The sequence below is a fragment of the Streptomyces bambusae genome, assembly GCF_020532645.1.
Lineage (GTDB): Bacteria > Actinomycetota > Actinomycetes > Streptomycetales > Streptomycetaceae > Streptomyces > Streptomyces bambusae.
This window is the reverse complement of record NZ_JAJAUZ010000017.1, coordinates 55,759-112,769: the sequence shown is the minus strand read 5'-3', so window position 1 is coordinate 112,769 and position 57,011 is coordinate 55,759. Positions and strand designations below refer to the sequence as shown.

The 57,011-nt window shown below is 73.0% G+C and carries 52 protein-coding genes and 1 tRNA gene (2 of these 53 only partly in view); 36 read left to right on the top strand and 17 right to left on the bottom strand.

The features are described from left to right. The 9 genes from LG634_RS14825 to LG634_RS14785 form a co-directional block, all read left to right on the top strand. Positions 1–161: the 3' end of a thiamine pyrophosphate-binding protein gene (locus LG634_RS14825; RefSeq protein ID WP_226734248.1), read on the top strand. Its footprint begins 1,651 nt before the window's first position; 161 of the gene's 1,812 nt are visible here — the last part of the coding sequence; the start codon falls outside the window, past its left edge; the stop codon is at positions 159–161. Further along, the gene (fabF, locus tag LG634_RS14820; RefSeq protein ID WP_226734247.1) at positions 154–1,428 is read left to right on the top strand and encodes a beta-ketoacyl-ACP synthase II; all 1,275 of its coding nucleotides are present in this window, start codon (positions 154–156) and stop codon (positions 1,426–1,428) included. The genes LG634_RS14825 and fabF overlap by 8 nt, the downstream gene beginning before the upstream one ends. After that, entirely contained in the window at positions 1,418–2,299 is an 882-nt protein-coding gene (locus LG634_RS14815; protein WP_226734246.1) for a hypothetical protein, read from the top strand. The genes fabF and LG634_RS14815 overlap by 11 nt, the downstream gene beginning before the upstream one ends. After that, the gene (locus LG634_RS37850) at positions 2,289–2,423 is read left to right on the top strand and encodes a hypothetical protein (RefSeq protein ID WP_264203118.1); all 135 of its coding nucleotides are present in this window, start codon (positions 2,289–2,291) and stop codon (positions 2,421–2,423) included. Before LG634_RS14815 ends, LG634_RS37850 begins: the two co-directional genes overlap by 11 nt. Then, positions 2,413–3,813 (top strand): condensation domain-containing protein, encoded by a 1,401-nt coding sequence (locus tag LG634_RS14810; protein ID WP_226734245.1) that lies wholly within the window; start codon positions 2,413–2,415, stop codon positions 3,811–3,813. The genes LG634_RS37850 and LG634_RS14810 overlap by 11 nt, the downstream gene beginning before the upstream one ends. Continuing rightward, complete coding sequence (gene fabI, locus LG634_RS14805) at positions 3,810–4,628, top strand: enoyl-ACP reductase FabI (RefSeq protein WP_226734244.1); 819 nt, start codon at positions 3,810–3,812, stop codon at positions 4,626–4,628. The genes LG634_RS14810 and fabI overlap by 4 nt, the downstream gene beginning before the upstream one ends. Then, complete coding sequence (gene gntA, locus LG634_RS14800) at positions 4,618–6,096, top strand: guanitoxin biosynthesis heme-dependent pre-guanitoxin N-hydroxylase GntA (RefSeq protein WP_264203117.1); 1,479 nt, start codon at positions 4,618–4,620, stop codon at positions 6,094–6,096. The genes fabI and gntA overlap by 11 nt, the downstream gene beginning before the upstream one ends. 143 nt (positions 6,097–6,239) lie before the next feature. Beyond that, positions 6,240–6,707 (top strand): hypothetical protein, encoded by a 468-nt coding sequence (locus LG634_RS14790; RefSeq protein WP_226734243.1) that lies wholly within the window; start codon positions 6,240–6,242, stop codon positions 6,705–6,707. Between the two features lie 7 nt (positions 6,708–6,714). Beyond that, positions 6,715–6,945: a hypothetical protein gene (locus LG634_RS14785; RefSeq protein ID WP_226734242.1), complete on the top strand. Its 231-nt coding sequence runs from the start codon at positions 6,715–6,717 to the stop codon at positions 6,943–6,945. 36 nt (positions 6,946–6,981) lie between these two features. Here LG634_RS14785 and LG634_RS14780 read toward each other — a convergent pair whose 3' ends face one another. From LG634_RS14780 to LG634_RS14770, 3 genes are all read right to left on the bottom strand, one after another. Continuing rightward, a complete protein-coding gene (locus tag LG634_RS14780) occupies positions 6,982–7,113 on the bottom strand; it encodes a DUF3761 domain-containing protein (RefSeq protein ID WP_226734241.1) in 132 nt (43 codons plus the stop codon). A gap of 638 nt (positions 7,114–7,751) precedes the next feature. Continuing rightward, positions 7,752–7,825 (bottom strand) — tRNA-Pro (locus LG634_RS14775). A gap of 93 nt (positions 7,826–7,918) precedes the next feature. Further along, positions 7,919–8,857: a metallophosphoesterase gene (locus LG634_RS14770; protein WP_226734240.1), complete on the bottom strand. Its 939-nt coding sequence runs from the start codon at positions 8,855–8,857 to the stop codon at positions 7,919–7,921. 68 nt (positions 8,858–8,925) lie between these two features. On the opposite strand from LG634_RS14770, the gene LG634_RS14765 reads away from it, so the two are divergent. After that, positions 8,926–9,387, top strand: coding sequence for a GatB/YqeY domain-containing protein (locus LG634_RS14765; RefSeq protein ID WP_226734239.1), 462 nt, complete (start codon positions 8,926–8,928; stop codon positions 9,385–9,387). 102 nt (positions 9,388–9,489) lie between these two features. Here LG634_RS14765 and LG634_RS14760 read toward each other — a convergent pair whose 3' ends face one another. Further along, complete coding sequence (locus tag LG634_RS14760) at positions 9,490–11,766, bottom strand: transglycosylase domain-containing protein (protein WP_226734238.1); 2,277 nt, start codon at positions 11,764–11,766, stop codon at positions 9,490–9,492. A gap of 629 nt (positions 11,767–12,395) precedes the next feature. On the opposite strand from LG634_RS14760, the gene LG634_RS14755 reads away from it, so the two are divergent. Beyond that, positions 12,396–12,746 (top strand): WhiB family transcriptional regulator, encoded by a 351-nt coding sequence (locus LG634_RS14755; RefSeq protein WP_226734271.1) that lies wholly within the window; start codon positions 12,396–12,398, stop codon positions 12,744–12,746. Positions 12,747–12,756: 10 nt separating this feature from the next. On the opposite strand, the gene bagB is transcribed toward LG634_RS14755, so the two are convergent. Both bagB and bagA read right to left on the bottom strand, forming a co-directional pair. After that, positions 12,757–14,022 (bottom strand): ATPase BagB, encoded by a 1,266-nt coding sequence (gene bagB / locus LG634_RS14750; RefSeq protein ID WP_226734237.1) that lies wholly within the window; start codon positions 14,020–14,022, stop codon positions 12,757–12,759. Then, positions 14,019–14,999 carry an ATPase BagA gene (gene bagA, locus LG634_RS14745; protein ID WP_226734236.1) on the bottom strand — a complete coding sequence of 327 codons (981 nt, stop codon included), beginning with the start codon at positions 14,997–14,999 and terminating at the stop codon, positions 14,019–14,021. The genes bagB and bagA overlap by 4 nt, the downstream gene beginning before the upstream one ends. A 78-nt stretch (positions 15,000–15,077) precedes the next feature. Here bagA and sp36 point away from each other — a divergent pair, with 78 nt between their 5' ends. The 5 genes from sp36 to LG634_RS14720 all read left to right on the top strand — a co-directional run bounded on the left by sp36 (position 15,078) and on the right by LG634_RS14720 (position 18,000). Further along, positions 15,078–15,236, top strand: a complete 159-nt coding sequence (gene sp36 / locus LG634_RS14740) for a Sp36 family protein (RefSeq protein WP_226734235.1) — start codon at positions 15,078–15,080, stop codon at positions 15,234–15,236. After that, positions 15,233–15,697, top strand: coding sequence for a RidA family protein (locus LG634_RS14735; protein WP_226734234.1), 465 nt, complete (start codon positions 15,233–15,235; stop codon positions 15,695–15,697). The genes sp36 and LG634_RS14735 overlap by 4 nt, the downstream gene beginning before the upstream one ends. A gap of 177 nt (positions 15,698–15,874) precedes the next feature. Then, the gene (locus LG634_RS14730) at positions 15,875–16,798 is read left to right on the top strand and encodes an NUDIX hydrolase (protein ID WP_226734233.1); all 924 of its coding nucleotides are present in this window, start codon (positions 15,875–15,877) and stop codon (positions 16,796–16,798) included. Further along, positions 16,795–17,643, top strand: a complete 849-nt coding sequence (locus LG634_RS14725; protein ID WP_226734232.1) for an MBL fold metallo-hydrolase — start codon at positions 16,795–16,797, stop codon at positions 17,641–17,643. The genes LG634_RS14730 and LG634_RS14725 overlap by 4 nt, the downstream gene beginning before the upstream one ends. A 60-nt stretch (positions 17,644–17,703) precedes the next feature. Beyond that, the gene (locus LG634_RS14720) at positions 17,704–18,000 is read left to right on the top strand and encodes a hypothetical protein (protein ID WP_226734231.1); all 297 of its coding nucleotides are present in this window, start codon (positions 17,704–17,706) and stop codon (positions 17,998–18,000) included. Here LG634_RS14720 and LG634_RS14715 read toward each other — a convergent pair. Next, complete coding sequence (locus LG634_RS14715) at positions 17,997–18,740, bottom strand: nucleotidyltransferase (protein WP_226734230.1); 744 nt, start codon at positions 18,738–18,740, stop codon at positions 17,997–17,999. The two genes, LG634_RS14720 and LG634_RS14715, sit on opposite strands and share 4 nt — an antisense overlap. A 121-nt stretch (positions 18,741–18,861) precedes the next feature. Next, positions 18,862–19,536, bottom strand: coding sequence for a Crp/Fnr family transcriptional regulator (locus LG634_RS14710; protein WP_030027155.1), 675 nt, complete (start codon positions 19,534–19,536; stop codon positions 18,862–18,864). A 364-nt stretch (positions 19,537–19,900) separates the two neighbouring features. Between LG634_RS14710 and nth the strand changes: the two genes are divergently transcribed. The 3 genes from nth to LG634_RS14695 all read left to right on the top strand — a co-directional run bounded on the left by nth (position 19,901) and on the right by LG634_RS14695 (position 22,909). Continuing rightward, positions 19,901–20,821, top strand: coding sequence for an endonuclease III (gene nth, locus LG634_RS14705; RefSeq protein WP_226734229.1), 921 nt, complete (start codon positions 19,901–19,903; stop codon positions 20,819–20,821). A gap of 122 nt (positions 20,822–20,943) precedes the next feature. Beyond that, the gene (locus LG634_RS14700) at positions 20,944–21,696 is read left to right on the top strand and encodes an NUDIX hydrolase (protein ID WP_226734228.1); all 753 of its coding nucleotides are present in this window, start codon (positions 20,944–20,946) and stop codon (positions 21,694–21,696) included. Between the two features lie 13 nt (positions 21,697–21,709). After that, complete coding sequence (locus LG634_RS14695; RefSeq protein WP_226734227.1) at positions 21,710–22,909, top strand: MarP family serine protease; 1,200 nt, start codon at positions 21,710–21,712, stop codon at positions 22,907–22,909. A 71-nt stretch (positions 22,910–22,980) separates the two neighbouring features. Here LG634_RS14695 and LG634_RS14690 read toward each other — a convergent pair whose 3' ends face one another. From LG634_RS14690 to LG634_RS14665, 6 genes are all read right to left on the bottom strand, one after another. Then, complete coding sequence (locus LG634_RS14690; RefSeq protein WP_226734226.1) at positions 22,981–23,160, bottom strand: hypothetical protein; 180 nt, start codon at positions 23,158–23,160, stop codon at positions 22,981–22,983. A 170-nt stretch (positions 23,161–23,330) separates the two neighbouring features. Beyond that, entirely contained in the window at positions 23,331–24,290 is a 960-nt protein-coding gene (locus LG634_RS14685; protein WP_226734225.1) for an alpha/beta fold hydrolase, read from the bottom strand. Beyond that, on the bottom strand, positions 24,287–24,745 hold the full coding sequence (locus tag LG634_RS14680; RefSeq protein WP_226734224.1) for a phage holin family protein: 459 nt from the start codon (positions 24,743–24,745) through the stop codon (positions 24,287–24,289). Before LG634_RS14680 ends, LG634_RS14685 begins: the two co-directional genes overlap by 4 nt. A gap of 52 nt (positions 24,746–24,797) precedes the next feature. Further along, entirely contained in the window at positions 24,798–26,225 is a 1,428-nt protein-coding gene (gene nhaA, locus LG634_RS14675; RefSeq protein WP_226734223.1) for a Na+/H+ antiporter NhaA, read from the bottom strand. 216 nt (positions 26,226–26,441) lie between these two features. Further along, the gene (gene acs / locus LG634_RS14670; protein WP_226734222.1) at positions 26,442–28,397 is read right to left on the bottom strand and encodes an acetate--CoA ligase; all 1,956 of its coding nucleotides are present in this window, start codon (positions 28,395–28,397) and stop codon (positions 26,442–26,444) included. Between the two features lie 195 nt (positions 28,398–28,592). Continuing rightward, the gene (locus LG634_RS14665; protein WP_226734221.1) at positions 28,593–30,950 is read right to left on the bottom strand and encodes a SulP family inorganic anion transporter; all 2,358 of its coding nucleotides are present in this window, start codon (positions 30,948–30,950) and stop codon (positions 28,593–28,595) included. A gap of 260 nt (positions 30,951–31,210) precedes the next feature. Between LG634_RS14665 and LG634_RS14660 the strand changes: the two genes are divergently transcribed. Continuing rightward, positions 31,211–32,518 carry a polysaccharide deacetylase family protein gene (locus LG634_RS14660; RefSeq protein WP_226734270.1) on the top strand — a complete coding sequence of 436 codons (1,308 nt, stop codon included), beginning with the start codon at positions 31,211–31,213 and terminating at the stop codon, positions 32,516–32,518. Here the strand turns inward: LG634_RS14660 and LG634_RS14655 are convergent. Then, positions 32,475–33,491: an ATP-binding protein gene (locus tag LG634_RS14655; RefSeq protein ID WP_226734220.1), complete on the bottom strand. Its 1,017-nt coding sequence runs from the start codon at positions 33,489–33,491 to the stop codon at positions 32,475–32,477. The two genes, LG634_RS14660 and LG634_RS14655, sit on opposite strands and share 44 nt — an antisense overlap. 102 nt (positions 33,492–33,593) lie before the next feature. On the opposite strand from LG634_RS14655, the gene LG634_RS14650 reads away from it, so the two are divergent. Continuing rightward, entirely contained in the window at positions 33,594–34,415 is an 822-nt protein-coding gene (locus LG634_RS14650) for a Fic family protein (protein ID WP_226734219.1), read from the top strand. 475 nt (positions 34,416–34,890) lie between these two features. Here the strand turns inward: LG634_RS14650 and LG634_RS14645 are convergent, their stop codons facing one another. Continuing rightward, on the bottom strand, positions 34,891–35,748 hold the full coding sequence (locus LG634_RS14645) for an HAD family hydrolase (RefSeq protein ID WP_226734218.1): 858 nt from the start codon (positions 35,746–35,748) through the stop codon (positions 34,891–34,893). A gap of 490 nt (positions 35,749–36,238) precedes the next feature. Between LG634_RS14645 and ssd the strand changes: the two genes are divergently transcribed. From ssd to LG634_RS14610, 7 genes are all read left to right on the top strand, one after another. Further along, on the top strand, positions 36,239–37,450 hold the full coding sequence (ssd, locus tag LG634_RS14640) for a septum site-determining protein Ssd (protein ID WP_226734269.1): 1,212 nt from the start codon (positions 36,239–36,241) through the stop codon (positions 37,448–37,450). Next, positions 37,447–38,595 carry a TadA family conjugal transfer-associated ATPase gene (locus LG634_RS14635; RefSeq protein ID WP_226734217.1) on the top strand — a complete coding sequence of 383 codons (1,149 nt, stop codon included), beginning with the start codon at positions 37,447–37,449 and terminating at the stop codon, positions 38,593–38,595. Before ssd ends, LG634_RS14635 begins: the two co-directional genes overlap by 4 nt. Next, the gene (locus LG634_RS14630) at positions 38,592–39,473 is read left to right on the top strand and encodes a type II secretion system F family protein (protein ID WP_226734216.1); all 882 of its coding nucleotides are present in this window, start codon (positions 38,592–38,594) and stop codon (positions 39,471–39,473) included. The genes LG634_RS14635 and LG634_RS14630 overlap by 4 nt, the downstream gene beginning before the upstream one ends. Then, positions 39,470–40,240 carry a type II secretion system F family protein gene (locus LG634_RS14625; RefSeq protein WP_226734215.1) on the top strand — a complete coding sequence of 257 codons (771 nt, stop codon included), beginning with the start codon at positions 39,470–39,472 and terminating at the stop codon, positions 40,238–40,240. Before LG634_RS14630 ends, LG634_RS14625 begins: the two co-directional genes overlap by 4 nt. Before the next feature lie 162 nt (positions 40,241–40,402). Further along, complete coding sequence (locus tag LG634_RS38450; protein ID WP_372482424.1) at positions 40,403–40,648, top strand: DUF4244 domain-containing protein; 246 nt, start codon at positions 40,403–40,405, stop codon at positions 40,646–40,648. Further along, a complete protein-coding gene (locus LG634_RS14615; RefSeq protein WP_226734214.1) occupies positions 40,635–40,988 on the top strand; it encodes a TadE family type IV pilus minor pilin in 354 nt (117 codons plus the stop codon). Before LG634_RS38450 ends, LG634_RS14615 begins: the two co-directional genes overlap by 14 nt. Beyond that, a complete protein-coding gene (locus LG634_RS14610) occupies positions 40,985–41,386 on the top strand; it encodes an Rv3654c family TadE-like protein (RefSeq protein ID WP_226734213.1) in 402 nt (133 codons plus the stop codon). Before LG634_RS14615 ends, LG634_RS14610 begins: the two co-directional genes overlap by 4 nt. On the opposite strand, the gene sftH is transcribed toward LG634_RS14610, so the two are convergent. Beyond that, positions 41,286–43,805 carry a DEAD/DEAH box helicase gene (gene sftH, locus LG634_RS14605; protein ID WP_226734212.1) on the bottom strand — a complete coding sequence of 840 codons (2,520 nt, stop codon included), beginning with the start codon at positions 43,803–43,805 and terminating at the stop codon, positions 41,286–41,288. The two genes, LG634_RS14610 and sftH, sit on opposite strands and share 101 nt — an antisense overlap. Before the next feature lie 81 nt (positions 43,806–43,886). Here sftH and bldG point away from each other — a divergent pair, with 81 nt between their 5' ends. From bldG to tmk, 8 genes are all read left to right on the top strand, one after another. Beyond that, on the top strand, positions 43,887–44,228 hold the full coding sequence (gene bldG, locus LG634_RS14600) for an anti-sigma factor antagonist BldG (protein ID WP_226734211.1): 342 nt from the start codon (positions 43,887–43,889) through the stop codon (positions 44,226–44,228). Positions 44,229–44,324: 96 nt separating this feature from the next. After that, the gene (locus LG634_RS14595; RefSeq protein ID WP_226734210.1) at positions 44,325–44,750 is read left to right on the top strand and encodes an ATP-binding protein; all 426 of its coding nucleotides are present in this window, start codon (positions 44,325–44,327) and stop codon (positions 44,748–44,750) included. Positions 44,751–45,273: 523 nt separating this feature from the next. Continuing rightward, positions 45,274–47,673: a sodium-translocating pyrophosphatase gene (locus LG634_RS14590; protein WP_226734209.1), complete on the top strand. Its 2,400-nt coding sequence runs from the start codon at positions 45,274–45,276 to the stop codon at positions 47,671–47,673. Positions 47,674–47,802: 129 nt separating this feature from the next. Further along, positions 47,803–48,375, top strand: coding sequence for a small secreted protein (locus tag LG634_RS14585; protein WP_226734208.1), 573 nt, complete (start codon positions 47,803–47,805; stop codon positions 48,373–48,375). A 100-nt stretch (positions 48,376–48,475) separates the two neighbouring features. Further along, positions 48,476–49,996, top strand: a complete 1,521-nt coding sequence (locus LG634_RS14580; RefSeq protein WP_443729012.1) for a DUF7059 domain-containing protein — start codon at positions 48,476–48,478, stop codon at positions 49,994–49,996. Between the two features lie 326 nt (positions 49,997–50,322). Next, the gene (locus LG634_RS14575; protein ID WP_226734206.1) at positions 50,323–50,520 is read left to right on the top strand and encodes a hypothetical protein; all 198 of its coding nucleotides are present in this window, start codon (positions 50,323–50,325) and stop codon (positions 50,518–50,520) included. 276 nt (positions 50,521–50,796) lie between these two features. Beyond that, a complete protein-coding gene (gene topA, locus LG634_RS14570; RefSeq protein WP_226734205.1) occupies positions 50,797–53,667 on the top strand; it encodes a type I DNA topoisomerase in 2,871 nt (956 codons plus the stop codon). A 126-nt stretch (positions 53,668–53,793) separates the two neighbouring features. Continuing rightward, positions 53,794–57,011, top strand: partial view of a dTMP kinase gene (tmk, locus tag LG634_RS14565; protein ID WP_226734204.1) — the 5' portion only. 226 nt of this gene lie beyond the right edge of the window; only the first 3,218 of its 3,444 coding nucleotides appear in the window; it begins with the start codon at positions 53,794–53,796; its stop codon lies off the right edge, out of view.

Genomic DNA, 57,011 nt, shown 5'->3' with positions numbered 1-57,011 from the left:
ACAAGGAGTCCCTCGCGGACGACGTGGCGCGGGCCTGGCGGAAGGCCGCGGCCGGCGAGGTCGTCGTCCTCAACGTGCCGGTGCGGCTGACCGACGCGATGTTCGGCGCGGACGTGGCCGGCGGCGACTTCCCGCAGCTCGGGGGGACCGGCGATGAGTGACCCCACCGCAGCGCCCGGCCGGCGCAAGGTCGTCGTCACCGGCTGGGGAGCCGTCACCCCGGTCGGCCTGACCGCCGACGAGACCTGGGCCGCGCTGACCGCCGGCGTCAGCGGCATCGCCCCGCTGACCGGCGTCGACACCACCGGCCTGACCACCGGCTTCGGCGGCGAGGTCAAGGGCTTCGACCCGTCCCGCCACCTCGGCCCGCGCCAGGTCCGGCGCACCGACCCGTACGCGCAGTACGCCTTCGCGGCGGCGAGCGAGGCGATGGAGCAGGCCGGACTCGGACCGGAGGGCACCACCGGACGGCGTACCGGCGTGCTGATCGGCACCGGGTACGGCCCCGTCACCTCCGTCGGCCGGCACCTCGCCGCGCTGGAGGAGCACGGCCCCCGCCGGGTCAGCCCGTTCGCGCAGATCACCGGCGCCATGGACAGCGCCGCCTGCGAGATCGGCTTCGCGTACGGGGCGACCGGGCCGACCCGGGCCCTCAGCACGGCCTGCGCCTCGGGCGCGGACGCGATCGGCGAGGCGGCCCAGTGGATCCGGCACGGCACCGTGGACGTGGCCATCGCGGGCGGCGCCGAGCACATCTTCACCCGCCTGGAACTCGCGAGCAGCAACAACGCCCACGCGCTGTCCACCCGTACCGGCGCACCGCAGCAGGCCTCGCGGCCGTTCGACGCCGACCGGGACGGGTTCGTGATGAGCGCCGGCGCCGGCGTGCTCGTCCTGGAGTCGGAGGAGCACGCCCTCGCCCGCGGCGCGACGGTCCTCGCCGAGCTCGCCGGGTACGCGGCCACCTCGGACGCGCACCACTGGACCGCGCCCCACCCCGAAGGCCGCGGCGCCCGCGCCGCCATGGCGGCGGCGCTCGCCGACGCCGGGCTGGGGCCCGAAGACGTGGACTACATCAACGCCCACGGCACCTCGACCCAGGCCAACGACAGCGCCGAAGTCGACTCCATCCGAGCCGTGTTCGGCGCCCACGCCGCACGCATCCCCATCAGCTCCACCAAGTCCATGACCGGCCACATGATCGGCGCCGCCGGCGCCGTCGAGGCCATCGTCGCGGCCCTGGCCATCCGCCACTCCCTGGTCCCCCCGACGATCAACTGCGACCGTCCCATCGCCGACGACCTCAACTTCGTCCCCCACCGGGCCCAGCAGCACCCCGTCACGGTCGCCATGACCAACTCCTTCGGCTTCGGCGGCCACAACGCCGTCCTGATCCTCCGCGCATGGGAGCCACCCCATGCCCACTGACCACCACGCCGCACCCACACCCGTCCCGACCACCCCACCCGCACCCGGGCTGGTCGTCCTGTCCACCCCACCCGCACCCGTGCCGGGCGGCGCAACCGCCCCACCTGCACCTGGGCTGGTCGTCCCGTCCGCCACGCCGGCATCCGTGCCGGGTGGAGCGACCGCCCCGCCGGCACCCGTGCTGGTCGGCGCAACCACCGCGCCCGCACCTGGGCTGGTCGTCCCGTCCGCCACGCCGGCACCCGTGCCGGGTGGAGCGACCGCCCCGCCGGCACCCGTGCCGGTCGGCGCAACCACCGCGCCCGCACCTGGGCTGGTCGTCCCGTCCGCCACGCCGGCATCCGTGCCGGGTGGAGCGACCGCCCCGCCGGCACCCGTGCTGGTCGGCGCAACCACCGCGCCCGCACCCGGGCTGGTCGTCCCGTCCGCCACGCCGGCATCCGTGCCGGGTGGAGCGACCGCCCTGCCGGCACCTGGGCTGGTCGGCGCGACCGCCCTGCCCGCACCCCTGCCGGGCGGCGCGACCGCCCTGCCCGCACCCGGGCCGAGCCGCCCGACCCGCGCCCCCGAGCCCCCATCCATGCCCCCCGACCACCTCCCCACCTCCCGGCTCCGGACGGCGCCCCGCCACGTCCGCGGCCCGGCTGCTGCGCCCGCCTGGCGTTCCCCGGTCCGCGCCCTCCGGGCCCGGATGCGGGTGGTGCCCGGCGCCCTCCGCGGCGCGTCCGCCACCTGGGGGACACCTGTCCGCCTCCTGCGGGCCGCCCGGATACGGGCCACGACCGTCGAATTCCGCGGCGTGGCCTCCGTATCCGCCCACGGGATGCCCGTACTCGTCCTCCGCACCAGGGAGTCCGGCCATGACCACTGACCACCTCCCGGTGTACGGCCTGTCCGTCCGCGCCCTCCGGGCCCGGATGCGGGCCATGACCCGCCAGCTCCGCGGCCCTGCCGCCCGCACCCCGCGCCCCGTGGAGGCCCGCCGTGACCACTGATCTCCGCGAGGGAGGCACCCTCCCCGCCTACGGCATGCCGGTCCGTGCGCTCGCCAACGGCGAGACGGACGCAGACGGCCATCTGCGCCGGAACCCGGCCGAGATGGCCTGGAACCTGCTGCGCGTCCGCGGACCCCTCGACACCGCCCGGCTCGCCCGGGCCGTCGAACAGGTCACCCTCGCCACCGACGTGCTCCACCTGCGGCTGCGTGCCACCGCCGACGGCCCCCGCCTGGTCCGGCAGGAGCCGGTCCCGGTGCGGCTGGAGACCGTCGACGTGCCGGCCGTCGTCTCGGCCGACGGCCGGCTCTCGGCGGCCGCCGCCGCCCACCTCGCCCCGCTGTTCTTCGACAAGCCCGACCTCCGGCACGAGCCGGTCGGCCGGGTCAGTCTGATCCGCGGGACCGCCGCCGACGAGGACGCCGAGCACCTGCTCGCGTTCTCCTTCGACCACTCCGTCCTCGACGGCTGGGCCCTCGGCCTGCTGATCCGCGCCGTCGCCGGGTGCTACCGGACGGGCGACCACCGGGTCCGCGGCCGCGGCTTCGAGGCCTTCCTCGACGACCTGCCCGACGAGCCCGTCCGCACGGCGAGCCTGGCCCGCTGGACCGCCCTGCTCACCCCCCACCCACTCCCCGGCCCACCCCTCCACCTCCCGAGCGGCACCCCGCCCGCGCCCGAGTCCGGCCCGTCGGCGTCCACCCCGCCCGCCCCCTTCCGCGCCGACGCGACCTTCGACGGCGCCCTGCCCGAACCCCTCGCCGAAGACATCGCCACCGCGGCCACCCGCACCGGACTGAGCCGCGCCGAGGTGCTGTTCGCCGCCACCGCGCTGGCGGCGACCCTGTGGTCCGACGGCCCGCAGCCCCTGCTCAGCCTGCGCCACGGCCACGCCCGCCCCGAGGACGTCCTGGTCATCGGCCCACTGGTCGAGCCGTGCGTCCTGCTCCCCCCGAGCCCCGAACCGTCCGGCGTCGCCGACTGGCTCACCGCGCACCGCCGTACGAACCAGGACCTGCCACCCACGTACGGCGTCTCCATCCGCGAAGTCGCCCCGCTCGCCCCGCGCTACATCGGCGTGAACGTCCTGCCGCCGGCCCGCCCGGTCGCCCTCGGCCCCGCCACCAGGGCCACCACCGCAACCCGCGACTTCCTCGCCCCGCTGTGGCCGGGGGAGCGCCCCGCCGAACCGTCCACGGCCGCCGTGTGGCTCAACTACTACACGGACCAGCCGGGCGTCATAGAGGCCACCATCACGTACGACACCGCCGTCCTGCCGGACATCGCACCGTTCCTCGACGCCGTACTCGCCGTGGCCGCCGCCGCCGCGCACGAGCCGGACCTCGCGGTGACCACCCTCCGCACCCGCCTGCACGGAGGAACCCCATGACCGAGCCGACGCCGACGCCGACCGGCCTGCTCGCCGGAAAGACCGTCCTGATCACCGGCGTCCTCACGGAACGCTCGATCGCCTTCCAGGTGGCCCGCACCGCCCAGGAGCAGGGCGCCCGCGTCCTGCTCACCGGCTACGGCCGCCTCTCCCTCGTGGAACGCGTCGCCCGCAGGCTGCCCCGGCCGGCCCCGGTGATCGAACTCGACGTCACCGACGACGAGCACCTCGCCACCCTGGAGACCCGGATCCGCGCACACACCGACCGCCTCGACGGGGTCCTGCACGCCATCGCCCACGCGCCGCCCGGCGCCCTCGGCGGCGGCTTCCTCACCACGACCCGGCAGGACGCCACCACCGCCTTCGAGGTCTCCACCGTCTCCCTCCAGGCCCTGACCACCGCCGTCCTCCCGCTCCTGACCCGCGGCTCCTCCGTCGTCGCCCTCGACTTCGACTCCCGCCAGGTGTGGGCCGGTTACGACTGGATGGGCGTGGCCAAGGCCGGGCTGGAGGCCTGCGCCCGCTACCTCGCCGCCTACCTCGGCCCCCGCGGCATCCGCGTCAACCTCGTGGCCGCCGGCCCCCTCCGCACCACGGCCGCCCTCGCCACGTACACCGCGGACACCGACCCCCACCGCGCCGAACAGGACTGGCACACCCGCGCCCCACTCGGCTGGTCGGCCACCGACTACACCCCGGTGGCCAAGGCCTGCACCGTCCTCCTCTCCGACTGGCTCCCCGCCACCACAGGCGAAATCCTCCACGTGGACGGCGGCACCCACACCACAGGCGACCCCACCTTCCATGCCCACTAACCCCACCCAGCCCGCCCAAACCCCCGCCCAAACCCCCGCCCAAACCCCCGCCCAGACCGGCGGCAAGCCGGCACCGCCCGACCGTCTGCCCGACTGTCTGCCCGACCGTCTGCCCAACCACCCGCCCGGCAGCGACCGCACCGACAGCGGCTGGGGTCGGGCGCCCTCAGACCGAACCCCCGGCACAACGGCCCAGGCCCACCCGCCCGCCGGTTGCCCCGCACACCGGGCACTTCCGGCCGCAACCCCCACCGACGCCCACCCGTCCCCGGAGGACCCGGAGGACCCGGAGGACCCGGAGGACCCGGAGGACCCGCAGGACCCGCAGGACCCGCAGGACCCGCAGGAGCCGCAGGACCCGGAGGAGCCGGCCGGCTCGGACGACGCCCCCGCCCTCATCGGCCCCGTCACGGTGACCACGGACCGGATCGCCGAGTTCGCCGACGCCATCGGCGACCCGAACCCCGCGTACCGCAGCGCCGCGGCCGCCCGTGAGCTGGGGCACCCCGAGGTGATCGCACCCCCCACCTTCGCCGTCCGCCTCGCCGCCCGCGCCGAGGCACGGATCCTCGCCCGGCACCCGCTCGGCTACGACTACTCCGCGGCCGTCCACCTCTCCCAGGCGTACCGCCACGTCCGCCCCATCCGGCACGGCGACGTCCTCACCGCCCGCGCCCGCCTCACCAACGCGCGGGAGGCGATGGGCGGCGGCCTGGTCACGGTCGAGGTGCACATCGAGGACGCGGCCGGGCAGCCGGTCACCACGTCCACCGCCCGGATCCTCTCCACCCACCCCCGCCCCGCCGAACCGTCCCGCCTCGCCGCACCGTCCCATCCCGACCTGGCGGCCTTCATCGCCCGGGACGACTTCGTCTGCCTCGGCGCCAAGTCGGCCCTCAAACGCAACACGATCACCCACCACCACTGCGGAACGCTCGGCACGACGGAGTCGGCCACCCGCACCCTGACCGCCCTGAGCACGTTCCTGCGCTCCTTCGAACCGAGCGACCGCAGCTACTCCTCCTTCGTGGCCACCTTCGAGCAACTCCCGGACACCTCGGAACAGCTCTTCGAAGACACCCTCTGGCGCCACCTCCGCGCCATGCACGCACAGGACGGCCGCCACCACCCCTGGCCGGAGGACTACTCCGCCGACCCCACCTCACCCCGCTTCGCCTTCTCCGTCGAATCCCACCCCTTCTTCGTGATCGGCCTCCACCCCGGCTTCTCCCGCCCGAGCCGCCGCTTCCGGGCCCCCGCCCTGGTCTTCAACTCCCACCGCCAGTTCAACGCCATGGGCCGCACCTTCTACACGATGCGCAGGAAGATCCGCGCCCGCGACGAAGCCCTCCACGGCTCCGTCAACCCCAGCCTCACCACCCACCGCCCCGAATCCCACCACTACAGCGGCCGCCAAACCCCCACCACCTGGCCCTGCCCCTTCCCCACGGCCTCGACGGCGACGTAGCGATCGATTCAGCCCTCAACGAGGAGTCAGTACACAGACCTACGATCACTCTTCGTAGTGGATCTGTGTCTTCCGGAGATCCCAAGGGCCACTGGGCGGAGTTCCGTCCAGTGCAAGGTCATCCCTCCGGAAAGGTGCCGAACATGGCACGTCATCTCCCAGCCCGCGCCCGCGTCACCACAGTCGTCGCCGCAGCCGTACTCGTGCTCCTGCCCCCGGCGCAGGCGCATGCCGGTGCCATCGGCTCGACTCCAGTCGCCACCTTCGACTACGAAGTCGGGGGCGTCCTCATGAAGATCCCGACAGGCTGCATGTTCACGCACATCATCCGCGGTGAGGGCAGGAAGATCACCTATCAGAACGCCAGCGTCGACTGCGGTTTCGTCGGAGCCCTCAATGCAGGCTTCTGCAACTGGCGCATCGACTTCACGTACGCCGACACCAACAACAAGACGTACAAGACCTCGCGCGGCAAGACCCACACCAAGTGCGAGATCCACCCGTTACGCGACAACGCACCGCAGACTCTCCCTCGTTACGGCAAGGCCTGCGCCCACCTCAACATCAACGGTGTCCGCCGGGTCAGCCAGTGCCACCACATCACGAAGTGAGCCGCGCATGACCACTCACCAGACGCCGGGTGACCCCGACCAGACCGCAAAGCTGCGCCGTGCCAGCACCGTCGCCTTCCTCGTCGGCGCCGCTGCTTCCCTGGCCGCCTTCGCCTTTCTGCCCGGCCTGCCCCACGTCATCGACTGGGGTGCCATCCTCGTTTCCCTCGCCGTTGGAGCCCTCATCCGCTGGGCCTACCGGACCCGGTCCGCACGCGTCACCTCCAACAAGCCCTGACAGCCGTCCGTAGCCCAACCGGCGGGACCACGGCTTCTATGCGGGCACGGTGGCGAGCCGGACAGCCACGCCACCGTGACGCGAGAAGATGCACCGGCGGTGCGCGGAGTAGTTGTACGTACCGTCGTTGCACCGGGCACTGGCTCTGACGGGTGCCTGCTGCGGCATGCCAGGAGCGAGGAGGGTCTGGCGTAACTCCCCGACGGGCGGAGCCGCGTGTCGACGAGCCGGTGCTGCTTTCGTCAGCAGACCCTCCAGTTCCGGGCCGGGAACTGGCCGCGTCCCAGGTCGGCGACGTCTGGCTCTACTCCTCTTGCTCCGCCCGGTCGCGTGCCCCCGCGTGATGTCTCGCTCCCCGTCATGCCCTCTAGGACGGCCCTGGGGGCACGTTGAGCGGGAGAATCGAGAAGTCGCGGCCCTGGACGAGGGTTCCGGCGGTTCCGCTGTTGATGTTCTGGACGTTGCCGGAAGCGGTGGTGGTCTGGGCCCGACGCCACCAGTCGTCCAGGAGAGTACGGAATTCGGGGTCCAGCGCGGCTGCCTCCGATTCCCCGGTGGTGAGCGCGGGGACGGCTCCCGCACCCCGTCGGAAGGGACGGCGTACCAGCTCGGTCAGGCTCTGCCACGCATGACGGCCGCCCTCCCCGCCGAGACCGCCGGCTCGCCGTGGCCGCCGGCCTCGGCGACCGCTCCCCCGATGCTGACGGCGTCGTATCCCGTTGGGGGGCAGTCGACCACCCAGACAGAAAACAGAAACAGGTCAGCCGCCCACTCCATGAGTAGGCGGCTGACCTGGTCGTACTCTGTCGGGGTGGCGGGATTTGAACCCACGACCTCTTCGTCCCGAACGAAGCGCGCTGCCAAGCTGCGCTACACCCCGATCGCCGCCGTGGTGAGCTGGGCTCTCCCTGGCGACATCGATTACTTTAGCGGACCCTCGGCCGGAGACGAAATCCGGTTTTCGCGGAGGGGGTCAGGAGGCGGGGGTGAGGGTCAGGAGGGTGGCTTCCGGGGGGCAGGCGAAACGGACCGGGGTGAAGCGGTTCGTGCCGCAGCCGGCGGAAACGTGCAGGTAGGAGCGGTGGCCTGCGGCCTCGTGGGTGGACAGGCCCTTGACCCGGCCGGTGTCGAGGTCGCAGTTGGTGACGAGCGCCCCGTAGAAGGGGATGCACAGCTGGCCGCCGTGGGTGTGCCCGGCGAGGATCAGCGGGTACCGGTCGGCGGTGAAGGCCTCCAGGGTCCGCAGGTACGGGGCGTGCACCACGGCCATCGAGAAGTCGGCGTCGGCCTCCGGTCCGCCCTCGACCATCGCGTACCGGTCCCGCTTGATGTGCGGGTCGTCCAGGCCGGTGAAGGCCAGGTCGAGGTCCGGCAGCTTCAGCCGGCCGCGGGTGTTGGTGAGGTTGACCCAGCCGGCCGCGTCGAAGGCGTCGCGCATGCCTTCCCACGGGTTGTGCACCGCCCCCACCACCGGCTTGTTGCCGTTCAGCCCGTGCCGCCCCTGCACCTTCTCCACCAGGTAGCGCCCGGGGTTGCGCAGCCGCGGCCCGTAGTAGTCGTTCGAGCCGAAGACGTACACGCCGGGGAACGACATCAGCGGGCCGAGCGCGTCCAGCACGTCCGGCACGCCCTCGGTGTCGGAGAGGTTGTCGCCGGTGTTGACGACGAAGTCGGGTCGCAGCCCGGCCAGCGACTGCAGCCACCGCTTCTTCTTGTACTGGCCGCGCACCATGTGGATGTCGGAGACCTGGAGCACGCGCAGCGGCCGCATGCCCTTCGGGAGGACGGGCACGGTCACCCGGCGCAGCCGGAACGAGCGGGCCTCGAACCCTGCGGCGTAGGCCAGTCCGGCGGCCCCCGCCGCGGCGATTCCAGCAGTGACCTTGAGCGGTGTTCCGTAACGCGCGCGCATGCCCCCATGGTCGCAGACACGGAAAACCGGTAGGCGCCATCCGCCCGGCACCTGGCAGACTCATGGCCATGACCACGCTCAAGGCCAAGCTCCAGGAAGACCTCACCACCGCCATCAAGGCGCGCGACGAGCTGCGCTCGTCCACGCTCCGGCTGACCCTCGCCGCGATCACCAAGGAGGAGGTCGCGGGCAAGGTCGCGCGCGAGCTCTCCGACGACGAGATCCTCAAGGTGATCGCCAAGGAGGCGAAGAAGCGCCGCGAGGCGTCCGACGCCTTCGCCCAGGGCGGCCGTCCCGAGCAGTCCGAGCGTGAGACCGCCGAGGGCGAGGTGCTGGCCGAGTACCTGCCGAAGCAGCTGTCCGACGACGAGCTGCAGGCGATCGTGGCGGCGGCCGTCGAGGAGGCCAAGGCGGCGGGTGCCGAGGGGCCGCGGGCCATGGGTGCCGTCATGAAGATCGTGAACCCGAAGGTGGCCGGGCTGGCCGAGGGCGGCCGCGTCGCCGCCGTCGTGAAGCAGCTCCTCTCCTGAAACGGGCAAAGCCTGCGGCAGGGACAGCGGGTGAAGACGAAGGCAAAGGGGAGGGCCCGGCCGTGATCCACGGCCGGGCCCTCCCCTTTCGCACGTCTCAGCTCACCCGTTCGCCCCACCCGGCAGCCCCGGCACGCCCGGCAGCTCCGGCAGGGTGACCCCGCCGGTGTCGCCGTCCTCGCCGCCGGTCGCGCCGGCCGCCAGGCCGCCCGCGTCCGCACCGGGCCGGTCGCCCGGCTTGCCGTCGCCGCCGCGGCCCTTGCCGGGCTTGCGGGTCTTGCCCGGCTTGCCCTTGCCGCCGGGCGCCGGCTTGGTCATGTCGGGGATGTGCACCGTCGTGAAGCTGGGCGACTCGCGGCCGGCCAGCGCGCCGGACACCGCGTCCTTCCAGATCGGGCCGGGCAGCCCGCCACCGTAGACCTTGTCGTAGTACTGGCCGCCGATGTTGATGTTCTCCATCGGGACCTGGTGGTCGCCGGGCGAGCCGACCCAGGTGGCGCCCGCCATGTTGGGCGTGTAGCCGACGTACCAGGCGTTGTGCCGGGAGTCGGTGGTACCGGTCTTGCCCGCGCTGTCGCGGTCGGACAGGCCGGCCGACAGGCCGGTGCCGGAGTCGACCACGCCCAGCAGCAGCGTGTTGACGGTGTCGGCGGTCTTCTCCGTCATCACCCGCTCGCACTTCGACTTCGGCACCCGCAGCGCGTTGCCGCGGGAGTCGGTGATCGACTCGATGGCGACGGGCGAGCAGTAGGTGCCGCGGTTGGCGAAGGTCGCGTACGCGTTGGCCATGGTCAGCGGGGACATGCCCTCGGTGCCGAGCGAGATGGCCGGGCTGTCCGGGAGCTTCTTGCCGTCGGCGCGGACGACGCGGAGCTTGTCGGTCATCTCCTTCAGGGGGCACAGGCCCATCTCGCCGATCATCTCCACGAAGTACGTGTTGACCGACTTGGCCATGGCCTCCTTCATCGCGTACGGGCCGACCTCGGACTCCGACTCGTTGGGCACCCGCTCGCCGTTGGTGTTGACCCACGGGTTTCCGTCACAGGTCTGGACGGGGCTCGGGTACTCCATCTCGAACGGGGACCCGTACACCTTCGTCGCCGGCATGCCGCGCTCCAGGGCGGCGGCCGCGACGAACGGCTTGAACGTCGAACCGGTCGGGAAGCCGAAGTTCGAGCCGCCCAGCTTGCGGTCCACGGAGAAGTTGATCTGCGTCTCGTTGGTGCCGAAGCCGTACGGGCGGGACTGGCCCATCGCGAGCACGCGGCCGGTGCCGGGCTGCACCAGCGTCACGGCCGTCGCGACCTTGTCGTTCTGGTAGACGTGGTCCTTGATGGAGGAGTTCACGGACTCCTGGGACTGCGGGTCCAGGGTGGTCCGGACGGTCAGGCCGCCCTGGTTCCAGATCTTGGCCCGCTCCTCCTTCGTCTTCCCGAAGACCGGGTTGGTGAGGAACGTCGCGCGCACGTAGTCGCAGAAGAAGCCGGCGCCGCTGACGGCCGTGATGCAGCCGTTCTTGGGCTTGGTGACCTTCAGCTTGATCGGCGCGGCCTTCGCCTGGTCCGCCTCGGCCTGCGAGATGTCCTTTATGTCGGCCATTCGCTGGAGCACGGTGTTGCGCCGCTTGGTCGCTTCCTCCGTGTCGTTCACGGGGTCGTACCGGCTCGGCGACTGCACCAGGCCGGCCAGCAGGGCCGACTCCGGCAGCGTCAGGTCCTTGGCGCGCTTGCTGAAGTAGCGCTGCGAGGCGGACTCGATGCCGTACGCCTGCTGCCCGAAGAACGTGATGTTGAGGTAGTTCTCCAGGATCTTCTTCTTGCCGAGCTCTTCCTCGACCTGGATCGCGTACTTCAGCTCGCGGACCTTGCGCCCCAGGCTCTTCTGCTGGGCCTCGGCGACCTTGGCCGGGTCGTCGCCGGCCTCCTCCACGAAGACGTTCTTCACGTACTGCTGGGTCAGGGTGGACGCACCCTGAGCCGCGCCGCCCTCCTGCGCGTTGCGGTTGACCGCGCGCAGGATGCCCTTGAGGTCGATCGCGCCGTGCTCGTAGAAGCGCGAGTCCTCGATGGCGACGATCGCCTTCTGCATGTACGGGGAGATGGCCGTCAGCGGGACCACCTTCCGGTCGCGCGAGTAGACCTGGGCGATCAGCCCGCCCTCGGCGTCCAGGATGGTGGTGCGCTCACTCAGCGGCGGCGTCTTCAGGTTGGCGGGGATCTCGTCGAACCCCTCGACGGTGCCCTTGGCCGCCAGGCCGAGCGCGCCCGCGGCGGGGATCGCGATACCGGCCAGCACGACTCCGGAGAGAACGGAGACCCCGAGGAACTTGGCGGCCTGCTGGCTCCCCGTGAGCCCTCCGCCCGAGCGCTTCTTTGGCATGGAGGGAAGCCTACGTTCTCCGCTGCCGGACCCACGTGTATGGGAGGGGCCTCCGCGGGAGTGAATGTCTGAATTGCCTAATTTCATACCGATGGCAGGCGGGGCATTTCCGCGTTCGCCGGACAGGAGGCTGCCGCATGCCTATAGTGACAAGAGGTTCAGTTGTGGCCACGGCTTGACGGCCCCTGTTGTGACACTGCAAGGCGAGAGCGCCGTGCAGACGTGAAGGCGCGCCTCTTCCCCGCGCGCAGGCATGCGTCACGCAAGGACATCAGCCTTGGCCTGAGCTGCTCCCAACTGTCACAGCACCGCCGCCGTACATCAACCCCTCGATGCGACTTTCACCCTTCCCGAAAAGGGTGGACTGATGTCCGATTCCTCCGGACGTCACCATCGGCACCCCCGCCGGGTTGAGTGGTGTGTACCGGATCGCCCGAACGGTCCGGCATGTCCTGCGGTCACTCCGTCGGGTGATCTGCCGCTTACGCATAGTCCGTTCGGACCATTCAAGATTGGGCCCGTCGGGGGTGTTGCGCTGTCCTCGCCTTCCGTAACGTCCTCAACTGGCAGCGGTGAATATGCCGCTGCCGCCGTGGGGGAGCCTCGATTCGGGAGAGGACGGCGCCGAGATGGGCTGGGTTACCGACTGGAGTGCGCAGGCAGCCTGCCGCACTACCGATCCGGATGAACTGTTCGTTCAAGGTGCAGCGCAAAACAGGGCCAAGGCGGTGTGCACCGGTTGCCCGGTGCGCACGGAATGCCTGGCGGACGCGCTCGACAACCGCGTCGAGTTCGGCGTGTGGGGCGGTATGACCGAGCGGGAACGGCGGGCACTGCTACGCCGGCGTCCCACGGTCACCTCCTGGCGCAGGCTGCTCGAAACCGCACGCTCGGAATACGAGCGCAGCACGGGCATCCTGAGCGTGGACGTCGAATCCGACGCAGAGATCGCGTACGAGACGTACGCAGCCGCCGGGTAGACCGGCGGCGTCACACTCCGGCCGGACCGCCGGCCGCGAGACGGTCACCGATGGCCCGCAGCCCGGCGAGGTCGTGCACATCGCCGGGCAGGGCGGCCACTTCGGCCACCGCCACTTCGGGATGCAGCGAGGTGAAGCGGTCGCGCGTCTGCTGTTCGCGTGCGATCACCTGCATGCGTTCGGCGTGCAGGCGCAGCAGCCCGGCGGTGATCTCGTCCACGGCGGCGGGGGAGCCGTCCTCGGGAGTGGTGCCGGAGCCACGCACACCAGCTTTCCCTGGCTCCTGATCCACAATGCCGCCTTCGTCAAGATTCTCTGCAGCGGCCAGCGCCCGCTCCGCCGAGAGCTGCACGGCACCGCTGCCGTGCACCCGGTTGAGCACCAGCCCGGCCAGCGGCATGTCTTCCGCGGCCAGCCGCTCGACGAAGTACGCCGCCTCGCGCAGCGCGTCCGGCTCGGGCGCCGCCACCACGAGGAACGCCGTACCGGGCGCCTGCAGCAGCCGGTACGTCGCGTCCGCGCGGGTCCGGAAGCCGCCGAACATCGTGTCCATCGCGGCCACGAACGTCTGCACGTCCTTGAGGAGCTGCCCGCCCATCACCTTGCTCAGCGTGCCGGTCATCATCGACATGCCGACGTTCAGGAACTTCATCCCGGCCCGGCCGCCCACCTTCGCCGGCGCCATCAGCACCCGGATGAACTTGCCGTCCAGGAACGACCCCAGCCGCTTCGGGGCGTCCAGGAAGTCCAGCGCCGACCGGCTCGGCGGCGTGTCCACGATGATCAGGTCCCAGTCGTCCCGCGCCCGGAGCTGGCCCAGCTTCTCCATGGCCATGTACTCCTGCGTACCGGCGAAGCCCGCCGACAGCGACTGGTAGAAGGGGTTCTCCAGGATCGCCCGGGACCGCTCCGCATCCGCGTGCGCCTCGACGATCTCGTCGAACGTCCGCTTCATGTCGAGCATCATCGCGTGCAGCTCGCCACCACCGGACGCCCCACCGGAGCCACCCACCCCCGCGACCCGCCGGGGCGTGTTGTCGAGCGAGTCGATTCCCATCGACTGCGCCAGCCGCCGCGCCGGATCGATCGTCAGCACGACCACCCGCCGGCCCCGCTCGGCCGCCCGCACCCCCAGCGCCGCAGCCGTCGTCGTCTTCCCGACCCCGCCCGACCCGCAGCACACCACGATCCGCGTCTGCGGATCGTCCAGCAGCCGGTCCACCTCCAGCCGCGCCGGGGCGTCCGTCCCCAGCACCGCCGTCACCGTCCCGCTCACTCGGCGCTCACCTGCTTCCGCAGCTCCGTGGCCAGCTCGTACAGCCCGGCGAGGTCCATCCCCCGGCCGAGCAGCGGCAGTTCGTACGTCGACACCCCGAGCCCGTCCAGCACCGCGCGCTGCGCCCGCTCCAGCCCGACCCGCTCCGCGTGCTCCGCGGCCTGCTCCAGCAGCGGGTCCACCAGCCGCTCCGCGAGACCGCCACGGCGCGCCCCGCCCAGCCCGGCCCGGGACAGCGCCTGCGCCACCCCGGCCCGCTGCTTGCCCGCGGCCGCCTGCAGCGCCGCCTCGTCGAGGTGGTGCGGGCGGACCATGTTGACGATCACCCGACCCAGCGGAAGACCCGCCTCCGCCAGCTCGGCCCGGCCGTCCGCGGTCTCCTGGACCGGCATCTCCTCCAGCAGGGTGACCAGGTGCACCGCCGTCTGAGGGGACTTCAGCACCTTCATGACGGCCTGCGCCTGATGGTGGATCGGCCCGATCCGGGCCAGCCCCGCCACCTCGTCGTTCACGTTCAGGAACCGGGTCACCCGGCCCGTCGGCGGCGCGTCCATCACGACGTGGTCGTAGACGTACCGGCCCGCCTTGTCCGTACGCCGCACCGCCTCGCACGCCTTGCCCGTCAGCAGCACGTCCCGCAGGCCCGGCGCGATCGTGGTGGCGAAGTCGATGGCGCCGAGCTTCTTCAGCGCCCGGCCCGCCGACCCCAGCTTGTAGAACATCTGGAGGTAGTCGAGGAGCGCCCGTTCGGCATCGATGGCCAGGGCGAACACCTCACCGCCCCCCGGCGCCACCGCGATCTTCCGCTCCTCGTACGGCAGTGCCTCCGTACCGAAGAGCTGCGCGATGCCCTGCCGGCCCTCGACCTCCACGAGGAGGGTCCGCCGGCCCTCGGTCGCGAGGGCGAGCGCGAGTGCCGCGGCGACCGTGGTCTTACCGGTGCCGCCCTTGCCGCTGACCACCTGGAGCCTGCTCACGCACCGAGCCTAACCACTCGCTCCGCCGGGCGTGCACGAGGTCTCGATGACCGCACCGCAGGGGCTACGCTCCCCTGCATGAAGAAGTTCGAATACGCGACGGTCCCGCTGCTCGTCCACGCCACCAAGCAGATCCTCGACACCTGGGGCGAGGACGGCTGGGAGCTCGTCCAGGTCGTGCCCGGCCCGAACAACCCGGAGCAGCTCGTCGCCTACCTGAAGCGGGAGAAGGCATGAGCGCCGTCGAGTCGAGGCTGGCCGAGCTCGGCCTGACCCTCCCCGAGGTCGTCCCGCCGCTCGCCAGCTACCAGCCGGCCGTCCGCTCGGGCGCCTACGTCTACACCGCGGGCCAGCTCCCGATGGTGCAGGGCAAGCTGCCGCTGACCGGCAAGGTCGGCGCCGAGGTCTCCGCCGAGCAGGCCAAGGAGCTCGCCGCCACCTGCGCGCTGAACGGCCTGGCCGCCGTCAAGTCGGTCATCGGTGACCTCGACAAGATCGTGCGCATCGTCAAGGTAGTCGGCTTCGTGGCCTCCGCCCCCGACTTCACCGGCCAGCCCGGCGTCCTCAACGGCGCCAGCGAGCTGCTCGGCGAGATCCTCGGCGAGAAGGGCGTGCACGCCCGCAGCGCCGTCGGCGTCGCGGTGCTGCCGCTGGACGCCCCGGTCGAGGTCGAGTTCCAGGTCGAGGTGGCCGGCTGACGCAGCCGGCCCGGACACCGGACCACCGCACGGCGCCGGACCCCCACGGGTCCGGCGCCGTCGTGCGTCCCGGGGGCGTGCGGGACGCCCCGGCGCGGGCCCGCCGGCGTCCTGAAGTGGGCGGGAACCGCCCGGCACCCCCTCGAACATCGGGGCGGATGGCCGTAGCATCCGGCCATGCCGAATGGTCAGAACGGACACGCGCAGGGGCCGGCCGCCACGGGCGGGACCACCGCCGGGGGCCAGTGGTACCCCCCGGAGTGGCCCGACCGGATCCGCGCCCTCGCCGCCGGAACCCTCACCCCCGTCGCCCCCCGGCGCGCCGCCACGGTCATGCTGCTGCGCGACACCCCCGACGGCCCCGCGGTCCACATGCTGCGCCGCCGTTCTTCGATGGCCTTCGCCGGCGGCGCGTACGCCTACCCCGGCGGCGGGGTCGACCCGCGCGACGACGACCACCTCGTCGGCTGGGCCGGACCCGGCCTGGACGCCTGGGCCGAACGCCTCGGCACCGACACCAAGGGCGCCCAGGCCCTGGTCTGCGCGGCCGTCCGCGAGATGTTCGAGGAGGCCGGCGTGCTGCTCGCCGGGCCCACCGCCGGCACCGTGGTCAGCGACACCACCGGCGAGGACTGGGAGGCCGACCGGCAGGCCCTCGTCGCCCGGGACCTGTCCTTCGCGGAGTTCCTCGACCGGCGCGGGCTGCTGCTCCGCTCCGACCTGCTGGCCGGGTGGGCCCGCTGGATCACGCCCGAGTTCGAGCCCCGCAGATACGACACCTGGTTCTTCGTCGCCGCCCTGCCCGAAGGGCAGCGCACCCGGAACGTGTCCACCGAGGCCGACCGCACGGTCTGGACCCGGCCCGCGGACGCCGCCGACGGCTACGACAAGGGCGAGCTGCTGATGATGCCGCCGACCATCGCCACCCTGCGCTCCCTGGAGCCGTACGGCACCGCCGCCGACGCCCTCGCGGCCGCCGCCGGACAGGACCTCACGCCGGTGCTCGCCGAGGCCTCGCTGGAGAACGGCGAGCTGGTGCTGAGCTGGCCCGGGCACGACGAGTTCACCAAGCGGGTCCGGCCCGGCGGAGGTGCCGCATGACGGACGCCGCCGCCCTGCCGGGCCAGCCGCGCGGGGCCGTCACCTCCGGGCCGGCCACCGCCCGCGCGGTCAACGTGCTGGCGCCCAACCCGTCCGCGATGACCCTGGACGGCACCAACACCTGGCTCGTCTCCGAACCCGACTCCGACCTGGCCGTCGTCATCGACCCCGGCCCGCTGGACGAGGGGCACCTGCGCGAGGTGGCCGCCACGGCCGAGAAGGCCGGCAAGCGGGTCGCCCTGACACTGCTCACCCACGGGCACCCGGACCACTCCGCGGGCGCCGCCCGGTTCGCCGAGCTGACCGGCACGAAGGTACGGGCCCTCGACCCGGCGCTGCGCCTCGGCGACGAGGGCCTGGCCGCCGGGGACGTGATCCGGGTCGGCGGCCTGGAGATGCGGGTGGTCCCCACCCCCGGACACACCGCCGACTCGCTCTGCTTCCACCTGCCCGCCGACCGGGCGGTGCTCACCGGCGACACCATCCTCGGCCGGGGCACCACCGTCGTCGCGCACCCCGACGGGAGGCTCGGGGACTACCTCGACTCGCTGCGCCGGCTGCGCTCCCTGACCGTCGACGACGGCGTGCACACCGTCCTGCCCGGCCACGGCCCGGTCCTCGACGACGCCCAGGGCGCGGTCGAGTTCTACCTGGCGCACCGGGCGCACCGGCTGGCCCAGGTGGAAACGGCCGTGGAGAACGGCCTCACCACCCCCGAGGCGGTCGTCGCCCACGTGTACGCGGACGTCGACCGCTCGCTGTGGCCCGCCGCCCAGTGGTCCGTCCAGGCCCAGCTGGAATACCTCCGCGAGCACGGACTGATCCCCGACGACCGGGGCTACTGAGAGACGGCCGGGCCGTGTCCCGTCCGGGCGGGGACCGGGCGGGTCGCTAGCCTGCACGATATGTGGATCTTCATATGGATCGCGGTCATCGGATCGGCCGCCTCCGTCGCCGGCACCCTCGGCCTCCGGCTCCGGGCCCTGGAGCGCCAGGTGGACGGTCTCAACCGCCGGGTCGCCCTGCTCGTTCACCACTTCGGCCTCGAGGACCCCGGCTCCGGTCCCGACGAGGAAGGCCTCGACCGGATCCGCGCCCTGGTCCGCGCGGGCCGCACGATCGAGGCCATCAAACTCCACCGCACCCTGACGGGCTCCTCCCTGCGCGACGCCAAGGCAGCCGTGGAGTCACTGGACGTCTAGGGTCTGTCCGACCCCAGGTGCCCGTCCTGGCCGGCCGCCGCCTGCTCCTCGCAGGCGGCGGCCAGCCACGGTCCGAGGTCGTCGGTCCAGCGGGGCAGCGCCGACGGGTCGCCTGCCGGGTCCAGGGCGGCCGCGGCCGCGGCCCGTACCTGACCGGCCCGCTCCGGGCGGCAGCGCGCGAAGGCCTCGGCGGCCTCCGCCAGGTCGTCCGTCCACCCCACCCCGGCCGGTACGAGCGTGAATGCAGCCCGGACCAGCCGCCGGGCCACGGCCCGGCTGAGCGCGGCCGTCGGCGGCAGCTCCCGCCAGTACGGCAGTGCGGCCCGCAGCCCCGCATCGGCGCGGTAGCGGGGCAGGTGCTCCGCCAGGTCCTCGCCGAGCAGCGGCACGCACCGGCAGGCGGTGAACCAGCCCAGCCCGTCCCGCTCCTCCTCGGCGAGCACCGCCTCCTTCCCGTACAGCAGTACGGCGGCTCCGCCCGGCACCTCCGCACGCAGGGCGTCGGCGAGGGCCTGGCCGGTCGCGCGGTCCTGCGGGCCGGGCCCGGCGTGCAGCACGGCCAGCAGCCCGAGCGGCCCGGGACGGCCCAGCGGCACCGGCCCGTACAGGTAGGCGCTGTGCAGCCGGCGGCCGAAGGCCTCGGCCGTGCGGGCCCGGGCGGCGGCCACCGCGGGCCGGTCCCCGGCCGCGACCCGGCCCAGTGCGCCCCGGCGCTCCACCCATCGCGGCTCGTGCTCCATGCACCCCACTGTGCGCCCCTGCGCCCCCGGAACGGCGGCCTCCACGCCGGGGAACGGCGAAGGGGCCCCACCCGGCGGGTGGGGCCCCTTCACGGGGTCACGGTCGGCTCCGCCGAACGGGTCAGCGGGACCGCTTCGCGAGGCGCTCGACGTCGAGCAGGATCACGGCGCGCGCCTCCAGGCGCAGCCAGCCGCGGCCCGCGAAGTCGGCGAGGGCCTTGTTGACCGTCTCGCGGGAGGCGCCGACCAGCTGGGCCAGCTCCTCCTGGGTGAGGTCGTGGACGACGTGGATGCCTTCCTCGGACTGCACGCCGAAGCGGCGCGACAGGTCCAGGAGGGCGCGGGCGACACGGCCCGGCACGTCGGAGAAGACCAGGTCGGACATCTGGTCGTTGGTCTTGCGCAGGCGGCGGGCGACGGCGCGCAGCAGGGCCGTGGCCACCTCGGGGCGGGCGTTCAGCCAGGGCTGGAGGTCGCCGTGGCCCAGTCCGAGCAGCTTGACCTCGGTCAGCGCGGTGGCGGTGGCGGTCCGCGGGCCCGGGTCGAACAGCGACAGCTCGCCGATCAGCTCACCGGGACCCAGGACGGCGAGCATGTTCTCCCGGCCGTCGGGGGAGGTGCGGTGCAGCTTCACCTTGCCGTCGGTGACGACGTACAGCCGGTCACCGGGGTCGCCCTCGTGGAACAGGGCGTCACCGCGTGCGAGGGTCACCTCGCCCATGGAGGCGCGGAGTTCCGCGGCCTGCTCGTCATCGAGCGCCGCGAACAGCGGGGCGCGCCGCAGAACGTCGTCCACGAGTCTCTCTCCTATGTCGACCGGCTCAGGGGACCATGCCCCATTTTGCAGGACGCTTCAAACAGTGCGATCAATCACAAGGATGCCGGACGGAAGGGCGTGCTGTGCTGCCCGGGGCCAAACGGGGTGGTGTTACCGGAGGTCCGGGCCGCATGTCAGTGACTGCCCTTAGGCTGGCCGGGTGTCCAATAAGCCGGTGAGAGCACAGGCCAACGGGCCCGCGGGTGTGACCGCGGCCCCCGATTCAGCTGTGGGCGAACAGGGGGCCGCGCCGGCCCCCGGACGGCCTGCGAAGAAGGCTCCGGCGGCCCGGAAGGGCTCCGCCCGGACCGAGGGCAAAGTTTCGGCCAAGACTGGTCCGGGAGTGTCCGGAAGAGGGTCGGAGGCGGCTGACGCGACGTCCGCGGGCACGCCCCGGGCCGCGAAGAAGCCCGCCGCCCCGGCCAAGCCCGCCGCCCCGGCCAAGTCCGCCGCCGCGAAGAAGTCCCCCGCCGCGAGGAAGACCGCCGCCAAGCCCGAGTCGCACCTCGCCATGGTGCGCCGAGCCCGCCGGATCAACCGCGAGCTCGCCGAGGTCTACCCGTACGCCCACCCGGAGCTGGACTTCCGCAACCCGTTCGAACTCCTGGTCGCGACCGTGCTGTCCGCCCAGACCACCGACCTGCGGGTCAACCAGACCACCCCGGCCCTGTTCGCCGCCTACCCGACCCCCGAGGACATGGCCGCCGCCGCACCGGAGGCGCTGGAGGAGATCATCCGCCCGACCGGGTTCTTCCGGGCCAAGGCGAAGTCCCTGCTCGGCCTGTCCGCGGCGCTGCGCGACAACTTCGGCGGCGAGGTACCCGGCCGCATCGAGGACCTGGTAACCCTGCCCGGCGTCGGCCGCAAGACGGCCAACGTGGTCCTCGGCAACGCGTTCGGCGTCCCCGGCATCACGGTCGACACCCACTTCGGCCGGCTGGTGCGCCGCTGGAAGTGGACCGAGCAGGAGGACCCCGAGAAGGTCGAGGCGGAGATCTGCGCGATCTTCCCCAAGAGCGAGTGGACCATGCTGTCCCACCGCGTCGTCTTCCACGGCCGCCGGATCTGCCACGCCCGCCGCCCCGCCTGCGGCGCCTGCCCGATCGCGCCGCTCTGCCCCGCGTACGGAGAAGGCGAAACGGACCCCGAGAAGGCCGCCGGCCTGCTGAAGTACGAGAAGGGCGGTCAGCCGGGCCAGCGGCTGAGCCCCCCGGCCGACTACCCGGGGCTGCCCGCCCCGCCGCTCGGCGCCACCGCCGGCTGAACCGGCACCGGCGGCGGGCCGCGGCCGGACCCGGGCCCGCCGCCGGTCCGGCCGCCGCCAGGAACGAATCCGGCCCCGGGCCGCGTTGTGCCGGTGATGGGGGAGAACAGACAGGGGTGCGCATGACCCGGGCCACGCGGGACGAGACCACGGGCGCCACCGGCGCGTACGGATCCGGCACGCCCGGTCCCGGCGGCGGTCCGCCCGACGGCATCACCGTCACCACCCGCGGCCTGCCCCGCTGGCTCGACCCGGTCGCCGAGGCCGCCCGTACGGTCCGCCCCCGGCAGCTGAGCCGCTTCCTGCCGCCCGAGGACGGCGCGGGCCGCCAGTCCGCCGTCCTCATCCTCTTCGGCGAGGGCGCCCGCGGCCCCGAGCTGCTCCTGATGGAGCGGGCCGGGACGCTGCGCTCGCACGCCGGCCAGCCCTCCTTCCCCGGCGGCGCCCTCGACCCCGAGGACGGCGACCCGGCCGGCACCGGCCCGCTGCGGGCCGCGCTGCGCGAGGCCGAGGAGGAGACGGGGCTCGACCCCACGGGCGTACAGCTCTTCGGGGTGCTGCCCCGCCTCTACATCCCCGTCAGCGAGTTCGTCGTCACGCCGGTGCTCGGCTGGTGGCGCGAGCCCAGTCCCGTGCAGGCCGTGGACCCGGCCGAGACGGCCCGCGTGTTCACGGTGCCCGTGGCGGATCTCACGAACCCCGAGCACCGCGCCCTGGCCGTCCACCCGAGCGGGCACCAAGGTCCCGCATTCCTGGTCGAATCGGCCCTGGTCTGGGGTTTTACGGCCGGGGTGATCGACAAGATCCTGCACTACGCAGGCTGGGAGGAACCCTGGGACCGCTCCCGGCAGGTCACGATCGACTGGCGCGCATGAGACGGTGGCCCACGTGAACGTGCTGGACATCCTGTTGCTGCTCGCCGCCGTGTGGTTCGCGATCGTCGGCTACCGCCAGGGCTTCGTCGTCGGCATCCTGTCGGTGATCGGCTTCCTGGGCGGTGGTCTCGTCGCCGTGTCCCTGCTCCCACTCGTCTGGGACCAGCTCACGGACAAGGCCGAGCTGTCCACCACGGCCGTGGTGGTCGCCGTGGTCATCGTGATCGTCTGCGCCTCGATCGGCCAGGCATTCACCACCCACCTCGGCAACAAGCTGCGCCGGCACATCACCTGGTCACCGGCGCGGGCCCTCGACGCCACCGGCGGCGCGCTGGTGAACGTCGTGGCCATGCTGCTCGTGGCCTGGCTGATCGGCTCCGCCCTGGCGGGCACCTCGCTGCCGACCCTCGGCAAGGAGGTCCGCAACTCCAAGGTGCTGCTCGGCGTCTCCCGGGTGCTGCCCGACCAGGCCGACACCTGGTTCACCGACTTCAGCTCCGTACTCGCCCAGAACGGCTTCCCGCAGGTCTTCAGCCCGTTCTCGAACGAGCCGATCACCGAGGTCCGGGCGCCTGACCCGGCCCTCGCCACCAGCCCCGTCGCCGAGGCGGCCAAGCGGTCCATCGTGAAGGTCGTCGGCACCGCGCCCAGCTGCAGCAAGGTCCTCGAAGGCACCGGCTTCGTCTTCGCACCCGGCAAGGTCATGACGAACGCCCACGTCGTCGGCGGCGTACAGGAGCCCACCGTCCAGATAGGCGGCGAAGGCCGGCTCTACGACGCCGAGGTCGTCCTCTACGACTGGGAGCGCGACATCGCCGTCCTGGACGTGCCCAGGCTGAAGGCGCCGGCGCTCCAGTTCACCGAGACCGACGCGCGCAGCGGCAACGGCGCGATCGTCGCCGGCTTCCCGGAGAACGGCGGTTACGACGTCCGCGCAGCCCGCGTCCGCGGCCGGATCAACGCCAACGGCCCCGACATCTACCACCGCGGGACCGTGCGCAGGGACGTCTACTCCCTGTACGCGACGGTCCGCCAGGGCAACAGCGGCGGCCCGCTGCTGACGCCCGAGGGGAAGGTGTACGGCGTCGTGTTCGCCAAGTCCCTCGACGACCCGAACACCGGCTACGCCCTGACCGTGGACGAGGTCCGCGATGACATCCGGATCGGCAAGGAGGCCGTCACCCGGGTCAACACCCAGGGGTGCGCGCTCTGAGCCCCGTCCGGCCGGTCCCGGCCGGAGCAGTCCTCAGAGCGCGGTCCGGGCCGTCCCCGGCAGGGACCGGCCTAAGGACGTGGATGACGCAGCCGGGCCGAGACCCAGCGGGCCCGGCGGCGGAGGATGCGCGGGATCCCGAGGCGGTGGTCCTCGCCGTCATGCGAGGGTCCCGACCTCTCCAAGCTGCCCGGCGTAGGCGCCGAGCGGCGGTTGCGTGCGGAGTCACCGTAGTCGTGCGTCCAGCCCATACTCCGACGTCTGCCCGGGCCCCAAGGTCGGTAACCGCTCCTGAGACGGCCAATTGGCCTATGCGCCAGGCATTTGAATGTTCGTAGGACAATCGTTCCCGCGCTGTCGGCCGAAGGTCACGGACCGTCAGCATCGGGCCCGTGCCCGGGTCCCGACGGAGGGTCAGGGATCAGCGGTCCGGTTCGGGGTCCTTGAGCCAGCTCAGCAGCTCGGCGGAGAAAAGCTCAGGGTCCTCCTCGTGCGGGAAGTGCCCGAGCCCGTCGAACAGCCGCCACCGGTAGGGGGCTTCGACGTACTCGCCGGAACCCGCCGCGCTGCGCGTGCGCATCACCGGATCCAGTGACCCGTGGAGGTGCAGCGTGGGGACGCGGACCGGCCGCTTCATCCGCCGGTTGAACTGGAGGCCGTCCGGGCGGGCCAGCGAGCGCACCAGCCAGCGGTACGGCTCGACCGAGCAGTGCGCCGTGGACGGGATGCACATCGCCCGCCGGTAGACGTCGATGTCCGCCTCGTCCGGCAGCCGCGGGCCCGACCACTGCCGGATCAGGTCGCCGACCAGCGCGCCTTCGTCCGCGACCAGCTGCCGCTCGGGGACGAAGGGCCGCTGGAAGCCCCAGATGTGCGAGCCGGCCCGGCTCTGCGCGAAGTCCGACAGCATCGCCGACCGCCACCGCCGCGGGTGCGGCATCGAGCAGACCACCAGCCGGCGCACCAGCTTGGGCCGCATCACGGCCGCCGTCCAGGCCAGGTAACCGCCCAGGTCGTGCCCGACGAGCGCGGCGTCCGGCTCGCCGAGCGACCGTACGACCCCGGTGATGTCGAGCGCGAGATTGGCCGGGTCGTAGCCCCGCGGGGTGCGGTCGCTGCCTCCCACGCCGCGCAGGTCCATGGCCACCGCCCGGTACCCGGCGTCGGCGAGGGCGGTCAGCTGGTGCCGCCAGGTCCACCAGAACTGGGGGAAACCGTGCAGCAGCAGCACCAGCGGACCGTCACCGGCCTCCGCCACGTGGAAGCGTGCGCCGTTGGCCGCGACGTCCCGGTGCGTCACCGTCCGGCCGCCGGGCAGGTCGAGCCGTACGGCCGTGGCGGCCGTGGGCGGAGTGCTGGGTTCCGGGGTGGGCGCTGTCATGCAGACGAGCGTGCCACACCCACGGCCTGGTCACTGACCGGCCGCGGATGCGGCTTGACGGTCCCCACGACGGCCGCGGTCTGCTTGACCGAGGCGATGGACTTCTCCGGCGGCTTGACCTTCTTGAACTTCGCCACGGCCAGCATCGCCAGCAGGCCCGCGAGCAGCAGGAACGCCGCGCCCACGATGAGGAACGACCAGGCCAGGCCGAGCCCGAGGTTGTGGATCCCGTACGCGGCGGCGAAGCTCAGCACGGGCAGGGAGAACAGCGCGAGCACGCCGGCCACGCCGATGGCGGCGCCGCCGATGCCCACCCGCTTGACGTCCTGGCGCAGTTCGGCCTTGGCGAGCGCGATCTCGTCGTGCACCAGGGCGGACATCTCGGCGGTGGCCGAGGCGACCAGCTGGCCGAGCGTCCGCTCGGTCCCTGGCGTTCCTTGGTCCGCTGCGCTCATCGGTCTCTCCCTCTGTTCGACTGTCCGTCAACGAATCCGGTCTGCTGTCAGATCATGCCGGACCGTCGCCGCCGGTGCGGGACCCGGATGCGAGTTCCGCACGCCTGCGGTGCTCCGCGGCCTTCTCCTCGTGGATCCGGGCCATCCTCAGGTGGTACGCCGGATTGCCCTCTTCGTAGATGTCGGGGATGCCGTCGAGGTCCTCGTCGCGCTCCTCCGCGTCGGTGAGGGCCCGGTACCGGCTGTTGCGGACCTTGAGCATGATGCCGGCGACGACCGCCGAGATGAGCGAGCCCATCAGGACGGCGGCCTTGACCTCGTCGGTGAGGACCGCGTCGCCGTCGAAGGCGAGTTCGCCGATCAGCAGCGAGACGGTGAAGCCGATCCCGGCGAGCGAGGCCACGGCCAGCACGTCCGGCCAGGCCAGGTCCTCGTTGAGTTCGGCCCGGGTGAAGCGGGCCGCCAGCCAGGTGCCGCCGAAGATGCCGGCGGTCTTGCCGACGACCAGGCCGAGGACCACGCCCAGGGTCTCCGGCCGGGTGAAGACCTGGCCGAGAGACTCGTCGGAGAGCGACACGCCCGCCGAGAACAGGGCGAACAGCGGGACCGCGAGCCCCGCCGAGAGCGGTCGTACGAGGTGCTCGACGTGCTCGCCGGGGGAGTGCTCGGCGTCGTCGTCGCGGGTGCAGCGCAGCATCAGGCCCATGGCGACGCCCGCGATGGTGGCGTGGACCCCGCTGTTGTACATCAGGCCCCAGATCACGAGGGCCAGCGGCACGTACACGTACCAGCCGCGCACGCCCCGGCGGAGCAGGAACCAGAACACGACCAGGCCCGCCACCGCGCCGCCGAGCGCCGCGAAGTCGATCTCGCTGGTGAAGAACACCGCGATGATCAGGATCGCGAACAGGTCGTCGACCACGGCGAGGGTGAGCAGGAAGGCGCGCAGCGCCGAGGGCAGCGAGGTGCCGATGACGGCGAGGACGGCGAGTGCGAAGGCGATGTCGGTGGCGGTCGGCACCGCCCAGCCGGCGAGCGAGCCGCCGGCGGAGGTGTTGACGAGGGTGTACACGAGGGCCGGGACGGCCATGCCGCAGAGCGCGGCGATCACCGGCAGGGCGGCGGCCTTCGGGTCGCGCAGGTCGCCGGCGACCAGCTCGCGCTTGAGTTCGATGCCGGCCACGAAGAAGAAGACGGCGAGCAGGCCGTCGGCCGCCCAGTGCTGGACGGAGAGGTCGAGGCCGAGGGCGGCGGGACCCAGGTGGAAGTTCCGCACGGTGTCGTAGCTGTCCGTCAGGGCGGGAATGTTCGCCCACAGGAGGGCGGCGATGGCCGCGGCCAGGAGCAGGATGCCGCCGACGGTCTCGGTGCGCAGCGCGTCGGCCACGAAGCGCCGCTCGGGCAGGGAGAGCCTGCCGAGGAGCCTGCGGCCGTGCGGCTGCTGGTTCTGCTGCTGGTCGGTGCGGCTGGGCGCGGCCACGTGGAGGCACCTCCGGGACGAGTTGGACGGCATGGCATGGCAAAGCAGTTGCCGACCAGACTTCCCGGCGCACCCTGAGATATTTCTTTACGCTTTTACGACTTTACAGGGGATGCGCAAGGACGTATCCGGTGATCGTCACTTTAAGCGCGAAAAGGGCATCCGGCGCGCTGCCGGATGCCCTTCCCGTGGTGGACCCGCAGCCGGGCCCGGGGCTCAGTCCTCGCTGGCCGCGGCGGGCAGCTTGGTCTGGATGAGGTCCATCACCGAGGAGTCCGTGAGGGTGGTGACGTCGCCCAGCTCGCGGTTCTCGGCCACGTCGCGCAGCAGCCGGCGCATGATCTTGCCGGAGCGGGTCTTCGGCAGCTCCTGGACCGGCAGGATCCGCTTCGGCTTGGCGATCGGGCCGAGAGTGGTGCCGACGTGGTTGCGCAGCTCCGCGACCAGTCCCTCGTCCTCGGAGGCCGTGCCGCGCAGGATGACGAACGCGACGATCGCCTGGCCGGTGGTCTCGTCCGCGGCGCCCACGACGGCCGCCTCGGCGACCGAGGAGTGCGAGACGAGGGCCGACTCGACCTCGGTGGTCGAGATGTTGTGGCCGGACACGAGCATCACGTCGTCGACCCGGCCGAGCAGCCAGATGTCGCCGTCGTCGTCCTTCTTGGCGCCGTCGCCGGCGAAGTACTTGCCCTCGAAGCGGGACCAGTAGGTGTCGAGGAAGCGCTGGTCGTCGCCCCAGATGGTGCGGAGCATCGACGGCCACGGCTCGGTGAGCACCAGGTAGCCGCCCCCGCCGTCGGGGACCTCGTTCGCCTCGTCGTCCACGACGGTGGCGGAGATGCCGGGCAGCGCGCGCTGGGCCGAGCCGGGCTTGGTCTCGGTGACGCCGGGCAGCGGCGAGATCATCATGGCGCCGGTCTCGGTCTGCCACCAGGTGTCCACGATCGGGCAGCGGCCGCCGCCGATGTGATCGCGGTACCAGACCCAGGCCTCGGGGTTGATCGGCTCGCCGACCGACCCGAGCACCCGCAGGCTGGACAGGTCGAACTTGGCGGGGATGTCGTCGCCCCACTTCATGAACGTACGGATGGCCGTCGGCGCGGTGTAGAGGATGGTGACGCCGTACTTCTGCACGACCTCCCAGAACCGGCCCTGGTGCGGGGTGTCCGGGGTGCCCTCGTACATGACCTGGGTGGCGCCGTTGGCCAGCGGCCCGTAGACGATGTACGAGTGGCCCGTCACCCAGCCGATGTCGGCGGTGCACCAGTAGACGTCGGTCTCCGGCTTCAGGTCGAAGACGGCGTGGTGCGTGTACGCGGCCTGGGTGAGGTAGCCGCCGGAGGTGTGCAGGATGCCCTTGGGCTTACCCGTGGTCCCCGAGGTGTAGAGGATGAACAGCGGGTGCTCGGCGTCGAAGGCCTGCGGCGTGTGCTCGGCGGACTGGCGGCCGACGAGGTCGTGCCACCACACGTCGCGGCCCTCGGTGAACGCGGTGTCCTGGCCGGTGCGCCGGACCACCAGCACGTGCTCGACCTGCGGGCACTTGGCCACGGCCTCGTCGATGGCGGGCTTGAGCGCGGACGGCTTGCCGCGGCGGTAGCCGCCGTCGGCGGTGATGACGAGCTTGGCGTCGGCGTCCTGGATGCGGGAGGCGACGGCGTCGGCGGAGAAGCCGCCGAACACGACGGAGTGCGCGGCGCCGACCCGGGCGCACGCGAGCATCGCGACGACCGCCTCGGGGATCATCGGCAGGTAGACGGCGACCCGGTCGCCGGCCTGTACACCCAGCTCGGTCAGGGCGTTGGCGGCCTTGGAGACCTCGTCCTTGAGCTCGGCGTAGGTGATCGCGCGGCTGTCGCCCGGCTCGCCCTCGAAGTGGATGGCGACGCGGTCGCCGTGGCCGGCCTCGACGTGCCGGTCGACGCAGTTGTAGGCGACGTTCAGGGTGCCGTCGGCGAACCACTTCGCGAAGGGCGGGTTCGTCCAGTCGAGGGTCTCGGTGGGCTCGGTGGCCCAGGTCAGCCGGCGGGCCTGCTCGGCCCAGAAGCCCAGCCGGTCCGCCGCGGCCCGGGTGTATGCCTCGGCCGTCACGTTGGCGTCGGCGGCCAGAGCGGCGGGCGGCGCGAACCGCCGCTCCTCCTTGAGCAGGTTGGCCAGGCTTTCGTTGCTCACGACATCTCCCTTTCCCAGGGTGTCCGTTGTGTCCCGGGCATAGCTCATCAGTCAGATGCCCTGGTGACAAGGGGTAACCGGAAATTGGTTTAGACCTATTGAGATCGCCGGGTGTCCGCGCACGCGGACGGCCCCTCCCCGCTGCAGGGTGCGGGAAGGGGCCACACGGTCTCACGGATGGGGACGCGGAGAGGTTCAGACAGGTGCCTCTTCGCGCGCCGATTGGCGCAAATCCGCCGGTCCGCGCTGCTCCGGGCGGCTGAAGACGTCCATCGGATCGCAGGCGGACTCAGCCGGACCGCCCTCCGGCGTCACCCGGTCGAAGACGTGGTCGTCGAAAAAACCGTCACCTTCGGTGAGCAGATAGGCCTGCGCCTCGCCGACGTGGAAGTACATGCCGTGGAGTTCCAGGGTGCCCTCGGCGAGCCGGCGCGCGACCGCCTCGTGCGCCCGCAGGTGCTGGAGCTGCTGGACCACGTTGGTCAGGCACAGCTGCTCGACCGCATCGGCCGGCATCCGGCCCGCGATCCGCGCCCACGGCTCGTGCCGGCTGCGCATCCGCTCCAGGCTCGGCAGCCCGTGCGTCAGCCAGCGCCGCAGCGGGGTCTTCGGCACCTCCGGTGTGGAGTTGAGCAGGGCCTGCATCGCCCCGCAGCCCGAGTGCCCGCAGACCGTGATGGTGTCGACCTCCAGCACGTCCACCGCGTACTCGATGGCGGCCGCGACCGAGTCGTCCGCGGTCTCGGAGCCCGGCAGCGGCACCAGGTTCCCCACGTTGCGCACCGTGAACAGGTCGCCCGGACCGCTCGCCGTGATCATGCTGGTGACCAGCCGGGAGTCGGCGCAGGTCAGGAAGAGCTGGGAGGGCCGCTGCCCCTCGCGCGCCAGCCGGGCCAGCTCGCCGCGCACGTGCGGGGCGGTGTCCCGCTGGAAGGCGTTGATCCCGGAGGCGAGTTGCCCGGCCCCGCGCCGGGGCACCGCCTCGGCCACCCGGTCCCGGCGGTGGTCGCAGTGGTTCTGCCACGGGGTCCACGGCCGGCAGCACTGGTGGGCGCCGCGCGGCCCGCGGCCGGGCTCGGTCAGCCTGGCCCCGGAGCGGCCGGTCACCTCGACCGTGCCGCCGTGCGCCAGGTGCGAGTCCTGCCAGTCGTGCAGGGCCTCGTACGCGGCGTGGTCCATGAACGACCCGTCGAGCTCGACGACCACCCGGGCCTGCGGCGGCAGCTGCCCGAGCACCCGGCTCAGCCGCGGCACCGCCAGGAAGGTCAGCTGCCCGCGCGCCCGTACGTGGTGCACCCCGTCGTCGTGCACCTCCTGTGTGATGCGGGTACGGGACAGCCGGTGCAGGGCGGTCACGACGGCCACGGTGATCCCGATCGCCACCCCTTCGAGCACGCCCAGCAGCACCACGGAGACCGTGGTCGCCGCGTACACCAGGACCTCGCGGTGGCGGGTGACGCTGCGCATGTGGGTGATGTTGACCATCTGCACGCCGACGGCCATGACCAGTGCGGCGAGCGAGGCGAGCGGGATCAGGTCCAGCACCGGCACCAGCAGGGCCGCCGCCAGCAGCACCCAGGTGCCGTGCAGGATCGACGACCGGCGGGTCATCGCGCCGGACTTGACGTTGGCCACGCTGCGGACGGCGACACCGGTGATCGGCAGTCCGCCGAGGGCGCCGGAGACGATGTTGGCCGCGCCCTGGCCGCGCAGCTCGCGGTCGAGGTCGGCGCGCGGCGGGCGGTCCTGGATGCGCCGCTCGGAGGCGATGAGTTTGTCCGTGGCCACCGCGGACAGCAGGGACTCCACGCTGCCGACGAGGGTGATGGTCAGGACGCCGGCGAGGATGCCCAGCACCGGGCCGTCCGGCAGCCCGGGCAGTGCGTGACTGCTCCAGGACGGCAGGTCCACCCGCGGCAGGCTGAGCCCGGCGAGCGCCGCGACGGCGGTCGCGCCCGCCACGGCGGCCAGCGCCGCGGGCACCTTGCGCAGCGCCCGTCCGGCCCGGCCGGGCAGCCGCGGCCAGCCCAGGAAGAGCACCAGGGTGAGCGCGCTGATGGCGAGGGCGACCGGGTGCAGGTCCGCCAACTGGGCGGGCAGCTCCCGTACGTTGTCGATGGCGGAGCTCTGCGGGCTGCCGCCGAGCACGATGTGCAACTGGGCGAGGGCGATCGTCACGCCGATGCCGGCGAGCATGCCGTGCACGATGGCCGGGCTGACCACGAGGGCCGAACGGGCGGTGCGCAGGGCGGCCAGCCCGAGCTGGGCCAGGCCGGCCAGCACGGTGATGGCGCACATGGTGCGCCAGCCGTAGCGCTGGATGAGTTCGGCCGTGACCACGGTGAGTCCGGCGGCCGGCCCGCTCACCTGGAGCGGGGCGCCGCCGAGTCGTCCGGCCACGATGCCGCCTGCCGCCGCGGCCACCAGACCCGCCTGCAGCGGGGCTCCGGTGGCCAGGGCGATGCCGAGGGAGAGAGGCAGCGCGATCAGGAACACGGCCACGGAAGCGGAGAGGTCCGCGGCGCGGGGCGAACGGTCGATGCGGGGAGGCATTTTTCCCGTCTCCTCCAAAGCAAAGGGGGGTGCAGCGGCGGGATTATCAACAGTCGGTAAACGGATCGTAATGCAGAGTAAAGAAGAAGGAAGGAGGAAAGGGGCATTCGGGCTACTGCTTGACTCTGACGGATGAATAGGCAGTTTTTCCGGCTTGTCATACCAATCTGGATCGCACCCCCGTGCGACCTTGCAGCCTCCGCCGGCTGGCGGCACTCACGCGGACGACCGCGGACGACTGCAAGGAAGAGGGTGGGCGGATGATGGCCGCCAAGAAGAAGATCGCCGGTGGTCTGGTGGCCACGGCACTCGTCATGGCCGCGGCGGGCTGTTCGAGCCCGGACCGGCCCGCCGGCCGTCCCGGCGGCAACCCCGCCGCCCCGCCGAAGGGCGCCCCCGCCCCGGGCAGCGTCCTCCGCCTCATCGGCGACGGCTCGACCTCGTACACCGGCGGCCAGCCCCACGTCACCGCCGCCACCCGGCTGGCCCCCGGTGAGAAGCCCCCGCAGTTCGTGGTCTTCTCCTGGGACGGCGCCGGCGAGGACAGCCAGCAGCTCTTCTCGCACTTCCGCGAGGTCGGCAAGAAGTACAACGCCCGGATGACGTACTTCCTCAGCGGCGTCTACATGCTGCCCGAGGAGAAACGTCACCTCTACGAGGCCCCGCAGCACGGTGCAGGCCGCTCCGACATCGGCTTCGGCGACCTCAAGGGCATCCGCGACACCGCCGTCCAGCTGCGCGCCGCCTGGCTCGAAGGCAACGAGGTCGGCACCCACTTCAACGGCCACTTCTGCGGCCCCGAAGGCGGCGTCGGCACCTGGTCCGTCGAGGAGTGGAAGAGCGAGATCAACCAGGCCAAGAGCTTCGTCAAGAACTGGAAGACCAACGCCGGCCTGCAGAAGGAGGAAGCCCTCCCCTTCGACTACGACAAGGAGCTCATCGGCGCCCGCACCCCGTGCCTGGAGGGCCAGAAGAACTTCATGCTCGCCGCCAAGGAGATGGGCTTCCGCTACGACTCCAGCGGCATCAGCAAGCAGATCTGGCCGCAGCGCACCGCCGGCCTGTGGGACCTGCCGCTCCAGCTCGTCCCCATGCCCGGCCGCGCGTTCGAGACCCTGAGCATGGACTACAACTACATGGTCAACCAGTCCGGTACGACCTCACAGGGCGACCCGTCCCAGCACCGCTACTGGGGCGACCAGATGCGCGACGGTCTGCTGAAGGCCTTCGACCGCACCTACCAGGGCAACCGCGCCCCGCTGATCATCGGCAACCACTTCGAGTCCTGGAACGGCGGCACCTACATGCGCGCCGTCGAGGAGACCATCAAGGGCGTCTGCACCCAGAAGGACGTCCGCTGCGTGCCCTTCCGGGAGCTCGCCGACTGGCTCGACGCCCAGGACCCGAAGGTCCTGGCGAAGCTGCGCACCCTGGACGTCGGCGAGGCGCCGAAGGAGGGCTGGGAGAAGTTCCTGACGGCCGCCCCGGCCGCCGCCCCCCGGGATCCCGCGGCGCCGGCGGCGGTCAGGCAGGCTGCGGGGCCGGCAGCGGCGAACGCGGCGGACTGACCGCGGCCGGCTCCTCCCGCAGCACGAAACCGGGGTCGACCTGCGCCGACAGGTCGGCCCCGGTCTTCGCGTTGCCCCAGCTCTCCGCGTTGCGCAGGTGGAAGTGGACCATCTGCTCGGTGTACTTGGCCCAGTCGCGCAGCACGTACCGCTCGTCCACCGCGTCCTGCAGGGCCCGCAGCGCCAGCCGGTTGCCCTCCTCCAGCAGCGCGAAGTCGGCCGGCCGGCCCTTCTCCATCGCCCGCACCCAGTCCGACTGCCCGAACGCGACCAGCAGGTCGTCGCCCACCTCCGCGCGCAGGAAGTCCAGGTCGTCCGGGCCCTGCACCTTGTTGCCGACCACCCTCAGCGCCACGCCGAAGTCCCGCGCGTACTCCTTGTACTGGCGGTAGACCGACACCCCCTTCAAGGTGGGCTCGGCGACCAGGAAGGTCATGTCGAAGCGGGTGAACATGCCCGAGGCGAACGAGTCCGAGCCTGCGGTCATGTCGACGACGACGTACTCGTCGGGCCCGTCCGCCAGGTGGTTCAGGCACAGCTCCACCGCGCCGACCTTGGAGTGGTAGCAGGCCACCCCCAGGTCCGCCTCGGTGAACGGGCCGGTGGCCATGAGCAGCGCCGCCCCGCCGTCCAGCGCGATCCGGCGGCCGCAGGCGGCGTAGACCGGGTTGTCCTCGACCACCCGCAGCAGGCGCGAACCGGCGCCCGGGGGAGTGGTCTTGATCATCGTGTCGGCGGAGGCGATCCGCGGGTTGGAGCCGCGCAGGTAGTCCTTGATCAGCGGCAGGTGCGCACCCAGCGCGGGCAGCTCCGCGGCGGCCGCCGGATCGAGGCCGAGCGCGGCCCCGAGGTGCTGGTTGATGTCGGCGTCCACCGCGACGACGGGGGCTGCACCGGCTGCGAGGTGGCGGATGAAGAGGGAGGACAGCGTGGTCTTGCCGCTGCCGCCCTTCCCTACGAAAGCGATCTTCATGTTCACCAAGCGTAGCGGTCCGCTCGCGCACTGTGGTCGAGGTGAGTGAAGAAGACCACTCCAACGTGGGGCGGCTGCTATGGGTGCGTAGGCTCCCTACCTATGAGTACGACTGCCGATCCCCTGGCCGCGCTGGCTTCCCTGCCGGGCGTCGCCGAGTCCGTGGATTCCGTGCGCAAGGCCGTGGACCGGGTCTACGGACACCGTGTGATGCGCCGCCGCAGCGCGGAGATCACCTCCGAGGCGGCCCTGCGCGGGGCCCGCGGCAGCGCTGCGCTGTCCGGCGCCGACTGGGCGCTCGAAGAGGTGCGCCGGCGCACCGACTTCGGGGCGGATGCCGAGGACCGGACAGTGGGCGCGGCGCTGCGGCTGACCGCGGAGGCCGGGCAGCTGCTGAGCATCTGGCGGCAGTCGCCGCTGCGGGTGTTGGCCCGGCTGCACCTGGTCGCGGCGGGCCGCGAAGCCGACGGGGAGTCGGTGGGCCGCCCGCGGCTCGCGGGCGAGCCGGTCGACGAGCCGCTGATCGGACTGCCGCTGCCCGGCGCCGACGAGGTCGCGGGCCGGCTCGACGGGCTGGCCCGGCTGCTGCTCGCCGGGAGCGCCGCTCCGGCACTGGTCACGGCCGCCGTGGTGCACGGCGAACTGCTCGCGCTGCGGCCCTTCGGCTCGTACAACGGGCTGGTGGCGCGGACGGCCGAGCGGATCGTCCTGGTGGGCAGCGGGCTCGACCCGAAGTCCGTCTGCCCGGCCGAGGTCGGTCACGCGGAGCCGGGCCGGGCCGCGTACGCGGCGGCACTCGACGGCTACGTCTCCGGGACCCCGGAGGGGATGGCGGCCTGGATCGCGCACTGCGGCCGGGCGGTCGAGCTGGGAGCGCGGGAGTCGACGGCCGTCTGCGAGGCACTTCAGCGCGGCGCGGCCTGACCGGCCCGGAAAAGGGTTGCGGCGACACCGTCTTGCTCGTGGTGTCGCCGCTGGCATTCACGCCCAGTTACCAAGCGTCCTCGATGGTTGCCCATCAGGCCGGGTGCTTTGCCCGTGGCCTGGTGCGGCTGGCCCGTAATCGACGGGTCGACGTCGCGTGGGTGCTCGGCGTTCATGCTTCGGTCCGTGGGGCCTTACTGCGTTCTTAAAGATGATCCTCTCGGATGTCCTTAGGTCTCGCGGGCCGTGAATCCTTTGTACCTCCGTTCGGAGGTAAGCGGAACCCCCGCCCGCACTTCTTTACTTTCCCGGACGGGTCGGTATGAATCGGACGAGGCGGGTCGGTGCAGGTCAGCGGGGGTGGCGGGGGCCGCCGACCCCGGGGCGTTTTCCCGTCGGCCGCCCGACGGGGCGTTTGCCCCTCGGGCGGCCCCGGGCCGTTCGGCCCGTCGAGCCGCCCCGGGCCGTTCGGCCGTCAGGCCGAGACGGCCGCTGCACCCGCGCGGCGGCGGGCGGCGTACCAGACCAGGCCCGCGGTGGCCGCGGCGGCACCGACGGCGGCAGCCGCCACCAGCGCGGGGCGCGCCGGCATCGACAGCCCGGGCAGCCGCTGCTTGAGCCGCACCGGCCGGTTGAACACCAGAACCGGCCATTCCCGCGCCAGCGCCTCGCGGCGCAGCGCGCGGTCCGGGTTGACCGCGTGCGGGTGTCCGACCGCCTCCAGCATCGGGACGTCCGTGATGGAGTCGCTGTACGCGTAGCAGCGCGCCAGGTCGTAGCCCTCGGACTCGGCGAGCTGGCGGACGGCCTCGGCCTTCGTCGGGCCGTAGGCGTAGTACTCGATCTCGCCGGTGAAGCAGCCGTCCTCGCCCACCACCATCCGCGTGGCCACGACCCGGTCGGCCCCGAGCATCTCGCCGATGGGCTCGACGACTTCGGCGCCCGAGGTGGACACGATCACCACGTCGCGGCCGGCCGTGTGGTGCTCCTCGATGAGCGAGGCGGCCTCGTCGTAGATGATCGGGTCGATGAGGTCGTGCAGCGTCTCGGCGACGATCTCCTGCACCTGCTGCACGTTCCACCCCTTGCACAGGGCGGACAGGTACTCGCGCATGCGTTCCATCTGGTCGTGGTCGGCGCCGCCGGCCAGGAAGACGAACTGCGTGTACGCGGTGCGCAGCACGGCGCGGCGGTTGATCAGACCGCCCTGGTAGAAGGACTTGCTGAAGGTCAGCGTGCTCGACTTCGCAATGACCGTCTTGTCCAGGTCGAAGAAGGCGGCTGTGCGGGGCAAGGAGTGGTTTTCCACGCCCCGAGCATATGCGCCAACCATTCGGCGTAAAGTATGGCGCGTGGGTTTGCCTGAGAAGGCTCTCGGGTACACCATGGAAGTCACGGATCGTTCGCGACCGTGCTAACCCGGTCTGGCTCCTCCCCCCCCGAGTCGGACCGTGGGGACGACCCCCGCTCTCCCCCCCGGCGGGGGTCGTCGCATGTCCGGACGCATTTTCGTCCGCTCCTGCGGGGCCTGCAATCGCTCGCATGTCCTCTCCTTCACTCGTTCGGCCCGTCGAGGCGGGTTCCTTCACACTGTCCGACTTCGTGACAGCAGGTGACGGTTCCCTTGCGCTCCGGAAGCCGCCGGAAAGAGTGACGCAGTTATTCACAGGTTCTGCACTGTCCACAGATTTTGAGCAAGATCCACATCTTTTTCCGGATCCCTGCACGGTGATTCCGGCCGCGAAGTCCGCGGCCATGGGATTTGCAGTGAGAAGGGGGCGGAGATCGTGTCCCGATCGAAGTCGCGCAAGGCGGACGGGCAGGTGGGCCGCACGGCCCGGGACGAGGCGGGCGCCGGCGCACCGCTGATCATCACGGAGGACCCGGACCTCCTCGACGACCTGCTCAGGCTGTGCGCCGCGGCCGGAGCCGAACCGTGGGTGCACCACTCGGTGCCGGAGCAAACGCCGTACGCCCGCGGCGGACCGGACTCCGCCACGGAATCCGGAAGTTCCGGCGGGCGATCCGGCGGCGGGGGCGACGGCCCGCTACCGGTCGCCGGCGGTTCCGGCACCGGTTCCGGTCGCGCCGGACCGGACTGGACGCAGGCCCCCCTGGTGCTGGTCGGCGACGACGTGGCCGGCCGGGTCCGCGGCGCGCCCCGGCGGCCCGGCGTCGTCCTCGTCGGCCGCGACCAGGACGACCCACAGGTCTGGCAGCGGGCCGTCGAGATCGGCGCCGAACGGGTGCTGCGGCTCCCGGAGCACGAAGCCTGGCTGGTGGACCGGATCGCCGACGTCGCGGAAGGAGCCGGCCGCCAGGCCCTCACCGTCGGCGTGATCGGCGGCAGCGGCGGCGCCGGCGCCTCCACCCTCGCCTGCGCCCTCGCCCTGGCCGCCGCCCGCACCGGGGAACCGGCCATGCTCATCGACGGCGATCCGCTCGGCGGCGGGCTGGACGTCCTGCTCGGCGGCGAGACCGCCCAGGGCCTGCGCTGGCCCGACTTCGTCGGCTCGCGCGGCCGGGTCGGCGCCGGTGCCCTGGCAGACTCCCTCCCCGAAATGCACTCCCTGCGGGTGCTCAGCTGGGACCGCGGCGACCGGGTGGTCGTCCCGCCCGCGGCCATGCGGTCCGTCCTCGCCGCGGCCCGCAGGCGCGGCGGAGCCGTCGTCGTCGACCTGCCCCGCCGCATCGACGAGGGCGCCGCCGAAGCCCTCGCCCAGCTCGACCTCGCCCTCCTGGTGGTCCCCGGCACCCTCCGCGCGGTGGCCGCGGCCAGCCGCGTCGCAGGCGCCGCCACCCTGGTCGCCCGGGACCTGCGGCTGGTGGCCCGCGGCCCGTACGCACCCGGCCTGGACCCGGACGTCATCGCCGGACTGCTGAAACTCCCCCTGGCAGGCGAACTCCCGCCCGAACCGGCCCTGCGCGACGCCCACGAGGGCGGCGAACCACCGGGCGCCCGTGCCCGCAGCCCCCTCGGCCGCTTCTGCACGGAGTTCTGGGCACGTGCCACGGCCGCGGCGGGTGCGGCATGAGCGCCGGGCTGCTGGACGCCGTACGGCAGCGGCTCGCGGAGAGTGGCGCCGAACCCACGCCGGCCCGGGTCGCCGCCGCCCTGCGGGCCCAGGGACGGCTCCTCGGCGACGCCGAAATCCTGGGTGCCGCCCGGGAACTGCGCTCCGAACTCGTGGGCGCCGGCCCCCTGGAACCGCTGCTCGCAGACCCCGCCGTCACCGACGTGCTCGTCGCCGCACCGGACCGGGTCTGGGTCGACCGCGGCGGCGGCCTGGAACCGACCGGCGTCCGGTTCGCCGACGCGGACTCCGTCCGCAGACTCGCCCAGCGGCTCGCCGCCGTCGCCGGCCGACGGCTGGACGACGCCCGGCCCTGGGTGGACGCCCGGCTCCCCGACGGCACCCGGCTGCACGCCGTCCTCCCGCCGGTGGCGGTCGGATCGGCCTGCCTGTCGCTGCGGGTCGTGCGGCCGCGGGCCTTCACCCTCGACGAACTCGTGACGGCCGGCACTCTGCCGCCCGGCGGACAGCGGGTCCTGCGCGCCCTGATCGACGCCCGGTTGTCCTTCGTCATCAGCGGCGGCACCGGCACCGGGAAGACCACTCTGCTCAGCGCACTTCTGGGGCTGGTGGGGCCGGGCGAGCGGATCGTCCTCGCCGAGGACTCCGCCGAACTGCGCCCCGACCACCCGCACATCGTGCGGCTGGAAACCCGGCCCGCCAACCAGGAGGGCGCCGGCCTGGTCACCCTCGCCGACCTGGTCCGGCAGGCCCTGCGGATGCGGCCGGACCGGCTGGTGGTCGGCGAGGTCCGGGGCGCGGAGGTGGCCGACCTGCTCGCCGCGCTCAACACGGGGCACGAGGGCGGCTGCGGCACGCTGCACGCCAACGCGGCCGGCCACGTGCCGGCCCGGCTGGAGGCCCTGGGCACGTCGGCCGGACTCGACCGGGCCGCACTGCACAGCCAGCTCGCCGCCGCCCTCTCGGTGGTGGTGCACCTGGTGCGGGACCGGGACGGCCGGCGCCGGATCGCCGAAGTGCACGTCCTGGAGCGCGACCCGGCGGGGCTGGTCGTGACGGTGCCCGCCCTGCGCTGGACACCCGCCGGGTTCGCCCCCGAGCGGGGCTGGGGCCGGTTGGAAGCGCTGCTGGACGGTGCCCGGTGAGCGCGGGGGCACTGCCCGGCGTGCTGCCGGCGGTGGTGGCCCTGCTGGGTGCCGTCGTGCTGTGGAGCGGCGGCGGCCGGGACGGGGTGGTGCGCCGGGCCCGGCTGCTGCCGGCCGGCGGCCCGGACCCGGAGCCCCGGGAGGCCTGGCAGGCGCGGGCCGGGCGGTGGGCGGAGCGGGCGCGGGGCCGGTGGGAATGGCTGTGCCCGCCGGCCGGACTGCTGCTGGCCGTGGCCGCCGGATCGGTGATCCCGCTGGTGGCGGGGGTGATCGCGGTGCCGCTGGTCCGGCGCTGGCTGCGGCGCCGGGCGGCGCAGGCGCAGCGCCGGGAGCGGGCCGCCGAGGTGGTGGCGGTCTGCGCGGCCGTGGTCGGCGAGCTGCGGGCGGGCCTCCAGCCGGGGCAGGCGCTGACCGCCGCCGTCCGGGAGTCGGCGGACGGCCGGGGCGGCCCCGGCCCGGCGGACGCGGCGTTGCTGGCCGCCGCCGCGTTCGGGGGCGACGTACCGGCGGCCCTGCGGCAGGCGGCGGCCGAGCCCGGTGCGGCGGGGCTCGCGGGCCTGGCCGCCTGCTGGCGGGTGTCGGTGGACGGCGGTGCCGGTCTGGCGGCCGGCCTGGACCGGCTGGAGCGGGCGTTGCGCGCCGAGCGGGACCAGCGGGAGTCGCTGCGCGCCCAGTTGGCGGGGGCCCGGTCCACCGCGGCGGTGCTGGCGCTGCTGCCCGTGGTGGCGCTGCTGATCGGCACGGCGCTCGGAGCCGGACCGCTGAAGGTCCTGTTCCACACCCCGCTCGGCCTGGGCTGCCTGGCCGCCGGCCTGCTGCTGGAGGGCCTCGGGGTCGCGTGGGCCCTGCGGATCGTGCGGACGGGGGAACGGTCGTGAGCGGCGCGCCGGCCCTGCAGCCGGCCGTGGCCCTCCTCGCGGCCCTGTGGGCGGTGTCCGCGGTGGTCGCCGGGTGCCGGGAACGCGCGTCCCGGCACCGGCCGGACCGGCTGCTGCCCGGTGCATCGCCGCCCGTGCGCAGGATCCGTCCCGTGGCCGGATGGCCGGCCCGGGCGCGGTCGTGGCGGCTGCCGCTCGGCGCGGCCGTGCTCGGCTGGGTGCTGGCGGACGGGGTGCTCGGTGCGCTGGTGGGCGGGGCGGCCGGGGTGCTGTGGACGCGGCGGCGGAGCGCCACCGCGCCGCGCGAGCAGGTCGACGTCGGCCGGGTGGCCCGTCAGCTTCCGCTGGCCGCCGACCTGTTGGCGGCCTGCCTGGCGGCGGGAGCGGGGCCGCGGGAAGCCGCCGAAGTCGTCGGCGAGTCGCTCGGCGGACCGGTGGGCGAGCGGCTGGCCAGGGCCGGAGCGGAGATCCGGCTCGGCGGTGAACCGGCCGAGGCGTGGGCCCGGCTCGCGGAGATACCGGGAGCCCGGCCACTGGCCTCCTGCCTGGAGCGGGCGGCCAGGACCGGCGCCCCCGCCGCCGAGCCGGTGGCCCGGCTGGCTGCGGGCCTGCGCGAGGAACGCGCCCGGGCGGCCGCGACCCGGGCCCAGCGGGCCGCCGTACTGATCACCGCCCCGGTCGGGCTGTGCTTCCTGCCCGCATTCCTGGCGGTCGGGGTGGCACCGGTGGTGATCGGCCTGGCCTCCGGACTCCTCTCCGGGCGGTGAGGGGGCGGCTCGGCGGCGGGGGCGGCCGCACGGCTGCCGGGTGGCTGACGACCGAGCACCGACCACTGAGCACCGACCACTGACGACCGATGACCGATGACCGACGACGACATGCGACTGACCTGGGAGGACCCTGTCATGAAGAAGATCACCGAAGTGGGCCTGGCCGTGAAGACCCTTGTGGCGAAGGACTGGGGGCGGGCCGGGGCGCGTACCTGGCTCGTGAGGCGGCTGAGGGCGGCCAGGCGGGCCGGACGGCGCGATGCCGGGATGTCGACCTCGGAGTACGCGATGGGGACCATCGCGGCGTGTGCCTTCGCCGCGGTGCTCTACAAGATCGTCACCAGCGAGGCGGTGTCCGGCGCCCTCCAGTCGACGATCGGTAGGGCGCTCGATGCGCCGTTCTGACCGGGGCTACGTGACCGCCGAGGCGGCCCTGGTACTGCCGGCGCTGGTGGTGTTCGCGACCCTGCTGGTCTGGGCGCTGATGGCGGCGGCCGGGCAGATCCGGTGCGTGGACGCCGCGCGGGCCGGGGCCCGCGCGGCAGCCCGGTCCGAGCCGCCCGACCGGGCCGCGGCCATCGCCCGCGAGGCGGCCCCGGCGGGCGCCCGGATCTCCGTGCAGCGGGAGGGGGACCTCTGGCGGGTCCGTGTGGAGGCCCCCGCTCCCGGGCCGGCCGCCCTGCGGGTCCGGCTGGGCGCCCGGGCGGCGGCCCTCGCCGAGGACGCGGTGGGGGCGGCGCCGTGACCCGGGGGAGCGAGGGAGAGTGGGGCTCCGCCACGGTGTGGGCGGTGCTGGTGGCCTGCATGCTGTGCGCCGTGTTCGGCGGCGTGCTGACGCTTGGTCAGGTAGTGACGGCCCGTCATCGGGCTGCGGCGGCAGCCGATCTGGCGGCCCTCGCGGCGGCCGCCCGCTGGCAGCTGGGCGAGCAGGCGGCCTGCCGCGCCGCGGACAAGGTCGCCCGTGCGGCGTCGGCTTCCCTGGCCCGCTGCGCGGTGACGGGAGAGATCGCCGACGTCACGGCCCGTTCCCCGGCGGGCCCGTTCACGCCGGAGATCCGCTCCCGAGCGGGTCCTCAGGAGGCGCTGAACCCTCCGGAGCCCCAGGAGCCGGATCTTCCGGAGCGGCGGAGAGGAGGCGGGTGAGAAGGCGGACGGCGCCTCGCTTGTGGAGCGGGTCGTTGCCGTTGCCGCACTTGGGGGACTGGATGCAGGACGGGCAGCCGGCCTCGCACTCGCAGGACGCGATCGCGTCCCGGGTCGCGGTCAGCCAGGCGCGGGCCGTGTGGAAGGCGCGCTCGGCGAAGCCGGCACCGCCCGGATGGCCGTCGTAAACGAAGACCGTCGGAAGGAGGGTGTCCGGGTGGAGCGGCACGGAGACGCCGCCGATGTCCCAGCGGTCGCAGGTGGCGAAGAGGGGGAGGAGTCCGATGGAGGCGTGTTCCGCGGCGTGCAGGGCACCGCCGAGGATCTCCGGGTTGATCCGGGCGGCGTCGAGCTGGTCTTCGGTGACCGTCCACCACACGGCCCGGGTCCGCAGGGTGCGGGGCGGCAGGTCGAGTTTGGCCTCGCCCAGCACCTCGCCGGTGATCAGTTTGCGCCGCAGGTAGGAGACGACCTGGTTGGTCACCTCCACCGAGCCGTAGCAGAGCCGGGCATCGCCCCAGGCGACCTCCCGTTCGGTCTCCAGGACGGCGATCGAGGTGGTGTCGCGGGCCGTGGTGGAGAACGGCGGGTCGGCCTGCTCGACCAGGGCGACCGAGTCCTCCAGGTCGAGGTGCTTGACCAGGTAGGTCCGGCCCTGGTGGAGGTGGACGGCGCCGTCGTGGACGGCGGTGTGCGAGGCGGACTCGTCCACCGTGCCCAGCAGCCGTCCGGTGCCGGCCTCCACGATCTGCACCGGGCGGCCGCCGCCGCCCCGGATGTCGGTCAGGTCCGACGCCCGCTCCCGGCGGGTCCAGTGCCAGGCCGTGGCCCGCCGCCGGAGCAGCTTCGCCGACTCCAGCTGCGGCAGCAGACCGGCCGCCGCCGGTCCGAACAGCTCCAGGTCCGTGTCGGTGAGGGGCAGCTCGGACGCGGCCGCGCACAGGTGCGGGGCGAGCACGTACGGGTTGTCGGGGTCGAGCACGGTGGCCTCGACCGGCTGCCGGAACAGGGCCTCCGGGTGGTGCACCAGATACGTGTCCAGCGGGTCGTCGCGGGCCACCAGGACGGCCAGGGCGCCCTGGCCGGAGCGGCCCGCCCGGCCTGCCTGCTGCCACAGGGAGGCCCGGGTGCCCGGATAGCCGGCGATCAGTACGGCGTCCAGGCCGGACACGTCCACGCCGAGTTCCAGGGCGGTGGTCGCGGCCAGGCCCAGCAGCTCGCCCGAGTGCAGGGCCCGCTCCAGGGCCCGGCGCTCCTCGGGCAGGTAGCCGCCGCGGTAGGCGGCGATCCGGCCGGGCAGGGAGCGGTCCACGGCGGCCAGCCGCTCCTGGGTGATCAGGGCGATCAGCTCCGCCCCGCGGCGGGAGCGGACGAAGGCGACCGTGCGGACCCCCTGCACGGCCAGGTCGGAGAGGAGGTCGGCGGTCTCGGCGGTGGCGGTGCGGCGGACCGGCGCGCCCTTCTCGCCGTGCAGCTCGGTGAGCGGCGGCTCCCACAGGGCGAAGACCACCTCGCCGCGGGGCGAGGCGTCGTCGGTGACCTCCGTGACCGGTAGGCCGGTCAGCCGGCCGGCGGCCACCGCGGGGGCGCTCGCCGTGGCCGAGGCCAGGAGGAAGACGGGGTCGGCGCCGTAGCGGGCGCAGAGGCGGCGCAGCCGGCGCAGCACCTGCGCGACGTGCGAGCCGAAGACCCCGCGGTAGGTGTGGCACTCGTCGATCACCACGTAGCGCAGCGAGCGCAGGAAGGAGGACCAGCGGGGGTGGGCGGGGAGTATCCCGCGGTGCAGCATGTCGGGGTTGGTGAGCACGTAGTTCGCGTACTGGCGGACCCACTCGCGTTCCTCGACCGGGGTGTCGCCGTCGTACACGGCGGGCCGGACGGCCTTGCCCAGCGGGGCGGCGAGCTCCCGGACCGCGCGGCGCTGGTCGGCGGCGAGGGCCTTGGTGGGGGCCAGGTAGAGGGCGGTGGCGCCACGGCCGTTCGGGGCCTCGGCGCCCTCGGCCAGGGCCGACAGGACCGGCGCCAGATAGGCCAGCGACTTGCCGGAGGCGGTGCCCGTGGCCACCACCACGGACGCACCGTCCAGGGCCAGCTCGGCGGCTTCGGCCTGGTGCGCCCACGGGTGCTCGATGCCCGCCTTGGCGATGGCCGCTACGACATCCGTTCGGATGCGATCCGGCCAGACGGCATGGCGGCCCGCCCGAGGGGGCAAATGCTCCGTATGGGTGATGCGTGCAGCACGGTTCGGCCCCCGTGACAGGCGGTCCAGGACCGTGCCGGGGGAGGGTCGCGAGTCCTCGGCCGCCGTGGGCGGACCGGGGGGTTCAATGCCGGCCATCGCCACCGAGTGTGTCACTGGCGTGCAGGACAATGGACCGAAGGCGTCGTGCGCGCCTGCCGGTAAGTGATTGAATGCCATCGCGGCTGCCAATCCGTCCCCTACCTTCGGATGGGGAGGCCCCTGGGGGGCGCCGCTCGATAGCAAGGTGCTGGAGGATCCGTGGACCTGTCCCTGTCGACTCGCACTGTCGGCGACCGCACGGTCGTCGAGGTCGGTGGCGAGATTGATGTGTATACCGCGCCCAAGCTGCGCGAGCAGTTGGTCGAGTTGGTGAACGACGGCAGCTACCACCTGGTGGTGGACATGGAGCGGGTGGACTTCCTCGACTCCACCGGCCTCGGCGTGCTCGTGGGTGGTCTCAAGCGCGTCCGCGCGCACGAGGGCTCCCTGCGCCTGGTCTGCAACCAGGAGCGCATTCTCAAGATCTTCCGCATCACCGGCCTGACCAAGGTGTTCCCGATCCACACCACGGTCGAAGAAGCCGTCAGCGCCACCGACTGACGGCCCCGGAGTAGCCGGAGCAGCAAGAGAGCGGGGCGCCGGGCCGGCCAGGCCCGGGCCCCTGCCGAGCACGCCCGAACGTCCGAGGGGGAGCCCATGGCCACCGTTGAACTCCGTTTCAGCGCCCAGCCCGAACACGTCCGGACGGCCCGCCTGGTGGCGGCTGCCGTGGCGCGCCGGGCCGGGGTGGAGGAAGCCCTGCTCGACGAGGTCCGGCTCGCCGTCGGCGAGGCCTGTTCCCGCGCCGTGGGCCTGCACCGCGGCAACGCGGTCACCGCGCCGGTGCGCGTGGTGCTCACCGACGAGGAGAAGGTCTTCTCCATCGAGGTCGGCGACGAGGCCCCCGGCGGCCCCGCGGGCCCGGCGGGCACCGGCCCGGCCGGTGACTCGGACGCCGCCGAGGACGACATGGGCCTCGCGGTGATCAGCGGCCTGGTCGACGACTACGAGGTCACCAGCGGCGAAGCCGGTGGTGTGATCCGCATGAGCTGGCCGGTGGCCGGCGCGCCCGGGCTTCCGTAGCCGCCGCACCGCCTCCGCCCCGCTCGCGGCGGCCGGGCCCACCGAGGCCGGCCGTCGCTTCCGCATGTCCGCGCCCGTCCGCCTGCTGCGCCGCCCGGACCGCCCCCGGACCGCCCCCGGACCGGCCCTCGGCCGGCTCTGGCCGGGTCCCGTCGTCCTCCGTCACGCCCCCGAGGCCGCGTATCCGGGCCGCGGTACCGGCCGGAACAACTTCGATGTGACCGGCGCGCATTGAGATCGTTTGACCCGGCGAGATCCTTTCCGGTGATTGCCCCCGGTCCTACATTCCGATCTTATCCGGGATCCCCGAGGCCCCGTTGAGCAGGGCCTCTTTTCATTTACCTAGATCATTGATCAACCGTCAATGCTTTTGCCCCATTACCCCCTTCGAGGGTAATGGCGTGACGCGATCAATTGCTGAGGAGCGAGAGCGCGCCAATTCCGTTTCCCGCGCACTGTTTTGATCGGGAACTGCTCCCTACAATCCGTCCACATCTTGAGCTCATCACGTCAAGGAGGACGAATGACGGGGCTCTTCACCCCTCTTGAGCAAGCCCACGCTGCCGGGCTTGCAGGCGCAGTACTCACCGATGACAACCGGCTCATCGTGATCGTGATTGCTGCCGTGGCCGTGGCCGCCCTCGTCGTCGCGCAGATCCTGGTCCGCCAGGTGCTCGCCGCCGACGAGGGCACCGACAGCATGAAGAAGATCGCAGCCGCCGTGCAGGAAGGAGCAAATGCCTATCTGGGACGACAGTTGCGCACGCTCGGCGTATTCGCCGTCGTCGTGTTCTTCCTGCTGTTCATGCTGCCGGCCGACAACTGGTCCCAGCGGGCCGGGCGTTCCGCCTTCTTCCTGGTCGGCGCGCTGTTCTCCGCCGCCACCGGATACATCGGCATGCGGCTGGCCGTACGGGCGAATGTCCGCGTGGCCGCGGCGGCCCGCGAGGCGACTCCCGCCGAAGGAGAACCCGCAAAGGACCTGACCGAGGTCTCCCACAAGGCAATGAAGATCGCTTTCCGCACCGGCGGTGTGGTGGGCATGTTCACGGTCGGCCTCGGCCTGCTCGGCGCGTCCTGCGTGGTCCTCGTCTACGCCGCGGACGCCCCCAAGGTCCTGGAGGGCTTCGGCCTGGGCGCCGCACTCATCGCGATGTTCATGCGTGTCGGCGGCGGCATCTTCACCAAGGCCGCCGACGTCGGCGCCGACCTGGTCGGCAAGGTCGAACAGGGCATTCCGGAGGACGACCCGCGCAATGCCGCGACCATCGCCGACAACGTGGGCGACAACGTCGGCGACTGCGCGGGCATGGCCGCTGACCTCTTCGAGTCCTACGCCGTCACCCTCGTCGCCGCCCTCATCCTCGGCAAGGCCGCGTTCGGCGACCTGGGGCTCGCGTTCCCGCTGATCGTGCCCGCCATCGGCGTGGTCACCGCGATGATCGGCATCTTCGCGGTCTCCCCCCGCCGGACCGACCGCAGCGGCATGACCGCCATCAACCGCGGCTTCTTCATCTCCGCCGTGATCTCCCTGGTCCTGGTCGCGATCGCCGTCTACGCCTACCTGCCGGCCTCGTACGCGGACCTCAAGGGCGTCACCGAGGCCGCCATCACCGGCCACGAGGGCGACCCGCGGGTCTTCGCCCTCGTCGCCGTGGCCATCGGCATCGTGCTCGCCGCCCTCATCCAGCAGCTCACCGGCTACTTCACCGAGACCAACCGCCGTCCCGTCCGGGACATCGGCAAGTCCTCGCTGACCGGGCCCGCGACCGTGGTCCTCGCCGGCATCTCCGTCGGACTGGAGTCCGCCGTCTACACGGCGCTGCTGATCGGCCTCGGCGTGTACGGGGCGTTCCTGCTCGGCGGCACCTCGATCATGCTCGCGCTGTTCGCCGTCGCGCTGGCCGGCACCGGCCTGCTCACCACCGTCGGCGTCATCGTCGCCATGGACACCTTCGGACCGGTCTCCGACAACGCCCAGGGCATCGCCGAGATGTCCGGCGACGTCGAGGGCGAGGGCGCCCGGGTGCTCACCGACCTCGACGCGGTCGGCAACACCACCAAGGCCATCACCAAGGGCATCGCCATCGCCACCGCCGTGCTGGCCGCCGCCGCGCTCTTCGGCTCGTACAGCGACGCGATCGCCGGAGCCGTCAAGGACGTCGGGGTCAAGACCGGCGACATGGCCCTCAGCCTCGACATCGCGCAGCCCAACAACCTCGTCGGCCTGATCCTGGGCGCGGCCGTGGTGTTCCTCTTCTCCGGGCTCGCGATCAACGCCGTCTCCCGTTCCGCGGGCGCGGTCGTCTACGAGGTGCGCCGCCAGTTCCGCGAGCACCCCGGGATCATGGACTACAGCGAGAAGCCCGAGTACGGGCGCGTCGTGGACATCTGCACCAAGGACGCCCTGCGCGAGCTCGCCACGCCCGGACTGCTCGCCGTGATGGCCCCCATCGCGGTCGGCTTCACCCTCGGGGTCGGCGCCCTCGGCTCGTACCTCGCCGGCGCGATCGGCTGCGGCACCCTGATGGCCGTCTTCCTCGCCAACTCCGGCGGCGCCTGGGACAACGCGAAGAAGCTGGTCGAGGACGGGCACCACGGCGGCAAGGGCAGCGAGGCCCACGCCGCGACCGTCATCGGCGACACGGTCGGCGACCCGTTCAAGGACACCGCCGGCCCGGCCATCAACCCGCTGCTCAAGGTCATGAACCTGGTCGCCCTGCTCATCGCCCCCGCGGTCGTGCAGTTCAGCTACGGGGACGACGCCAGCCCGGCGGTCCGCGCGGTGGTGGCGATCACCGCCATCGCGGTCATCGTGGGTGCCGTCTACGTGTCCAAGCGGCGCGGCATCGCGGTCGGCGAGAGCAGCGAAGGGAGCGCGGAACGAGTGGCCCAGCAGGGCGATCCGGCGGTCGTTTCCTGACCCTGCGGCCCGTGCGCCCGAAAGGCGGACCGGCGGTGCGCTCGGACGCGCCGCCCGTCCGCCTTTCTGCGTACCCGACGGGCGGGCGTGTATCTTCCGGGGCCGAGAGCCTTGGAAGGGACCAATCCGGTGAACAAGAAGCTTGCGGCCGCGGTGTCCGGCGGTGCGGTACTGGTACTCGTGCTGTCCGGCTGCGGGGACGACTCGGACAAGAAGGTCAACGACTGGGCCAAGAAGGTCTGCGACCAGGTGCAGCCCCAGGTCAAGAAGATCGAGGACGCGAACACGGCGATCCAGAAGGAGACCACGGACCAGAGCAAGGCCGACGTGGTCCAGAAGACCGACTCGGCGGCCTTCCAGGCGATGTCCCAGGCCTACGCGTCGATGGGCACGGCCGTGCAGGACGCCGGCGTGCCGCCGGTCAAGGACGGCGAGAAGACCCGGTCCGACGCCGTCGCCGAACTCAACTCCATCTCCAAGTCGTACGCCACCCTGAAGACGAAGGTGGACGGCCTCGACAGCAAGGACCAGGCCAAGTTCGCGGACGGCCTCAAGGAGATCGCGGCCGAGCTCGACAAGCTCGGCAAGAGCGGCAACGAGGCGCTGACGAAGCTTCAGTCCGGCGAGCTGGGCAAGGCGATGAAGAACCAGAAGAGCTGCCAGCGCCCCGAGGCCGGCGCGTCGGCTCCCGCGCAGGGCTGACGGCTTCTGCCGGCACTTGTCCACAGGCCCGCTCCGGCCCGACCGGGCGGGCCTGTGGACAAGTCGGCCTTCGCCGGGGTGAGCCGACACAATGGGTGATGTGAGTACCACCAGCCTTCCCTCGCCCCGCCGCGCGGCCGAGCTCCGTGCCGCCCTGCTCGCCGCCGGCTTCACCGCCGACGGCATGCTCGACCTGCTCGGCGCCCCCGCCTACGCCGCGCTCGCCCGCAGCGAGACCGTGCCCGCGCTGCGCGCCACCCGCGGCGACGGCCCGCTGAGCACCCTGATCCGGCTGTTCCTGCTCCAGCGCCCGGTGCCGTACGTGCACGCCGAGGCGGCGCTGCCGGTGGCGGACGCCCTCGCCGACGGCTGGCTGCGCCGCGAGGGCGACGAGGTGCACGCCCGCGTCGACGTCCGGCCGTACGGCGGGCCCGACGGCGAGGACTGGTTCATCGTCTCCGACCTCGGCTGCGCGGTCGGCGGCGCCGGCGGCATCGGCAGCCGTGAGGAGGGCGTGGTCCTCGGGGTCGGCGGCGCTTCCACCACCCTCGCCGGGATCACCGTCCGCACCCCGGTCGGCTCCGCCCTCGACCTCGGCACCGGCTCCGGGATCCAGGCGCTGCACGCCTCGCAGCACGCGACCCGGGTCACCGCCACCGACGTCAACCCGCGGGCCCTCGACTTCACCCGGCTCACCCTCGCGCTCTCCGGCGCCCCGGAGGCCGAGCTGCTGACGGGCTCGCTGTTCGAACCCGTCGGGGAGGCCACGTACGACCTGATCGTGTCGAACCCGCCGTTCGTCATCTCGCCCGGCGCCCGGCTGACGTACCGGGACGGCGGGATGGGCGGCGACGACCTGTGCCGGACGCTGGTGCAGCAGGCCGGCGACCACCTCAACCCGGGCGGGTACGCGCAGTTCCTCGCCAACTGGCAGCACGTGGAAGGGGAGGACTGGAAGGACCGGCTGCGCTCGTGGGTGCCGCGCGGCTGCGACGCGTGGATCGTGCAGCGCGAGGTCCAGGACGTCACCCAGTACGCGGAGCTGTGGCTGCGCGACGCCGGGGACCACCGCACCGCGCCCGAGGAGTACGCCCGCCGGTACGAGGACTGGCTGGAGGAGTTCGAGGAGCAGCGCACCAAGGCGGTCGGATTCGGCTGGATCACGCTCCGGAAGTCGGGGGCCGAGTACCCGTCGATCGTGGTGGAGGAGTGGCCGCACCCGGTGGAGCAGCCGCTCGGCGACACCGTGCGCGCACACTTCGAGCGCCAGGACTACCTGCGCGGGCACGACGACGCGGCGCTGCTGGCCGGCCACTTCAGGATGGTGGCCGAAGTCGTCCAGGAGCAGGTCGGCGTGCCGGGTGCCGAGGACCCGGAGCACGTGGTGCTGCGCCAGCACCGCGGGATGCGCCGGGCCACCAAGGTGGACACGGTCGGCGCGGGCTTCGCCGGGGTGTGCGACGGCTCGCTGAGCGCGGGCCGGATCCTCGACGCGATCGCCTCGCTGGTGGAGGAGGACCCTGTGGTGCTGCGCGACCGGACCCCCGAGGCGATCCGGCTGCTGGTCGACCAGGGGTTCCTGGAGCCGGTGGATCCGGCGCGGGTGCGGGCAGGGGAGTGAGCCGAGCGGGGCGGGCGCTTCCGGCTCCCGCCCCGGTCCCTCCCCGACGCGGGCCCGCTCCCGGCTCCGGCTCCGGCTCCGGCTTCGGCTCCGGCCCGGACCGGCCCGGACCGGCCCGGACCGCCCGGCTTCGTCCCGGCTCTCCTGAGGGTCCTGCCGGTCCCGCCGCCCCTCCCGGCCGCGGTCCGTCCGCCATGTCCCGGTCCGCCGGGTTCACCCGGGGTGAGTTCACCTGGGGTTCGCGTGGATTTCGGCCTTCCGTGCAGGGGTGCGTGCCACGCTCGCGGCGGGAGTTCCCGGCGGGCGCCGGGAGGAGGGGGCGTGGCATGGAGAGCGGACCCGCCTGGTTCGCCGGGCTGACGTTCGTGCTGTTCGGCGTGGCCCTGCTGGCCTGGACGGCGGCCCGGGCGGTGCGCCGGGCGCCGGTCGCCGACGGAGTGGGGCAGGCGGTTGCCGTACCGCTGTCGCTGCTGGCCGGAGCGGTGTCGCTGGCCCTCGGGGTGTGGTGTTTCACCCGGTTGTGACACACCCGGCACCACCCGCCCGCCGTCCGGCGCCGGAGCTCCGGTGAAGGCCCGGTGGAGCCCGGGTGGAGGCGGCGCAAAGGGATCGCGGACGGCTGGGGAACGCCTCGGTCCGGTGCCGACGGCGGTATCCGGGCGGCAGGAATGGCACTAGTCGGGTTACCGTTCGAGTGGCCGTTGCGGGCTTCCGCCGTTTGACACGGGGGCGGGTTGTACCGTCACACTCCGCAGCGTCGCCGTACTGCGACCGAGTGCCGACCGGAGAGAAGAGCCAAGTTGTCCCCGACTAGCGAGACCGCAAAGGGCGGCCGCCGACTCGTCATCGTCGAGTCTCCTGCCAAGGCGAAGACGATCAAGGGCTACCTCGGGCCGGGGTACGTCGTCGAGGCGAGCGTCGGGCACATCCGCGACCTCCCGAACGGCGCCGCCGAGGTGCCCGAGAAGTACACCGGCGAGGTGCGCCGCCTCGGCGTCGACGTCGAGCACGACTTCCAGCCGATCTACGTCGTCAACGCCGACAAGAAGGCACAGGTCAGGAAGCTCAAGGAGCTGCTGGCCGAGTCCGACGAACTCTTCCTCGCCACCGATGAGGACCGCGAGGGCGAAGCCATCGCGTGGCACCTCCAGGAAGTCCTCAAGCCCAAGGTCCCCGTCCACCGGATGGTCTTCCACGAGATCACCAAGGACGCGATCCGCGACGCCGTCGCCAACCCGCGCGAGCTGAACCAGCGCATGGTCGACGCCCAGGAGACCCGCCGCATCCTCGACCGCCTCTACGGCTACGAGGTCTCGCCGGTCCTGTGGAAGAAGGTCATGCCCCGGCTGTCCGCCGGCCGTGTGCAGTCCGTCGCCACCCGCCTCGTCGTCGAGCGGGAGCGCGAGCGCATCGCGTTCCGTTCCGCCGAGTACTGGGACCTGACCGGCACCTTCGGCACCGGCCGCGCCGGCGACGCGTCCGACCCGTCGACGCTGGTCGCCCGCCTGAACACGGTCGACGGCCGGCGCGTCGCGCAGGGCCGCGACTTCGGCCCGAACGGGCAGCTCAAGAGCGACGTCCTGCACCTGGACGAGGCGTCCGCGCGCGCCCTGGCGGCCGCCCTCGCCGAGACCTCCTTCGCGGTCCGGTCCGTCGAGTCCAAGCCGTACCGCCGCTCGCCGTACGCGCCGTTCCGCACCACCACGCTCCAGCAGGAGGCCAGCCGCAAGCTCGGCTTCGGTGCGAAGGCGACCATGCAGGTGGCCCAGAAGCTGTACGAGAACGGCTTCATCACCTACATGCGTACGGACTCCACGATCCTGTCCGACACCGCCGTCACGGCGGCCCGGGCGCAGGTCACGCAGCTGTACGGCGCCGACTACCTGCCGGAGAAGCCGCGCGTGTACGCCGGCAAGGTCAAGAATGCGCAGGAGGCGCACGAGGCGATCCGTCCTTCGGGTGATCGTTTCCGCACGCCCGCCGAGACCGGCCTGACCGGCGACCAGTTCCGCCTGTACGAGCTGATCTGGAAGCGCACCGTCGCCTCCCAGATGAAGGACGCGACCGGCAACTCCGTCACCGTCCGGATCGGCGGCACCGCGGCCGACGGCCGCGACGCCGAGTTCACCGCCTCCGGCAAGACGATCACCTTCCACGGCTTCATGAAGGCCTACGTGGAGGGTGCCGACGACCCGAACGCCGAGCTCGACGACCGCGAGCGCCGGCTGCCGCAGGTGGCCGAGGGCGACGCGCTGACCGCCGAGGAGATCACGGCGGACGGCCACGCGACCAAGCCGCCGGCCCGCTACACCGAGGCCTCGCTGGTCAAGGAGCTCGAAGAGCGCGAGATCGGCCGTCCGTCGACGTACGCCTCGATCATCGGCACCATCCTCGACCGCGGCTACGTCTTCAAGAAGGGCACCGCGCTCGTCCCGTCCTTCCTCTCCTTCGCCGTGGTCAACCTGCTGGAGAAGCACTTCGGCCGGCTCGTCGACTACGACTTCACCGCCAAGATGGAGGACGACCTCGACCGCATCGCGCGCGGCGAGGCCCAGTCCGTGCCGTGGCTCAAGCGCTTCTACTTCGGCAGCGAGGGCGCCGGCGCAGGCACCGCGGCCGAAGCCGGCAACGGCGACGGCGACCATCTGGGCGGCCTCAAGGAGCTCGTGACCGACCTCGGCGCGATCGACGCCCGCGAGATCTCCTCGTTCCCCGTCGGCGAGGGCATCGTGCTGCGCGTCGGCCGCTACGGCCCGTACGTCGAGCGCGGCGAGAAGGACGCGGAGGGCCACCAGCGCGCCGACGTGCCCGACGACCTGGCGCCCGACGAGCTGACCGTGGCCTACGCCGAGGAGCTGTTCGCCAAGCCGAGCGGCGAGTTCGAGCTCGGCAAGGACCCGGTCAGCGGCAACGAGATCGTCGCGAAGGACGGCCGCTACGGCCCGTACGTCACGGAGATCCTCCCCGAGGGCACCCCGAAGACCGGCAAGAACGCGGTCAAGCCGCGCACCGCCTCGCTCTTCAAGACCATGTCCCTGGACACGGTCACCCTGGAGGACGCGCTCCGCCTGATGTCGCTGCCCCGCGTCGTCGGCGCGGACGCCGAGGGCCAGGAGATCACCGCGCAGAACGGCCGCTACGGCCCGTACCTGAAGAAGGGCACGGACTCGCGCTCCCTGGAGACCGAGGACCAGCTCTTCACGATCACGCTCGACGAGGCCCTGGCGATCTACGCCCAGCCGAAGGTGCGCGGCCGGGCCGCGGCCAAGCCGCCGCTGAAGGAACTGGGCACCGACCCGGTCAGCGAGCGTCCCGTCGTGGTCAAGGACGGCCGCTTCGGCCCGTACGTCACCGACGGCGAGACCAACGCGACCCTGCGCCGCGACGACGACGTCGAGACGATCACGCCGGAGCGCGGCTACGAGCTGCTGGCGGAGAAGCGGGCCAAGGGACCGGCCAAGAAGGTCGCGAAGAAGGCGCCCGCGAAGAAGGCGCCCGCGAAGAAGGCCACGGCGAAGAAGACGGCCGCCAAGACCACGGCCGCCAAGAAGACCGCCGCGGCCAAGACCACGGCTGCCAAGAAGACCACCGCCAAGAAGACGACCACGGCGAAGAAGACCACCGCCGCGGCCGCCGGGAAGACCGCCGCGGCGCCGGCGGACGAGGCGTAGCGGAGGCAGTGTGCAGGGCGGGCGGGCCCCGGGACCGGATCGGTTCCGGGGCCCGCCGCGTACCCGGGAGTACGGGCGCCCCGGCGCGCGATCGGCACCACCGGACACAGCGGATAGGCTGGGCGGATGACGCGAACCGAGCAGCCAACGGTCGTGAACCCCACCTACGACGAAGCCCTCGCCGCGGACTCACGCGAACGCGCGGTCCGCTCCCTGCTGCGCATCCCCCTGCTCCGGCGGCTGTGGAGCGCGCAGCTGGCGAGCGGGATCGGCGATGCCGTGGCCCTGCTGGTGCTGGTGCTGCTGGCGTTCGAGGCGGCCGTCGCGGAGGGCTCCTTCGGCGGCGGCTACCGGGGTGCGGCCTTCGCGGTCGCCGCCGTCTTCGGCGTCCGCATCCTCGCCACCCTGCTGTGCGGCGCCGCGCTGCTCGGCCCGCTGTCCGCCCTGACGGCGGCCGGCGGCAAGCTAGACCGGCGCTGGACGATGGTCGGCGCGGACGGCATCCGGATCGCGTTGTTCGTCGTCGCCCCGCTGTGGATCGACTGGGTGCCCGCGCACGCGCTGACCCTGCTGCTGGTCACCGGGTTCGTGTCAGGGGTCGCCGAGCGGCTGTGGACCCTCGCCAAGGAGAGCGCCGCGCCGGCCCTGCTGCCGCCCCCGCCTCCGGAGGGTGCCACCGTACGGCCGCTGCCCGACCACCTGGACGCGCTGCGGCGGCTGTCGCTGCGCACCGGGTTCCTCGCGCTGCCCGCCGCGGCCGCCGTGCTGGTGGTCTCCGGGCTCCTGGCCAAGCTGGTCGGCCTGTTCGGGGACTGGTTCTCGGCCCACCAGGCCGCCCTCGGCTCGTACGTGGCGGCCGGCCTGTTCGCGGCCTCGGTGTCCATCCTCGTCCCGCTGATACTCCCCGACGGCGAAGGCCCGCGCCCGCGGTCGCCGCTGGCCGGGCTGCGGCCGCCGGTGCAGGACGGCCGGCCCGAGAAGGGCCGCACCGGCGCCGTCCCGCTGCTCGTCCTCGCCTGCGCGTCCGTTGCCGGAGCCGTCTCCTGCGCCGTCGCGCTCACTGCCCTGCACGCCGACGACCTCGGCGGCGGGCCCGTGACCTTCGCGCTGCTCGTCCTCGCGCTCACCGGCGGCACCGCCGCCGGCATCCGCGGTGCCCAGGCCGGCAAGGCGCTGCCCGGGCTGTCCCGGCGGCGGCTGCTGGCCCTCGCCATCGGTCTGACCGGCTTCGCGCTGCTCGGCGCCGGGCTGATCGGCGACACCTCCACCGTCGTGATCCTGGCCCTGGTCGCCGGTGCCGGCGCGGGCGTCGCGGCGAACACGGGCCACGCGCTGATCGACCAGGAGACCGAGGAGTCCCGGCGGGAGGCGGTCACCGAGCACCTGCACGCCGTCGCACGCATCGCCGTGGCCATCGGCGCCGTGGCCGCGCCGCTCCTCGCCGCCGCCATCGGCCCGCACCGGCTCGCCGGCGGCGACCTCGTCTTCGCCCACGGCGGCGCCGCCTTCACCCTGATGCTGGTCGGCGCGCTGCTGCTGCCCGTCGCGGTGATCGTGCTGGCGCGCGCCGACGACCGGCAGGGCGTGCCGCTGCGGCGCGACCTCCGCGAGGCGCTGCTCGGCGGCGAGCCCGCCCAGACGCCCTCCGCCACCGGCTTCTTCATCGCCCTGGAGGGCGGCGACGGCGCCGGCAAGTCCACGCAGGTCAACGCGCTCGCCGAGTGGATCCGCAACAAGGGCCACGAGGTGGTCGTGACCCGCGAGCCGGGCGCCACCCCGGTCGGCAAGCGGCTCCGGTCGATCCTGCTCGACGTCTCCTCCGCCGGCCTGTCGAACCGCGCCGAGGCACTGCTGTACGCCGCCGACCGCGCCGAGCACGTGGACAGCGTCGTACGGCCGGCGCTGGAACGCGGTGCCGTCGTCATCTCCGACCGCTACATCGACTCCTCGGTGGCCTACCAGGGCGCCGGCCGAGACCTGTCGCCGACCGAGATCGCACGGATCTCGCGCTGGGCCACGGACGGGCTCGTCCCGAACCTGACGGTGCTGCTGGACGTCTCGCCGGAGACGGCGCGCGAGCGGTTCACCGAGGCCCCCGACCGGCTGGAGTCGGAGCCCGCCGAGTTCCACCAGCGGGTCCGGTCCGGCTTCCTGACGCTCGCCGCCGCCGACCCCGGCCGCTACCTGGTCGTCGACGCCGGCCAGGACCCGGAATCCGTCACCACGGTGGTCCGCCACCGGCTCGACCGGATCCTGCCGATGTCCGAGCAGGAGCGCGAGGCGCAGGCCGAGGCGATCCGGAAGGCCGAGGAAGAGGCCCGCCGGAAGGCCGAGGAGGAGCGGGCCCGCAAGGAGGCCGAGGAGAAGGCGAAGGCGGAGGAGGAGGCCCGGCGCAAGGCGGAGGAAGAGCGCCTGCGCGCCGAGGAGGAGGCCCGCAAGGCCCGCGAGGCGGAAGAGGCCCGGCTGCGCGCCGAGAAGGAGGCCGAGGAAGCCCGCCTCCGGGCGGAGCGGGAGGCCGAGGAGGCCCGGCTGGAGGCGGAGCGCGAGGCCGAGAGGGCCCGGCTCCGGGCGGAGGAGGAAGCCCGCCGGAAGGCCGAGGAGGAGCGCCGGCGCGCCGAAGAGGAGCGGCTGCGCGCCGCCGAGGAGCAGGCCCGGCGCGAGGCCGAGGCCAGGGCGCGCGCGGCGGAGGCCGAGCGGGTTCGTCGGCAGGCCGAGGAGGAGGCCCGGCTGCGGGCCGAGGCCGAGGAGCGCCGCCGCGAACGCCAGCGCAAGGCGGAGGAAGCCCTGGTGAAGGCGGAGGAGGCCCGCCGGCTGGCGGAGGCGGCGGCCGCCGCTGCGGCTGCGGCTTCGGTCAAGGCGGCGGGCGCCGCTGCCGGTGGCACTGCGGCCGGTGGTGCCGTGGCCGGTGCTGCTGCCGGCGCCGCGGCCGGTCCGGCTGCCGGTGGCACTGCCGCCGCGGCGAAGGTGCCGATGACGAAGGCCGCGGCCGACACCGCGCCCACCGCCAAGGTGCCCCTGGTCAAGGCCGACGAGCCGGCGAAGCGGCCCTCCTGGGCCGCCGCGGCCGACGCGGCGGCCGGCTCCGACGTACCCGCCGACGAGGCCGTGACCGTGGAGACCCCGCTGGTCGGCGCCGAGGAGATCACCCAGACGATCCCGGTCCCGGCCGTGGACCCGGGGGCCGCCGGCCCGGCGCAGACCGACCCCGCCGCCGAGACCTCCGTGCTGCCGCCCGTACGCGACGGCATCGAGGAGACGGCCGTACTGCCGCCCGTACGGGAGGCGGAGCCGCGCGGCGTCGACGAGACCGCCGTGCTGCCTCCCGTACGCACGGACGCCCCGGC

Bases quoted from the DNA above. Each gene is read 5' to 3' on its own strand.
- fabF (WP_226734247.1), top strand. From the start codon at position 154: ATGAGTGACCCCACCGCAGCGCCCGGCCGGCGCAAGGTCGTCGTCACC.
- LG634_RS14815 (WP_226734246.1), top strand. From the start codon at position 1,418: ATGCCCACTGACCACCACGCCGCACCCACACCCGTCCCGACCACCCCA.
- LG634_RS37850 (WP_264203118.1), top strand. From the start codon at position 2,289: ATGACCACTGACCACCTCCCGGTGTACGGCCTGTCCGTCCGCGCCCTC.
- fabI (WP_226734244.1), top strand. From the start codon at position 3,810: ATGACCGAGCCGACGCCGACGCCGACCGGCCTGCTCGCCGGAAAGACC.
- gntA (WP_264203117.1), top strand. From the start codon at position 4,618: ATGCCCACTAACCCCACCCAGCCCGCCCAAACCCCCGCCCAAACCCCC.
- LG634_RS14790 (WP_226734243.1), top strand. From the start codon at position 6,240: ATGGCACGTCATCTCCCAGCCCGCGCCCGCGTCACCACAGTCGTCGCC.
- LG634_RS14785 (WP_226734242.1), top strand. From the start codon at position 6,715: ATGACCACTCACCAGACGCCGGGTGACCCCGACCAGACCGCAAAGCTG.
- LG634_RS14780 (WP_226734241.1), bottom strand. From the start codon at position 7,113: ATGCCGCAGCAGGCACCCGTCAGAGCCAGTGCCCGGTGCAACGACGGT.
- LG634_RS14770 (WP_226734240.1), bottom strand. From the start codon at position 8,857: ATGCGCGCGCGTTACGGAACACCGCTCAAGGTCACTGCTGGAATCGCC.
- LG634_RS14765 (WP_226734239.1), top strand. From the start codon at position 8,926: ATGACCACGCTCAAGGCCAAGCTCCAGGAAGACCTCACCACCGCCATC.
- LG634_RS14760 (WP_226734238.1), bottom strand. From the start codon at position 11,766: ATGCCAAAGAAGCGCTCGGGCGGAGGGCTCACGGGGAGCCAGCAGGCC.
- LG634_RS14755 (WP_226734271.1), top strand. From the start codon at position 12,396: ATGGGCTGGGTTACCGACTGGAGTGCGCAGGCAGCCTGCCGCACTACC.
- sp36 (WP_226734235.1), top strand. From the start codon at position 15,078: ATGAAGAAGTTCGAATACGCGACGGTCCCGCTGCTCGTCCACGCCACC.
- LG634_RS14735 (WP_226734234.1), top strand. From the start codon at position 15,233: ATGAGCGCCGTCGAGTCGAGGCTGGCCGAGCTCGGCCTGACCCTCCCC.
- LG634_RS14730 (WP_226734233.1), top strand. From the start codon at position 15,875: ATGCCGAATGGTCAGAACGGACACGCGCAGGGGCCGGCCGCCACGGGC.
- LG634_RS14725 (WP_226734232.1), top strand. From the start codon at position 16,795: ATGACGGACGCCGCCGCCCTGCCGGGCCAGCCGCGCGGGGCCGTCACC.
- LG634_RS14720 (WP_226734231.1), top strand. From the start codon at position 17,704: ATGTGGATCTTCATATGGATCGCGGTCATCGGATCGGCCGCCTCCGTC.
- LG634_RS14715 (WP_226734230.1), bottom strand. From the start codon at position 18,740: ATGGAGCACGAGCCGCGATGGGTGGAGCGCCGGGGCGCACTGGGCCGG.
- LG634_RS14700 (WP_226734228.1), top strand. From the start codon at position 20,944: ATGACCCGGGCCACGCGGGACGAGACCACGGGCGCCACCGGCGCGTAC.
- LG634_RS14690 (WP_226734226.1), bottom strand. From the start codon at position 23,160: ATGGGCTGGACGCACGACTACGGTGACTCCGCACGCAACCGCCGCTCG.
- LG634_RS14685 (WP_226734225.1), bottom strand. From the start codon at position 24,290: ATGACAGCGCCCACCCCGGAACCCAGCACTCCGCCCACGGCCGCCACG.
- LG634_RS14680 (WP_226734224.1), bottom strand. From the start codon at position 24,745: ATGAGCGCAGCGGACCAAGGAACGCCAGGGACCGAGCGGACGCTCGGC.
- LG634_RS14665 (WP_226734221.1), bottom strand. From the start codon at position 30,950: ATGCCTCCCCGCATCGACCGTTCGCCCCGCGCCGCGGACCTCTCCGCT.
- LG634_RS14660 (WP_226734270.1), top strand. From the start codon at position 31,211: ATGATGGCCGCCAAGAAGAAGATCGCCGGTGGTCTGGTGGCCACGGCA.
- LG634_RS14655 (WP_226734220.1), bottom strand. From the start codon at position 33,491: ATGAAGATCGCTTTCGTAGGGAAGGGCGGCAGCGGCAAGACCACGCTG.
- LG634_RS14650 (WP_226734219.1), top strand. From the start codon at position 33,594: ATGAGTACGACTGCCGATCCCCTGGCCGCGCTGGCTTCCCTGCCGGGC.
- LG634_RS14645 (WP_226734218.1), bottom strand. From the start codon at position 35,748: ATGGTTGGCGCATATGCTCGGGGCGTGGAAAACCACTCCTTGCCCCGC.
- LG634_RS14635 (WP_226734217.1), top strand. From the start codon at position 37,447: ATGAGCGCCGGGCTGCTGGACGCCGTACGGCAGCGGCTCGCGGAGAGT.
- LG634_RS14615 (WP_226734214.1), top strand. From the start codon at position 40,635: ATGCGCCGTTCTGACCGGGGCTACGTGACCGCCGAGGCGGCCCTGGTA.
- sftH (WP_226734212.1), bottom strand. From the start codon at position 43,805: ATGGCATTCAATCACTTACCGGCAGGCGCGCACGACGCCTTCGGTCCA.
- LG634_RS14595 (WP_226734210.1), top strand. From the start codon at position 44,325: ATGGCCACCGTTGAACTCCGTTTCAGCGCCCAGCCCGAACACGTCCGG.
- LG634_RS14590 (WP_226734209.1), top strand. From the start codon at position 45,274: ATGACGGGGCTCTTCACCCCTCTTGAGCAAGCCCACGCTGCCGGGCTT.
- LG634_RS14575 (WP_226734206.1), top strand. From the start codon at position 50,323: ATGGAGAGCGGACCCGCCTGGTTCGCCGGGCTGACGTTCGTGCTGTTC.